53 protein-coding genes, 2 tRNA genes and 1 pseudogene (2 of these 56 cut by a window edge) are annotated in these 56,566 nt (G+C 65.3%); 32 read left to right on the forward strand and 24 right to left on the reverse strand.

Features of this window, described 5'->3' with window-relative positions:
- Together LV28_RS30770 and LV28_RS30775 are read left to right on the forward strand one after the other, a co-directional pair.
- Window positions 1–912, forward strand: partial view of a DUF2827 domain-containing protein gene (locus LV28_RS30770; protein ID WP_023594905.1) — the 3' portion only. It extends 246 nt beyond the left edge of the window; 912 of the gene's 1,158 nt are visible here — the last part of the coding sequence; the start codon falls outside the window, past its left edge; its stop codon occupies window positions 910–912.
- Window positions 913–999: 87 nt separating this feature from the next.
- Window positions 1,000–2,163: a DUF2827 domain-containing protein gene (locus tag LV28_RS30775; RefSeq protein ID WP_255315174.1), complete on the forward strand. Its 1,164-nt coding sequence runs from the start codon at window positions 1,000–1,002 to the stop codon at window positions 2,161–2,163.
- A 30-nt stretch (window positions 2,164–2,193) separates the two neighbouring features.
- Here LV28_RS30775 and LV28_RS30780 read toward each other — a convergent pair whose 3' ends face one another.
- Entirely contained in the window at window positions 2,194–3,219 is a 1,026-nt protein-coding gene (locus tag LV28_RS30780; RefSeq protein WP_023594907.1) for an XdhC family protein, read from the reverse strand.
- 287 nt (window positions 3,220–3,506) lie between these two features.
- On the opposite strand from LV28_RS30780, the gene LV28_RS30785 reads away from it, so the two are divergent.
- From LV28_RS30785 to LV28_RS30805, 5 genes are all read left to right on the forward strand, one after another.
- Window positions 3,507–4,124, forward strand: coding sequence for an SRPBCC family protein (locus LV28_RS30785; protein ID WP_023594908.1), 618 nt, complete (start codon window positions 3,507–3,509; stop codon window positions 4,122–4,124).
- Window positions 4,114–4,644, forward strand: a complete 531-nt coding sequence (locus tag LV28_RS49475) for a winged helix-turn-helix domain-containing protein (RefSeq protein WP_080685149.1) — start codon at window positions 4,114–4,116, stop codon at window positions 4,642–4,644. Before LV28_RS30785 ends, LV28_RS49475 begins: the two co-directional genes overlap by 11 nt.
- A gap of 109 nt (window positions 4,645–4,753) precedes the next feature.
- Complete coding sequence (locus tag LV28_RS30795) at window positions 4,754–5,401, forward strand: cytochrome b/b6 domain-containing protein (protein WP_369798659.1); 648 nt, start codon at window positions 4,754–4,756, stop codon at window positions 5,399–5,401.
- Window positions 5,402–5,407: 6 nt separating this feature from the next.
- Window positions 5,408–6,226, forward strand: coding sequence for a molybdopterin-dependent oxidoreductase (locus LV28_RS30800; RefSeq protein ID WP_023871951.1), 819 nt, complete (start codon window positions 5,408–5,410; stop codon window positions 6,224–6,226).
- A 59-nt stretch (window positions 6,227–6,285) separates the two neighbouring features.
- Complete coding sequence (locus tag LV28_RS30805; protein ID WP_038618335.1) at window positions 6,286–6,576, forward strand: hypothetical protein; 291 nt, start codon at window positions 6,286–6,288, stop codon at window positions 6,574–6,576.
- Between the two features lie 159 nt (window positions 6,577–6,735).
- On the opposite strand, the gene modC is transcribed toward LV28_RS30805, so the two are convergent.
- From modC to LV28_RS30825, 4 genes are all read right to left on the reverse strand, one after another.
- Window positions 6,736–7,887, reverse strand: a complete 1,152-nt coding sequence (gene modC, locus LV28_RS30810) for a molybdenum ABC transporter ATP-binding protein (RefSeq protein ID WP_023594913.1) — start codon at window positions 7,885–7,887, stop codon at window positions 6,736–6,738.
- Window positions 7,877–8,575, reverse strand: coding sequence for a molybdate ABC transporter permease subunit (gene modB / locus LV28_RS30815; protein ID WP_023594914.1), 699 nt, complete (start codon window positions 8,573–8,575; stop codon window positions 7,877–7,879). The genes modC and modB overlap by 11 nt, the downstream gene beginning before the upstream one ends.
- 66 nt (window positions 8,576–8,641) lie before the next feature.
- Entirely contained in the window at window positions 8,642–9,445 is an 804-nt protein-coding gene (gene modA, locus LV28_RS30820) for a molybdate ABC transporter substrate-binding protein (protein ID WP_023594915.1), read from the reverse strand.
- A 332-nt stretch (window positions 9,446–9,777) separates the two neighbouring features.
- Window positions 9,778–10,443, reverse strand: a complete 666-nt coding sequence (locus tag LV28_RS30825) for a TetR family transcriptional regulator (RefSeq protein WP_023594916.1) — start codon at window positions 10,441–10,443, stop codon at window positions 9,778–9,780.
- Window positions 10,444–10,921: 478 nt separating this feature from the next.
- On the opposite strand from LV28_RS30825, the gene LV28_RS30830 reads away from it, so the two are divergent.
- The 8 genes from LV28_RS30830 (at window position 10,922) to LV28_RS30865 (ending at window position 20,185) form a co-directional block, all read left to right on the forward strand.
- Window positions 10,922–12,157 (forward strand): efflux RND transporter periplasmic adaptor subunit, encoded by a 1,236-nt coding sequence (locus LV28_RS30830; protein ID WP_023871946.1) that lies wholly within the window; start codon window positions 10,922–10,924, stop codon window positions 12,155–12,157.
- A 15-nt stretch (window positions 12,158–12,172) separates the two neighbouring features.
- Window positions 12,173–15,352 carry an efflux RND transporter permease subunit gene (locus LV28_RS30835; protein ID WP_023594918.1) on the forward strand — a complete coding sequence of 1,060 codons (3,180 nt, stop codon included), beginning with the start codon at window positions 12,173–12,175 and terminating at the stop codon, window positions 15,350–15,352.
- A gap of 3 nt (window positions 15,353–15,355) precedes the next feature.
- Entirely contained in the window at window positions 15,356–16,852 is a 1,497-nt protein-coding gene (gene adeC / locus LV28_RS30840) for an AdeC/AdeK/OprM family multidrug efflux complex outer membrane factor (protein ID WP_038618332.1), read from the forward strand.
- Window positions 16,853–17,137: 285 nt separating this feature from the next.
- The gene (locus tag LV28_RS30845) at window positions 17,138–17,395 is read left to right on the forward strand and encodes an acyl-CoA-binding protein (RefSeq protein WP_023594920.1); all 258 of its coding nucleotides are present in this window, start codon (window positions 17,138–17,140) and stop codon (window positions 17,393–17,395) included.
- A 364-nt stretch (window positions 17,396–17,759) separates the two neighbouring features.
- A complete protein-coding gene (locus LV28_RS48665; RefSeq protein ID WP_147291578.1) occupies window positions 17,760–18,149 on the forward strand; it encodes a hypothetical protein in 390 nt (129 codons plus the stop codon).
- Window positions 18,150–18,187: 38 nt separating this feature from the next.
- On the forward strand, window positions 18,188–19,093 hold the full coding sequence (locus LV28_RS30855; RefSeq protein WP_023594922.1) for a PilW family protein: 906 nt from the start codon (window positions 18,188–18,190) through the stop codon (window positions 19,091–19,093).
- The gene (locus LV28_RS30860) at window positions 19,072–19,692 is read left to right on the forward strand and encodes a pilus assembly PilX family protein (protein ID WP_058371630.1); all 621 of its coding nucleotides are present in this window, start codon (window positions 19,072–19,074) and stop codon (window positions 19,690–19,692) included. The genes LV28_RS30855 and LV28_RS30860 overlap by 22 nt, the downstream gene beginning before the upstream one ends.
- Window positions 19,682–20,185, forward strand: a complete 504-nt coding sequence (locus LV28_RS30865; RefSeq protein WP_023594924.1) for a GspH/FimT family pseudopilin — start codon at window positions 19,682–19,684, stop codon at window positions 20,183–20,185. Before LV28_RS30860 ends, LV28_RS30865 begins: the two co-directional genes overlap by 11 nt.
- A gap of 25 nt (window positions 20,186–20,210) precedes the next feature.
- On the opposite strand, the gene LV28_RS30870 is transcribed toward LV28_RS30865, so the two are convergent.
- From LV28_RS30870 to LV28_RS30880, 3 genes are all read right to left on the reverse strand, one after another.
- Complete coding sequence (locus LV28_RS30870; RefSeq protein ID WP_023594925.1) at window positions 20,211–20,756, reverse strand: DUF3318 domain-containing protein; 546 nt, start codon at window positions 20,754–20,756, stop codon at window positions 20,211–20,213.
- A 13-nt stretch (window positions 20,757–20,769) separates the two neighbouring features.
- A complete protein-coding gene (locus LV28_RS30875; protein WP_023594926.1) occupies window positions 20,770–21,153 on the reverse strand; it encodes a phage holin family protein in 384 nt (127 codons plus the stop codon).
- Between the two features lie 96 nt (window positions 21,154–21,249).
- Complete coding sequence (locus LV28_RS30880) at window positions 21,250–21,558, reverse strand: ElaB/YgaM/YqjD family protein (protein ID WP_023594927.1); 309 nt, start codon at window positions 21,556–21,558, stop codon at window positions 21,250–21,252.
- A 205-nt stretch (window positions 21,559–21,763) separates the two neighbouring features.
- Between LV28_RS30880 and LV28_RS30885 the strand changes: the two genes are divergently transcribed.
- Entirely contained in the window at window positions 21,764–22,402 is a 639-nt protein-coding gene (locus tag LV28_RS30885) for a peroxiredoxin (RefSeq protein ID WP_023594928.1), read from the forward strand.
- A 208-nt stretch (window positions 22,403–22,610) separates the two neighbouring features.
- Here LV28_RS30885 and LV28_RS30890 read toward each other — a convergent pair whose 3' ends face one another.
- Entirely contained in the window at window positions 22,611–23,804 is a 1,194-nt protein-coding gene (locus LV28_RS30890; RefSeq protein ID WP_023871941.1) for an acyl-CoA dehydrogenase, read from the reverse strand.
- Window positions 23,805–24,037: 233 nt separating this feature from the next.
- Here LV28_RS30890 and LV28_RS30895 point away from each other — a divergent pair, with 233 nt between their 5' ends.
- A complete protein-coding gene (locus LV28_RS30895; RefSeq protein ID WP_023594930.1) occupies window positions 24,038–24,886 on the forward strand; it encodes an IclR family transcriptional regulator in 849 nt (282 codons plus the stop codon).
- A 94-nt stretch (window positions 24,887–24,980) separates the two neighbouring features.
- Here the strand turns inward: LV28_RS30895 and kynA are convergent, their stop codons facing one another.
- The 5 genes and pseudogenes from kynA to LV28_RS30920 form a co-directional block, all read right to left on the reverse strand.
- Complete coding sequence (gene kynA / locus LV28_RS30900; RefSeq protein WP_038618323.1) at window positions 24,981–25,937, reverse strand: tryptophan 2,3-dioxygenase; 957 nt, start codon at window positions 25,935–25,937, stop codon at window positions 24,981–24,983.
- 17 nt (window positions 25,938–25,954) lie between these two features.
- Window positions 25,955–27,207, reverse strand: a pseudogene (gene kynU / locus LV28_RS30905) (kynureninase).
- Window positions 27,208–27,289: 82 nt separating this feature from the next.
- Window positions 27,290–27,964, reverse strand: a complete 675-nt coding sequence (kynB, locus tag LV28_RS30910; RefSeq protein WP_023594933.1) for an arylformamidase — start codon at window positions 27,962–27,964, stop codon at window positions 27,290–27,292.
- Window positions 27,965–28,208: 244 nt separating this feature from the next.
- Window positions 28,209–28,655 (reverse strand): MarR family winged helix-turn-helix transcriptional regulator, encoded by a 447-nt coding sequence (locus LV28_RS30915; RefSeq protein WP_023594934.1) that lies wholly within the window; start codon window positions 28,653–28,655, stop codon window positions 28,209–28,211.
- Between the two features lie 8 nt (window positions 28,656–28,663).
- Window positions 28,664–29,182: a flavin reductase family protein gene (locus tag LV28_RS30920; protein WP_023594935.1), complete on the reverse strand. Its 519-nt coding sequence runs from the start codon at window positions 29,180–29,182 to the stop codon at window positions 28,664–28,666.
- A 160-nt stretch (window positions 29,183–29,342) separates the two neighbouring features.
- On the opposite strand from LV28_RS30920, the gene LV28_RS30925 reads away from it, so the two are divergent.
- From LV28_RS30925 to msrA, 10 genes are all read left to right on the forward strand, one after another.
- Entirely contained in the window at window positions 29,343–30,392 is a 1,050-nt protein-coding gene (locus LV28_RS30925) for a 2,5-dihydroxypyridine 5,6-dioxygenase NicX family protein (RefSeq protein ID WP_023594936.1), read from the forward strand.
- Complete coding sequence (locus LV28_RS30930) at window positions 30,389–31,198, forward strand: alpha/beta fold hydrolase (RefSeq protein WP_038618319.1); 810 nt, start codon at window positions 30,389–30,391, stop codon at window positions 31,196–31,198. The genes LV28_RS30925 and LV28_RS30930 overlap by 4 nt, the downstream gene beginning before the upstream one ends.
- Before the next feature lie 19 nt (window positions 31,199–31,217).
- Complete coding sequence (locus tag LV28_RS30935; protein ID WP_048806418.1) at window positions 31,218–32,462, forward strand: acyl-CoA dehydrogenase family protein; 1,245 nt, start codon at window positions 31,218–31,220, stop codon at window positions 32,460–32,462.
- Window positions 32,463–32,634: 172 nt separating this feature from the next.
- Window positions 32,635–34,218, forward strand: coding sequence for a class I adenylate-forming enzyme family protein (locus tag LV28_RS30940; RefSeq protein WP_024788547.1), 1,584 nt, complete (start codon window positions 32,635–32,637; stop codon window positions 34,216–34,218).
- Between the two features lie 244 nt (window positions 34,219–34,462).
- Window positions 34,463–35,209: an IclR family transcriptional regulator gene (locus LV28_RS30945; RefSeq protein WP_023594940.1), complete on the forward strand. Its 747-nt coding sequence runs from the start codon at window positions 34,463–34,465 to the stop codon at window positions 35,207–35,209.
- A 37-nt stretch (window positions 35,210–35,246) separates the two neighbouring features.
- Window positions 35,247–35,984: a transporter substrate-binding domain-containing protein gene (locus tag LV28_RS30950; RefSeq protein ID WP_023594941.1), complete on the forward strand. Its 738-nt coding sequence runs from the start codon at window positions 35,247–35,249 to the stop codon at window positions 35,982–35,984.
- Window positions 35,985–36,093: 109 nt separating this feature from the next.
- Window positions 36,094–36,762, forward strand: coding sequence for an amino acid ABC transporter permease (locus LV28_RS30955; protein WP_023594942.1), 669 nt, complete (start codon window positions 36,094–36,096; stop codon window positions 36,760–36,762).
- Window positions 36,759–37,535: an amino acid ABC transporter ATP-binding protein gene (locus LV28_RS30960; protein WP_023594943.1), complete on the forward strand. Its 777-nt coding sequence runs from the start codon at window positions 36,759–36,761 to the stop codon at window positions 37,533–37,535. The genes LV28_RS30955 and LV28_RS30960 overlap by 4 nt, the downstream gene beginning before the upstream one ends.
- A gap of 13 nt (window positions 37,536–37,548) precedes the next feature.
- Window positions 37,549–38,496, forward strand: coding sequence for a formimidoylglutamase (gene hutG / locus LV28_RS30965; RefSeq protein ID WP_023594944.1), 948 nt, complete (start codon window positions 37,549–37,551; stop codon window positions 38,494–38,496).
- Window positions 38,497–38,656: 160 nt separating this feature from the next.
- On the forward strand, window positions 38,657–39,229 hold the full coding sequence (msrA, locus tag LV28_RS30970; RefSeq protein WP_023594945.1) for a peptide-methionine (S)-S-oxide reductase MsrA: 573 nt from the start codon (window positions 38,657–38,659) through the stop codon (window positions 39,227–39,229).
- Between the two features lie 36 nt (window positions 39,230–39,265).
- Here msrA and LV28_RS48670 read toward each other — a convergent pair whose 3' ends face one another.
- Window positions 39,266–39,883 (reverse strand): hypothetical protein, encoded by a 618-nt coding sequence (locus tag LV28_RS48670; protein WP_144347257.1) that lies wholly within the window; start codon window positions 39,881–39,883, stop codon window positions 39,266–39,268.
- Between the two features lie 642 nt (window positions 39,884–40,525).
- Entirely contained in the window at window positions 40,526–40,852 is a 327-nt protein-coding gene (locus tag LV28_RS30980; protein WP_023594947.1) for a hypothetical protein, read from the reverse strand.
- Between the two features lie 508 nt (window positions 40,853–41,360).
- Here LV28_RS30980 and LV28_RS30985 point away from each other — a divergent pair.
- The gene (locus LV28_RS30985) at window positions 41,361–42,899 is read left to right on the forward strand and encodes an MFS transporter (protein ID WP_038621396.1); all 1,539 of its coding nucleotides are present in this window, start codon (window positions 41,361–41,363) and stop codon (window positions 42,897–42,899) included.
- A 93-nt stretch (window positions 42,900–42,992) separates the two neighbouring features.
- Complete coding sequence (fabV, locus tag LV28_RS30990; RefSeq protein ID WP_023594949.1) at window positions 42,993–44,186, forward strand: enoyl-ACP reductase FabV; 1,194 nt, start codon at window positions 42,993–42,995, stop codon at window positions 44,184–44,186.
- A gap of 193 nt (window positions 44,187–44,379) precedes the next feature.
- Here the strand turns inward: fabV and LV28_RS30995 are convergent, their stop codons facing one another.
- The 4 genes from LV28_RS30995 to LV28_RS31010 all read right to left on the reverse strand — a co-directional run bounded on the left by LV28_RS30995 (window position 44,380) and on the right by LV28_RS31010 (window position 49,949).
- Window positions 44,380–45,528 (reverse strand): DUF72 domain-containing protein, encoded by a 1,149-nt coding sequence (locus LV28_RS30995; RefSeq protein WP_038618316.1) that lies wholly within the window; start codon window positions 45,526–45,528, stop codon window positions 44,380–44,382.
- Entirely contained in the window at window positions 45,525–46,736 is a 1,212-nt protein-coding gene (locus LV28_RS31000; protein ID WP_038618313.1) for a class I SAM-dependent methyltransferase, read from the reverse strand. The genes LV28_RS30995 and LV28_RS31000 overlap by 4 nt, the downstream gene beginning before the upstream one ends.
- 113 nt (window positions 46,737–46,849) lie before the next feature.
- On the reverse strand, window positions 46,850–47,497 hold the full coding sequence (gene pdxH, locus LV28_RS31005; protein WP_023594952.1) for a pyridoxamine 5'-phosphate oxidase: 648 nt from the start codon (window positions 47,495–47,497) through the stop codon (window positions 46,850–46,852).
- Between the two features lie 370 nt (window positions 47,498–47,867).
- The gene (locus LV28_RS31010; protein ID WP_038618311.1) at window positions 47,868–49,949 is read right to left on the reverse strand and encodes an AsmA family protein; all 2,082 of its coding nucleotides are present in this window, start codon (window positions 49,947–49,949) and stop codon (window positions 47,868–47,870) included.
- On the opposite strand from LV28_RS31010, the gene tcdA reads away from it, so the two are divergent.
- Entirely contained in the window at window positions 49,948–50,784 is an 837-nt protein-coding gene (gene tcdA / locus LV28_RS31015; protein ID WP_038618309.1) for a tRNA cyclic N6-threonylcarbamoyladenosine(37) synthase TcdA, read from the forward strand. The two genes, LV28_RS31010 and tcdA, sit on opposite strands and share 2 nt — an antisense overlap.
- 244 nt (window positions 50,785–51,028) lie before the next feature.
- On the opposite strand, the gene LV28_RS31020 is transcribed toward tcdA, so the two are convergent.
- Complete coding sequence (locus tag LV28_RS31020) at window positions 51,029–52,681, reverse strand: AMP-binding protein (protein ID WP_038618305.1); 1,653 nt, start codon at window positions 52,679–52,681, stop codon at window positions 51,029–51,031.
- A gap of 412 nt (window positions 52,682–53,093) precedes the next feature.
- Between LV28_RS31020 and LV28_RS31025 the strand changes: the two genes are divergently transcribed.
- Both LV28_RS31025 and LV28_RS31030 read left to right on the forward strand, forming a co-directional pair.
- Window positions 53,094–53,170, forward strand: a tRNA-Arg gene (locus LV28_RS31025).
- Between the two features lie 95 nt (window positions 53,171–53,265).
- Window positions 53,266–53,342, forward strand: a tRNA-Arg gene (locus LV28_RS31030).
- A 74-nt stretch (window positions 53,343–53,416) separates the two neighbouring features.
- On the opposite strand, the gene LV28_RS31035 is transcribed toward LV28_RS31030, so the two are convergent.
- The 3 genes in view from LV28_RS31035 to LV28_RS31045 are tightly spaced (at most 5 nt apart) and all read right to left on the reverse strand, a layout consistent with a single transcriptional unit that may run on beyond the window.
- Complete coding sequence (locus tag LV28_RS31035; RefSeq protein WP_081326830.1) at window positions 53,417–54,973, reverse strand: efflux transporter outer membrane subunit; 1,557 nt, start codon at window positions 54,971–54,973, stop codon at window positions 53,417–53,419.
- A 5-nt stretch (window positions 54,974–54,978) separates the two neighbouring features.
- On the reverse strand, window positions 54,979–56,565 hold the full coding sequence (locus tag LV28_RS31040) for an MDR family MFS transporter (RefSeq protein ID WP_048806700.1): 1,587 nt from the start codon (window positions 56,563–56,565) through the stop codon (window positions 54,979–54,981).
- Window positions 56,558–56,566, reverse strand: the 3' end of a protein-coding gene (locus LV28_RS31045; protein ID WP_048806417.1) for an HlyD family secretion protein. The gene runs 1,320 nt beyond the window's last position; only the last 9 of its 1,329 coding nucleotides appear in the window; its start codon lies off the right edge, out of view; the stop codon is at window positions 56,558–56,560. Before LV28_RS31045 ends, LV28_RS31040 begins: the two co-directional genes overlap by 8 nt.

The following is a 56,566-nucleotide window of genomic DNA, read 5'->3' on the forward strand; positions in this document are numbered from 1 at the left end:
GCGGCGATGGCGCGCTGCGACGTGATGATCGAAATGAGCGCGCAACTCGACGTGGCGTGGATTGCCGCATTCCGCGAACGGGGCGGCAAGGTCGTGACGATGCGCGTGGGCAACGATTACGTGATCGACATCGAGCGCGCGATGTTCGGCAAGCCCCCGGGGTTTCTCTTCTCCGGGGCGACCTACGACGGTGTCTGGACGATTCCGGAGTTTGGCGTCACCTGCCGGAGCTACTTCGAATGCGCGTTGCGCACACCGGTGACGATCGTGCCCCACATCTGGCATCCGATGCTCTTCGACCGCGCACGGGCCGCGTTGGGCGAACAGGAGGCGTTCGGCTACCGACCCGGACGCTCGCGCTGGCGCGTGGCGATCTTCGAGCCGAACATCTGCATGGTCAAAACCTGCGTGATACCCATGCTCGCGACCGAACTGGCCTATCGCGCCGAACCGTCGTTTGCCGAGAGCGTGCTGGTGTGCAACACGCTGCATCTCAAGGAGCACGCCACATTCGTGCATTTCGCGCGCAGCCTCGACATCGTGGATCACGGCGTGGCGTCGTTTCAGGGGCGCTTCGCGCTCTTCGAGTTCATGTCGCGCCATGGCGACGCCGTGGTGTCGCACACGTGGGAGAACGCACAGAACTACCTCTATTACGAGTTGCTGTACGGCGGCTATCCACTGGTTCACAACTCGCCCTTCCTGGGCAAGTGCGGCTATTTCTATCCGGGGTTCGATTGCGAGGAAGGGGCACGCCGGTTGCTCGAGGCGTTTCGCACGCATGACGACAATCTCGAGCAGTACCGCCGGGACGCCCGCCAGTTGCTCGACGACGTCAGCATCGAGAACGCCGCGAACGTGAGCGCGTACAGCGAAGCCATTGCAGCGCTGTACCGGCCCGCCGGGGCCTGAGAAGCGCAGCGCGCGGCGTGCGATCGACGACGTATCGCAACTTCACGACGGCATCGACCGCCCGCACGGCGGCAGGGAGTGACAAACGTGACAAACGTGGCAAATCTGGCAAACCTGGAAAACGCGTCCAGGCTTCGCATCGGAATCACCATCGGCCTGCATCGTGCCGACGAGACGATCTGGAACAACGGCATCAAGCAGAACGCGATTTTTCTGGCCGACGCGCTCGCGCGCTGTGCGTCGGTGTACAGCGTGGCGCTGCTCAACACGACACCGGTGCCGCTCGGCGACACGCTGCCATGGTCGTTGACACGCTTCCCGACGCTGCCGTTCGAGGCGGCCAAGGACGACATCGATCTGCTGATCGAGCTCGGCGGCCAGATCGACGCCGATCAGACCGGCTACCTGAAGGCGCGCGGCGTGCGTCTGGTGTCGTATTGCTGTGGATCGGAGTATCTGCTCGCGGCGCAGGCGATGCTCTTCGATCGGCCTGCGTGGGGCGCCGGGTTGTTCGTCAATCAGCGTTATGACGCGATCTGGATGGTGCCGCAGGTCGCCGATGCGAACCGGCCGTTCTTCGAGGTGCTGCGACGCCAACGCGCGCATGCCGTGCCGTTCGTGTGGAGTCCGGTCTTCCTCGAGGCGTGCGCGAGCGCACAGCCTTGCGGGGGCGCCTACGCGCCGCACACCGAGCCCCGTCGCCTGAGCGTCATGGAGCCCAACGTCGACATCGTCAAGTTCTGTCTCTATCCGATCCTGATCGCCGAGCTGGCGTATCGCGAGCGGCCAGGCGTCATCGCACTGTTGCAGGTCACCAATGCACAGCGACTGGCCGAGCACAGCCCGGACTTCGTGGCACTCATGCATCAGCTGGATATCGTGCGCGAGCGCAAGGCGACTTTCCTCCCGCGCTACGACACACCGACGTTTCTGGCCGAATACACCGACGTGGTGATCTCGCACCAGATGGCCAATCCGCTCAACTACTTCTATCTGGAAGTGTGCTGGCAAGGCTACGCGCTGATTCATAACGCGGGCCTGTGCAGCGACCTCGGCTACTACTACCAGGGGAACGATCTCGGCGCGGGCGCCCGCCGGCTGGTCGAGGCGCTCGACCGGCACGACGCGGGTCTTGCCGCCTATCGCTTCGCGCAGCGGCAACAGATTCGGCGATACCTTCCCGAGAACACGGAGGTCGTGCGGACCTACGAAGCCTTGCTCGGCGAAGTCATGGCCGGACCGATCCGCTGAGCGGCCGCGGCGGCCGGCGAGATCGGGAGGCTATGCGATCGAGCGGCAACCGTCCTCGGCGGCGGCCTCGCGCGGCGGGGCGTCGGCGGTTCGCCGCGCGAATGTCTGCGTGACGGCGATCCCGTTCTTGATGGCCGTCATCTCGGCCAGGATGGCCACTGCGATTTCGGCGGGCGTGCGCGCGCCGAGGTGCATGCCGACCGGGCCGTGCAGGCGCTCGATTTCCGTGGCGCTCAGATCGAACAGCGACAGGCGCTCGCGGCGGCGCGCATTGTTGATGCGCGAGCCGATGGCGCCGATGTAGAACGCCGGCGACTTGAGCGCCTCGAGCAGCGCCATGTCGTCGAGCTTCGGGTCATGCGTGAGCGTGAGCACGGCACTGTGCGAGTCGAGTTGCAAACGCACGATCAGGTCGTCGGGCATCTCGCGCGAGAGTTCGGTGCCCGCGACCTGCCATTCGTCCGCATATTCGCTGCGCGGATCGCACACGATCACGTGATAGTCGAGCGCGCAGGCCATGCTCGCCACGTATTTCGAGAGTTGCCCGGCGCCGATCACGATCAGCCGATGGCGCGGGCCGTGCGAGGTGATGAGACGCTCGCCGTCGAATTCGACCGACGGCGCATGGTGGCCAGGCGCCATGCGCACAATGCCGGTCTTCATGTCCAGTTCGCGCACCACGAGGCGGAATTTGGCGATGCTGTCGAGCAGATCGGCGATGCGCGACGCTTCGCTCACGGGTTCGAGCACGAGTTGCAACGTGCCGCCGCAAGGCAGGCCGAAGCGGTGCGCCTCCTCGGCCGTCACGCCGTAGCTCGTGATCTGCGGGCGATCGTGCGGCCAGTCGCCGTTGCGGATGCGTTCGATGAGATCGTCCTCGACGCAGCCGCCCGACACCGAACCGACCATGTGGCCGTCTTCGCGAATCGCAAGCATCGAGCCCACCGGGCGCGGGGCCGAGCCCCAGGTGCGCACAACGGTCCCGAGCGTGACGAAAAAGCCCGCGCGGGTCCACTGTACGGCGGACTTCAGCACTTCCAGATCGACACTGTCCATAGCACGGTTCCTTCGCCGGTTCGCGAGCGGGGCGCGCTGCACAAAGGCCGCCGCTCGATGAGTTTCGGCGAGTATAGCGCGCCTTGGCTTGCGCTGTATTCCACGAGATACGGCGCCTGGCCGGTGTCGGCCTGACGCTGGCCGTCGGGCGAACTGCCGCACCCGCCCTCCGAGGCGGGGTAACTCGTGTCACAATAGTTCGCCGGCCGAGACGGTACGCAGACACCGGGTGGGCAGGCAGGGCCGAAGTACCGACGTGCCACCGCATGGCTTTGGGGAGGCAGGCTATGGAGCTGAAGGACAGCCGGCAACTGCCGGCGGCACGGGATGTCGTGTGGATCGCGCTGAACGACCCGGGCGTGCTGCGCGGCTGCATTCCGGGCTGCGAATCGATCGAGCGCATCGACGACACGACCTGGACCGTGGTCGTGGGCGCCACGCTGGGGCCCGTGAGCGGCCGGTGGACCGGGCGTGTCGCCGTGTCCGACGTCATCGCGCCAAGTACGTACACGCTGACTTTCGACGGGCTCGGCTCGTCGGCCGGACACACGCAGGGCAAGGCCGTGGTGACGCTGCAATCGCAAGGACCGATGAACACATTGCTGAAGTATGACCTGAAGGCGCGGATCGGCGGCGAACACACAACGCTCGATGCCCCGCAGATCGAGACGGCGGCCCGCAAGCTGGCCGACGAATTCTTCACCCGCCTGATCGCAGCGATCGCCCCTCACCACGCGCTCAATGACCGGGTGGCCGCCGACAGCGACGTGGCGGCGGCGCTGGCAAACGCCTCGGCGACACGCGATGCGCCGTCGACGCGCGGCAGATTCGCGCGCTGGTGGCCATGGGTCCTGGCGCTGCTGGTGCTGATCTTCATCGTGATGTGGGGCAATCATGCCAGCTGAGCGTCGTCGGCGGAAGGCGGACAAGACAACGCCGGTGTCGCCCGAGGCGCGCTCGCGCGATGCGCGTGCGCGCGAACTGCTCGCGAGCGCCGAAGCCCTCGAAGCGGCCGGCAAGCCGCCCGCGCAGCCGGGTGTGGCGGGCTACGACCTGCGTGTCCGGGTTCGCGACGGCGAAACTCCCGTGTTCGGGCCGGGGCGCCTCACGCTGCTGCGCGCCATCGAGGCCACAGGGTCGATCTCGGCGGCGGCACGTCGCATGGGCATGTCGTACCGGCGTGCATGGCTGCTGGTCGAGGCGATGAATCACGAGTTCCGCGAACCGCTGGTGACGCGCCATATTGGCGGCGTGTCGGGCGGCGGCGCGGCGCTCACGCCGTTCGCACAGAACCTCGCGGCGCACTACGACACCCTCATCAATGAAATCCGCTTGTTGCTCGACGCGCACGTGCCGACCTTCGATGCGTATCTGAAAGGCGACAGGACCGGCATCCCGGACGACGAGCCCCCCCGTGTCCGGTGACCGGGCGGGTGCGGAGTATCACGAAAACGTTATGACTTCGTGAGGACTTCGACACCGGCCCGAAGCGACACTGGCCCCATCGACGCGAAACCCCGCGATGGAGGTCACCATGTCCCAACCGACGAAGTCCGTACCGCCCGGCGGGGTGCCGTCAATGCGCGCCCCCGCACGACCGGGCCCGGTGCAGCCCGGTTGGCTGCGCCTCACCCACTGGCTGAACGTGCTGGCCGTGCTCGTGATGCTCACGAGCGGCTGGCGCATCTACAACGCGTCGCCGATCTTCGGCTTTCGCTTTCCCAATGAGATCACGCTGGGCGGCTGGCTTGGCGGCGCGCTGCGCTGGCACTTCGCCGCGATGTGGCTGCTCGCCGTGAACGGCGTGGTCTATCTGCTGATCAATCTCGCGAGCGCCCGTTTCGCCCGCCGCTTCTTTCCGCTGACCTTGCGCGGCGTTGCGCGCGACGCGCTGGCCGCGTTGCGTGGCCGGCTTTCGCACGACGATCCTCGTCACTACAACCAGGTGCAGCGCGCCGCCTATCTGTTCGCCGTGCTCGATCTGATGCTGCTCGTGGCGTCGGGGCTGGCCGTCTGGAAGCCGGTGCAGCTGGGATGGTTATGCGCCGCGCTTGGCGGCTTCCAGGGGGCGAGGCTGGTGCATTTCGTCGCGATGGCGGGCCTGACGGCCTTCATCGCGGTCCATGTGGCGATGGTGGCCCTCGTGCCTCGTACGCTGCGAACCATGTTGACGGGACGGTGAGCCGCCATGACCTTCAGGAAATCCCTTCAGCGCCTGCCGTCGGACAGCCCGGTCGTACGTGACGGCGAGGCCATCGTGCGGGAAGCGCGGGCGCGGGTGGCGCGTCATGTCGCGGAGCCCTCGCGGCGCGCGTTTCTCACGCGCACGCTCTCGCTGGGCGGCCTGGCGCTGCTCTCGGGGTGCTCGCTCGACGACAACGCCGGCGTGGCGTCCGCGCTCGACGGCATCTCGCGGTGGAACGACCGCGTGCAGGCCGCATTGTTTCGCCAGGACGTGCTGGCGCCGACGTTCTCCGAGTCGCAGATCACCCGCCCGTTCCCGTTCAACGCCTTCTATGGCATGGATGAGGCGCCCGTCATCGACGAGGCGGACTATCGGCTGGAGTTGTCGGGCCTCATTGCCGAGCGCGCGCCATGGCGGCTCGACGCGATACGCGAGTTCGCGCGAGTCCGCACGGCGGAGCAGATCACGCGCCACGTATGCGTGGAAGGATGGAGCGCGATCGGCCGGTGGGGCGGGGTGACGTTCGGCGACTTCCTGCGGCGCATCGGGGCCGACACGACGGCACGCTACGTTGGCTTCAAATGCGCCGACGATTACTACACGAGCATCGACATGCCCACGGCGCTGCATCCGCAGACGTTGCTCGCGCTGACCTACGACGGCCGCACGCTGCCGAGGGAATACGGCTTTCCGATGAAGCTGCGCATTCCCACCAAGCTCGGCTACAAGAATCCCAAGCATATCCGCGCGATCTTCGTGACGAACAGGTATCCGGGCGGATATTGGGAGGACCAGGGCTACAACTGGTTCGGCGGCAGTTGAGGCGCACGCCCGACTGCGCGACTGTGGTTCATACATTCAATCTCTGGAGGAGTACGACGATGAAGATGCCATATCTGGCGGCAGCGACGATGACCCTGGCCATGGCGCTCGGTACGGGCGCGGCGTTTGCTCAGGACGCCATGCAAAAGGGCGATGCCATGGGCAAGGGCGGCGCAATGAGCAAACCCGATGCCATGGGCAAGGGCGGCGCCATGCGTAAGGACATGGACAAGAGCGGGAAGATGTCCAAGGGCGATGCCATGGGCAAGTCGGATGCCATGGGCAAAGGCGGCGCAATGAGCAAACCCGATGCCATGGGCAAGGGCGACGCGATGGGCAAGAGCCAGTAAGGCACGCTTGGCCGGTGTCCCCCGCAAGGCGTCGCAACGGGATTCGTTGCGACGCCTTGCGCATTCCGACGTCGCGAAGCGGGAATTTCGGGGCTGCGGGCGATCGACGCCCCGCCGCCGCGCTTCCGGGATTCGCCCCGCGCCGAAGGCATGCCCTCTTCAGCGTGTGAGCGCGACCGATTTGACGAGCAGGTAGACGTCGCGACCGGTGGTGAGCCGCAGTTGATCGGCCGAGAAGCGCGTGATGCGCGCGCGCAATGTCACGCCCGCATCGTTGTCCGGCATTGCCGCGTCGCCGAGCAGGGTGGCGCTGACTTCCACGGCATCGCCCAGGTCGCGCAAGGCGCAGACGCGCGCGCGCAGCACGTTGAGCACGCTGGTGTCGACCGGTGCGGCCGTCGCAACCGCGACATCGCGTTCCCGCACGAGGATGCGGCAAGTGTCGCCCACGTCGCCGCCCGCCCGCGGCACGCGCAGCCGTATCGCCTCGCGGGGGGGCGCATTGTCCGCGCCGGGTGTCGCGCAGACCGCAAGTTCCGTCAGGCCGTATCGGGCGTCGTGTGCGACGATGCGCGTCTCGAGCACCGTGCCGGGGGCGTCGGCGACGCCGTCGAGTGCGTCGCGGTGCACGTTGAGCACGTCGGCCGGGGCCCCCTGGGAGATCGTGCGGCCGTCCTTGAACAACACGACCTGGTCGGCCAGGCGCATGACCTCGTCGAGCGAATGCGTGACGTACAGCACCGGCAGCTTCAGTTCGTGACGGATGCGATTGAGATAGTCGAGGACTTCAAGACGCCGCGCGTGATCGAGCGATGCCAGCGGCTCGTCCATGAGCAGCAGCCGCGGGCAGGAGAGCAGCGCGCGGCCGATGCCCACCCGCTGCTTCTCGCCGCCGGACAGCGCGCCGGGGCGGCGTGAGAGCAAATGTCCAAGGTTCAGTACGTCGACGACATGCGCCAGGGCAATGGCTCCCGTGCCCGCGGCGCTCACGTCGCGGCGTCGCAGCCAGCGGCCGAAGAGCAGGTTCTGCCGCACGCTCAGATGCGGGAGCAGGCGTGCATCCTGGAACACATAGCCGATGCGTCGGCGCCACGCGGGCAGCGCAATGCCCGAGGCACTGTCGAAGAGCACGTCGTCGCCCACCACGATCCGGCCACTGTCCGGACGGAGCAGCCCGGACACGGCGTTCACCACGGTGCTCTTGCCGCTGCCGGAGGGACCGAACAGCGCCGTGACCCCCATGCCCGCCGCGAATTCGGCGTCGAGGGCGAAGTCGCCGAACCGATGTCGAACGCGAACGTCAACCGTCATGACCGAGCGCCTTGCGATGACCGAAGCGGATGAGCACCTCGGACAGAATGAGCGTGGCCACGGCCAGCACCACGGAAATCGCGCAGAGACGCCAGACCATGGCGTCGCCGTCGGGCACCTGGGTGGCGGTGTAGATCGCGAGCGGCAGGGTCTGTGTCTGCCCGGGGATGTTCGACACGAACGTGATCGTGGCGCCGAATTCGCCCAGGGCGCGCGCGAAGGCAAGCACGAAGCCGTGCAGCACGCCAGTGGCGGTGAGTGGCAGCGTGACGCACAGGAACGTGAGGCAAGGGCCGGCGCCCAGCGTCTGCGCCGCCTGCTCGAGACGGATGTCGGCGGACTCCAGCGCTTGCCGGATGGCGCGCACGAGCAAGGGAAATCCCATCACGCCGGCGGCCAGCGCGGCGCCCGTCCAGCGAAACGCGAAGGTGAAGTGGAACCATTCGAACAGCACCTTGCCGATGGCGCCTTGCGCACCGAACAGCACGAGCAGTGCGAAGCCGACCACCACGGGCGGCAGCACGAGGGGCAGATGCAGAACGGCATCGAGCAGCGCCTTGCCGGGAAACTGCCGGCGGGCGAGCAGCCAGGCGGCGGCGTAGGCGAAGGGCAGGCTGCAAAGCGTGCCCCACAAACCTACGCGCAGACTGAGCGCCACGATGCCCCATTCTTCCGGGGTCAGACTCATGTCGGAGGGCGGTCGGGTGTCGGTCGGGGTGGGACCAGGGTAAGTTGGCGGATCTTATCAGGGTTGTCAGGGCCGGCTGAAGCCGTAGCGCTGGAATGTGGCCAGCGCGGCGGGCGATTGCAGGAACTTGAAGAACGGGTCGGCTTCGGCGCGATTGGCCTGCTTCGTCACGGCGACGGGATAGATGATCGGCGCGTGGCTGTCGGCCGGGAACGTGCCCGCGATGCGCACGCGCTTTTCGGCGTTGGCGTCCGTCTTGTACACGATGCCGTAGGGCGCTTCGCCGCGCGCGACCAGCAACAGGGCGTTGCGCACGTTGTCCGCGGCGGCAACCCTGCCCTGTACCTTCGACCAGACGCCGAGCTTCTCGAGTGCCGCCTTGCCGTAGAGGCCGGCCGGCACGTGGGCGGGGTCGCCCATGGCGAGCCTGCCGCCGCCGAGCTTCGCGTCGAGCTCGGCGCCGGTCTTCAGATCGACGTCGCCCGTGGTCGTGGCCGGGGCGATGAGCACCAGTTCGTTGCCGAGCAGGTTGCGACGCGTGCCCGTGTCGATCAGATCGTGTTTCTGCGCGTAGTCCATCCAGTCCTGGTCGGCCGAGATGAAGACGTCGGCCGGTGCACCTTTCTCGATCTGGCGTGCGAGCGTCGAACTCGCGCCGTACACGAGCACCGGCTTCTTGCCGGTTTCCCTGGTGTAGGCGGCGGACAAATCGTCGAGGGCGTTTTTCATGCTGGCGGCGGCGAACACCTGCTGCGCGGCGGCGTGGCCGGCAAACAACAGGCCCGCGCCGACGGTGGCCACGGTGAGCGCGCGACGCAGCATGGCGGCCGGCGCGTGGAACTTGAGGCTTGCGATAACGACAGCTTTCACGAAAGAGGTCTCCGACGTGGGATGGCTCAGCCGGCTACGCGAGGACGATGTCGCCCGATGCCGGCGCCTGGATGTGTCCGGCGGCAGGGCCGGAGCGCCGGTCCCATCTGAGCGGACGAGGCGTTGTGTAGTATTATATATAACGCTATCGCGCTGTACAGCGATATGCCATATCACGGCGCCCGAATGTCGTCCGACGCGGCAATACCGCGTCTCGATTCGAGAATTTCGGGACGTCGCGCACGTTCACGCACTTGTCGATTCGGCAACAAAAAGGCGCCCCGGAGCGGGGCGCCTGCTAATTAATATATGTACTGAATTCGGCGGCCGGTTCAGACCGTTGCGTTCTGCACGGCGGGGGTGCCGGGCCGCCGCATGGCGGGACTGGTTCGCAGCATGTCGAAAAAGCCGTCGACCACTGCATCGCATTCCACGCCGAGATCGTAGTCCGGCAGGAACAGCCAGTCCGACATCATGCCGACGACCAGCGCATGCAGCATGATGGCAGCGCGCCGGGTATCGAGCTGCGCGGGCAACTGGCCGCGCGCAATGGCGCGTTCCATGTCGCGCATGATGCGTTGCTTGCCGTCGGCGCAGGCCTCGCGCTGGCGCTCGAGCACGGAAAGCATCTCGTTCGTGTACTCGCACTTGTGGAACAGAATGTCCAGCACCCGGCGGCGGCGCTCGTTGCGAGCCGTTTCCTTGAGCACCAGTTTGCAGATTTCGTGCATGCGCACCATGGGGTCGCCGTCTTCCGGCTCGGCGCATTCCTCGTCGATCATGCGCTCCATCGGCAGACGGATGCGGTCCGTCATGGCATTGAACAGGTCGATCTTGTTCTTGAAGTGCCAGTAAATGGCGCCACGGGTCAGGCCGGCGGCTTCGGCGATATCGGCCAGCGACGTGCGCGACACACCCTTCTGTGCGAACACCGTCTCCGCGGTGTCGAGCAACAGATTGCGCGTCTCGATCGCTTCCTCTTTGGTTCTGCGGGCCATCGTCGTGTCACCGGAGCAGCGGAAAATTGCAGGATGTCTTGCGAAATGCGATGTAAACAGCGCCGCACTTTGGTGCGACGCAATGTGATTTACATACATTCATGAATGTATCTATAATAGCAGCCGCTTGCTCTATTGCACAGGGTACATTTAAGCTCCTTCCTCTAAGGGAAACACCTCACTGATCCGAGGGAGCGAATTGGCCGGTGGAGCGCCACCGGGCGCGACATTCGGATCACCTGTTATCCCGGAGCCTGTTCGACGATCTCACATGAGTGCCAGCGCGCGCGGTCACCGCCGCGCCGGGGACGTCCTTGCGGCCCGACTGCGGGCCAGTCTCCCAGGGCCCGCTTGCGCGGCCTTCCGGCACTCACCGACCCGCCTTCGTGCGACGGGATTGCGGACCGGCCTTCGCCGTCGCAATCGTCGCAACGTTCTGTCATTTTGTTTGACCGCATTCCATTTATCGGGGGCGTATATGCACGTCAAGAGAAGTTCACTGGGGATGGTCACTGCCGTAGCAATCGCGGTCATGACCCTGGCCGCATGCGGCAAGAAGCCGCAGCAGCCGCAGGCCATGGTGCCGGAAGTCGGCGTCGTGACGCTGCAACCCCAGAACGTAACACTGACGACCGATCTGCCCGGACGTACCTCGCCCTATCGCGTCGCGGACGTTCGCGCGCGCGTCGACGGCATCGTGCTCAAGCGCGATTTCACCGAAGGCGGTGACGTCAAGGCGGGGCAGCGTCTGTACAAGATCGATCCGGCCACTTACCAGGCCGCCTATGAGAACGCCAAGGCCACGCTCGCGAAGGCGGTCGCGAATCAGGCGTCGACGAAGCTGCTGGCCGATCGCTACAAGCAACTGGTGGCCGCCGAGGCCGTGTCGAAGCAGGATTACGACAACGCCGTGGCGGCAGCCCTTCAGGCCGACGCCGACGTGCAGGCCGGCAAGGCCGCCGTGGACACCGCCAGGATCAACCTGGGCTACACCGATGTGCCCGCCCCGATCTCGGGCCGTACCGGCCTGTCGCAGGTGACCGAGGGTGCCTACGTGCAGGCCGGCGCCGCCACGCTCATGACGACCGTTCAGCAGATCGATCCGATGTACGTCGACGTGACGCAATCGGCGGCCGACGGGCTGCGTCTGCGCCGCGCGCTGGCCGACGGCAAGCTGCAGAGCGCCGGCAAGAATGCGGCTGCCGTGTCGCTCACGCTGGAAGACGGCACGAAGTACCCGCTCGAGGGCAAGCTGCAGTTCTCGGACATCACCGTCGACCAGACGACCGGCTCGGTGACCGTGCGCGCCATTTTCCCGAACCCGAACCGCGAGTTGCTGCCCGGCATGTTCGTGCACGCCACGCTCAGGGAAGGGGTCAAGGAAGGCGGTCTGCTGGTGCCGCAGCAAGGTGTCACGCGTGACCAGAAGGGCCAGCCGACGGCGCTCATCGTGAACAAGGAAGGCAAGGTCGAGTTGCGCCAGCTGGTGACCGATCGGGCCATCGGCGATAAATGGCTCGTGAGCTCGGGTCTGGCGGCCGGCGATCAGGTGATCGTGGCTGGCCTGCAGAAGGTTCGTCCGGGCGCCCCCGCGAAGGCCGTTCCGGCACAGTTGCCGGGTGCACAAGCCCCTGCGGGCGCCAGCGCGCCGGCCGCGGCCGCCGCTGCCCCCGCATCGCAGGCCGACGCCGCCTCGAGCGCCAAAGCCCAATAACGCGGAGCCTCATTCATGGCAAAGTTTTTTATCGATCGCCCGATCTTTGCTTGGGTGATCGCCATTGTGATCATGCTGGCCGGCGCGCTTTCGATCCTGAAGCTGCCGGTCTCGCAATACCCGCCGATCGCACCGCCGTCCGTGCAGATCACCGCGACCTATCCGGGCGCCTCCGCGCAGACCGTGCAGGATACGGTCACGCAGGTGATCGAGCAGCAGATGAACGGTATCGATCACCTCGAATACATGTCGTCGACGTCCGACGGCTCGGGGACCGCCCAGATCACGCTGACGTTCGCCCAGGGCACGAACCCCGACATCGCGCAGGTGCAGGTGCAGAACAAGCTGCAACTCGCCACGCCGCTGCTGCCGCAGCAGGTGCAGCAGCAGGGGATCCGGGTGGCCAAGGCGACCAAGAACTTCCTGCTGGTGATCGGTGCTTACTCCGATGACGGCAAGATGTCCGACATCGACCTCGCGAACTACATTGCCGCGAACGTGCAGGATCCGATCAGCCGTGTGAACGGCGTGGGTCAGGTTCAGCTCTTCGGCTCGCAGTATGCGATGCGCGTGTGGGTCGATCCGCAGAAGCTCAACGGGTACAACCTCACCGTCATCGACGTCTCGAACGCCATTCAGTCGCAGAACGTGCAGGTCTCGGCGGGCGAGCTCGGTGGCGCGCCGGCGGTGAAGGGCCAGCAGCTCAACGCCACCGTGATGGCGCAGAGCCGTCTGCAGACGCCCGAGCAGTTCCGCAAGATTCTGCTCAAGGTCAACAAGGACGGCTCGCAGGTGCGTCTGGGCGACGTTGCGCGCGTGGAACTCGGCGGCGAGTCGTATCAGGTCGTCGCACGTTACAACGGCAAACCCGCGGCCGGTCTGGCCATCACGCTGGCCACCGGTGCGAACGCGCTGCAGACGGCCACCGCCGTCAAGCAGGCCGTGACGGAGCTCGAACCGTACTTCCCGGCCGGCATGAAGGTCGACTACCCGTACGACACCACGCCGTTCGTGAAGATCTCGATCGAGGAAGTGATCAAGACCCTCATCGAAGGTATCGTGCTGGTGTTCCTGGTGATGTATCTGTTCCTGCAGAACCTGCGGGCGACGATCATTCCGACGATTGCGGTGCCGGTGGTGCTGCTCGGCACGTTCGGCATCATGGGCGCCGCGGGCTTCTCCATCAATACGCTGTCGATGTTCGGTCTCGTGCTGGCCATCGGTTTGCTGGTGGACGATGCGATCGTGGTGGTGGAGAACGTGGAGCGGGTGATGGCCGAGGAGGGCCTCAGTCCGAAGGAAGCGACGAAGAAGGCCATGGGCCAGATCGTCGGCGCGCTGGTGGGCGTGGCGCTCGTGCTCTCGGCGGTGTTCGTGCCGATGGCATTCTTCGGTGGCTCGACCGGCGCCATCTATCGTCAGTTCTCGCTGACCATCGTGGCGGCCATGGCGCTGTCGGTGCTCGTGGCCATCGTGCTCACGCCGGCCATGTGCGCGACGATCCTCAAGCCGATCAAGAAGGGCGAGGTGCACGAGAAGCGTGGCTTCTTCGGCTGGTTCAACCGCAAGTTCGACAGCAGCTCGAAGGCGTATCAGGGACAGGTGGAGCGCATCCTGAAGCGCTCCACGCCGTTCGTGATCGTCTACGTGGTGATCGTCGCCGTGGTGGGCTTCCTGTTCGTGCGCATGCCGACGGCGTTCCTGCCCGACGAGGACCAGGGTTACTTCTTCAACCTCGTGCAATTGCCGCCGGGTGCGACGCAGGAGCGTACGCTCGACGTGATGAAGCAGGTCGAGAAGCACTACCTCGAGAAGGAAAAGGACGCCGTGCGTTCGATCTTCACGGTCACCGGCTTTGGCTTCAATGGCCGTGGTCAGAACGTGGGTATCGCCTTCACGATGATGCGCCCGTGGGATGAGCGTCAGTCGTCGAACCTGAAGGTGCAGGCCGTGATCGCACGTTCGTACCAGGCATTCGCCAGCGTGAAGGACGCCATGATCTTCGCGATCAACCCGCCGTCGGTGCCCGAACTGGGTAACGCGGGCGGTATCGACTTCGAGTTGCAGGATCGCGCGGGCCTCGGTCACGACGCGCTCATGGCCGCCCGCAACCAGTTCCTGGGCATGGCGGCGAAGAACCCGAACCTCGCGAACATGCGTCCGAACGGTCTGGACGACACGCCGCAGTACAAGGTCGACGTCGACGAGGAGAAAGCCTCGGCACTGGGGCTGTCGATCGCCGACGTGTACACCACGCTCTCGGCGTCGTGGGGCTCCTCGTACGTGAACGACTTCATCGACCACGGTCGTGTGAAGAAGGTGTACGTCATGGCCGAACCGAAGGACCGCATGTTGCCGCAGGACATCAACAAGCTGTACGTGCGCAACGCCAGCGGGACAATGGTGCCGTTCTCGGCCTTCGCGACCGGCAAGTGGATCTACGGCTCGCCTCGACTGGAGCGCTACAACGGTGTGCCGGCCGTGGAAATCCAGGGCATGCCGGCGCCGGGCAAGTCGTCGGGCGACGCCATGAAGGCGGTCGAGGAAATTGCCAAGCAGCTCCCGGCGGGTATCGGTCTGGAGTGGACGGGGCTGTCGTTCGAAGAGCGCATTTCGGGCTCGCAGGCGCCGGCGCTGTATGCGATTTCGATTCTGATCGTGTTCCTGTGCCTGGCTGCGCTGTACGAAAGCTGGTCGATTCCGTTCTCGGTGATTCTGGTGGTGCCGCTTGGAGTGTTGGGGGCGCTGCTTGCCGCCACGCTGCGCGGGCTGTCGAACGACGTGTACTTCCAGGTGGGTCTGCTCACGACCGTGGGTCTGTCGGCGAAGAACGCGATTCTGATCGTGGAATTCGCCAAGGATCTGCAGGAGCAGGGCCGCACGCTCATGGAAGCGACGATGGAGGCGGTGCGACTGCGTCTGCGCCCGATTCTGATGACGTCGATGGCGTTCATCCTGGGGGTGCTGCCGCTGGCGATCTCCAACGGTGCGGGCTCGGCGTCGCAGCATGCGATCGGTACCGGCGTGATCGGCGGTATGCTGGCCGCGACGTTCCTCGCGATCTACTACGTGCCGATCTTCTTCGTGCTGGTGCGCAAACGCTTCGCGCATGAGGATCTGGATACGGTGGAGCATCCGGAAGCGCGTCATGAAAACCCGGACGCAACCGACGGTCCCGCCAAGGAAGGAAACTGACCTATGAAGCACAAAGCATTGCCGATGGCCTTGGCGGCAGCGTTCCTGGCAGGCTGTACCCTCGCGCCGCACTATGAGCGGCCCGAGGCGCCAGTTGCCACGGCGTTCCCCACGGGCCCGGCCTACAAGACACCGGGAGCGGCGAATCAGAACGGCACCGCCGGCAGCAATGCCGTGGCGGCCGCCGATCTGGGCTGGCGCGATTTCTTCACCGACCCGCGCCTGCAGAAGCTGATCGAGATCGCGTTGCAAAACAATCGCGACCTGCGTGTGTCGATGCTCAACATCGAGGCCGCGCGTGCGCAATACCAGATTCAGCGCTCCGCGCTGTTGCCCTCGGTGGGGGCGGCAGGGCAGGCGTCGGTACAGCGGTCGCCGGCTGATCTGACGTCGTCCGGACGCGCGGGCATCAGCCGCAGCTATCAGGTCGGCGTGGGCTTCACGTCCTACGAACTCGATTTGTTCGGTCGGATTCAGAGTCTGAAGGATCAGGCGCTGGAGACGTACCTGGCGAGCGAGGATACGGCGCGGGCCGCGCACATCACGCTGGTCTCCGAAGTGGCTACGGCGTATCTCACGTGGCTGGCCGATCAGGAACTGCTCAAGCTGACTGAAGACACGCTCAAGAGCCAGCAATCGTCCTATGACCTGACCAAGCGCAGTTTCAACGTGGGTACGGCTTCCGGGCTGGATCTGCGTCAGGCGCAAACGCCGGTGGATACGGCGCGCGCGAATTACGCACAGTACACGCGTCAGGTGGCACAGGACGAGAACGCCCTCGCGCTGCTCATCGGTCAGCCGCTGCCGGCGGATTTGCCACCGGGGCGTCCGCTCGACGGGCAGGGGTTGCTTGCGGATCTGCCGGCCGGCCTGCCGTCGGATCTGCTGCTGCGCCGGCCCGACGTCACCGCCGCCGAGCACACGCTCAAGGGTGCCAACGCCAACATTGGCGCCGCGCGTGCCGCGTTCTTCCCGTCGATCTCGCTTACGGCGAGCGCGGGTACGGCGAGCGCATCGCTGAGCAATCTGTTCAAGGGCGGGCAGGGTGCCTGGTCATTCGCACCGACCATCACGCTGCCGATCTTCGCGGGCGGGCAAAACATCGCCAACCTCGAACTGGCCAAGGTGCAAAAGCGTATCGAGATCGCCAACTACGAGAAGGCGATTCAGACGGCGTTCCGCGAAGTCTCCGACGGGCTGGCCGCACGTGGCACGCTCGACGACCAGATCGCGGCGCAGGAGTCGCTCGTGAGGGCCAGCGACGAGAGCTACAAGCTCTCGGATCTGCGCTATCGCAACGGCGTCGACAGCTATCTGAACGCGCTGGTCTCGCAACGCTCGCTGTACTCGGCGCAGCAGACACTGATCGCCACGCGACTGGCACGCTGGACCAATCTCGTCACGCTGTACAAGGCGCTCGGCGGCGGATGGGAAGAGCGCACCGTTCCGGCGAATGCGGACGCGGCGTCGGCCCCGGCGGCCCCGGCGGCCTCATCGTGAGCGGTGACTGATCGCTTGTCATCTCGCATTATCTGAAGATCGAAACGCCCGGCAATCGCCGGGCGTTTTGCATTCGGGTGTCGCGCGAGGCGAGAAATCGACTCAGTTCCCGAGAGGTTTAGACGCGGCCTTCTACGCTCGCCCCTACCTTGGCTGCGGCTTCGTCGCTATCCTTATTTGCGTTGTATTCGCAACACCCCGAGCGTCGACGCCCGCGTATGACCCCGCGATCGCCGGGCCGCATGGGGCAAAAATAAGCTGACCGCATTTCCAGGGAGAGACACCATGAGCGATCTTCAAGCACGATTCGAAGCGGCGGTGGCCGAATCGAAGCAACTGCCTGAGCGCCCCGACAATCTGACGCTGCTGCGCATCTACGCCCTCTACAAGCAAGGCACCGAAGGGGATGTGACGGGCGCACGTCCCGGCATGACCGATTTCGTCGGCCGCGCCAAGTACGACGCCTGGGAAATGCTCAAGGGCAAGTCGAAAGAGGAGGTCCAGCAAGCGTATGTCGAGCTCATCGAAGGGTTGAAGGGATGAGTTCCCGCGTGTCGCGCCGGCCCGATTCGGCAATGACGCGATGCGCAGGCCCCCCTCGGCACGACAAATGGAAAGACGGCGACTTCGGTCGCCGTCTTTTTTTGGGAGTCCGTCCGCGAAGCGATATGGCGTACCGGGAAGGCGGTGATCCAAAGCGGTGGAGGTTTTGCGGTGCTGTCCGATTGGCGTGTTGTGCGCGGTGCGCGACGATGAGCCCGTCATCAACGAGACGAGGTACCGAACCATGCACCGCGATCGACTTCACGCCATACGCCGCGCCGCGCGCGGCAGGGATTGCACGCAAACGCGGCATGCGCTGCCGGGCCGCAGACTGCCTGTCGATCGACAGACCGGACCTGTGACGATGCGCGCAGACGCGCCGGGAGAGCGGGCACGGCATGGCCCGCATGACAGCCATGACAGCCATGACAGTCGTGACGGGCGCTGGCAGCGAGACACGCGACGCCTGTGGAGCGTACGCGTGCAGCGGCGCGGCATGATGCCGAATACGCGCGAGGGCGCCGTCGGGCCTGTCCGGCGTGGCAGACGTTGTCGGGGCTCGATGCGCGGCGCGGCGATGCTCGACGCCGTGTTCACGCTGGCGGCCCTGATGGCGGGGGCGCAAGGTCTTGCGCAATGGCAGGCCGCGAGCGGTGCGACGCCTGCGGCGGTGGCCGCGTCTTCCGGCATGGTGGCAATGGCATTTCCCTCGCATGAGGCGGGCGAAACCTCGCGCGAGGGTCGTGCGCGATGACGAGATACCGTGTCCATGCGCGAACGCGAGCGCATCGCATGATGGGATTCACCCTGCTGGAGTGGGTGCTGGCCATGCCGCTCGGGTTGCTGATCGTGATGGCCGCGATCGCAATCTATCTGGCCGGGCTGCGCCTGTGGCGGGCGCAGGCCGAGCGGTACGACGTCAACGAACGCGCCATGTTCGCGCTGACGCAACTCTCGCGTGCGGTCGCCATGGCGGGTTATCGCAATTGGGACCCGATGGAGGGGCGCATTACCGCACCCGACAAAGCGGTGCGCAGGTGGCCGCCATTACGCGCGAGCGCGGAATGTGCGGCGTCGGTCGAGACGTGTGCGCGGCGCGGTTGGCAAGGCAGCGACCTGATGGAGGTCCAGTTTCATGGGGCGGGGTACCCGATCGGTGGCAACGGCGCCGTGCAAAACTGCTCCGGACTGAGCGTCAAGGCACTGGGCTCCCCCGATGATCGTCACCTGAGCATCTTCTACGTGGCGAAAGGCGAGGACGGCGTCCCGTCGCTCTTCTGCCGCTATGGGGATTACGTCGGTCCGAGTTACCTGCGCCAGGCCCAGGTGCTGGTCACCGGCGTGGAGGCCATGTACCTCAGGCTCGGATTTCGCGTCGGAGGGAACGGGCCCTTGCGATGGTCGGCGCCGCTCAAGCGCCTGAGGGGCACACCCCCGAGGCCGCCGGCGGGCGAAGGGGGCTGGGACAACGTGGCTGCGGTGGCGATCTCGCTGGTCATGCGCGGCGCGCCGCGGCGCGGCGCCAAACCGACGACATCTCGCGTGGTGGAGGTGTTCGACAAGGCAACCGGAGGGCGCGAATACAAGCGGCTGATGAATGCGGGCGACGTTCATCTCCACGTATTCACGCTCCTGGCATATCGCCGCAACGATGGTGGCATTGGCGAGGAGGCAAAATGGTTGGCGTCTTCATGGTGATGTGGCTCGCCGCGTTGACGACGCTGGCGGCGTCGGGCATGCAGCACCGCCAGCTTGCCGATCGTTTCGTCGCCTACATGTACGACCGTGCCCACGCATTCACCGCGGCAAACAACGCGCTCGTGCTCGCACGTCATCGACTCACGCTCGGCCCGGAGGCGGCAGATATCGCCGCGGTGTCCGCATTCGACGGCGGTCCTCACGGTGTGATCGAAGCGAATCACCGGGGTGACATCTGGTTTCGCAACGACACGCCGAGATGGCGAACGGTCGACTGGACCCGCGGCGACACGGTCGTCGCGGTCAAGGATGCGCGCTACTTCATCGAACGCATTGCGTTCTCGGACTATCCTGCGCTCGACCCGACATCGCGTGTTGCCGCGATTCGACGATATCGCGTGAGCGCCATGGGCTGCGGGAAGCTCCCGGGCACCCGGGTCTATCTGCAGGCCATCTACGAGATTCGGCAACGGGACGAGGCGCGCCGATCCGGCATTGCCGAGTCCCGCTTCATCCCGAGGCGGCTGAGCTGGCGGGAGGTGACGGCGTGGCACGACCGGGAGACTCGCGCGGCACGCGAGCGTTGCGATGCGTCGTGACGGATTCACCTTGCTCGAATGCCTGGTGGCCATGGCGGTGCTGGCGATCGCGCTGTGCGCGGCGGCACCCTCGATCGAGGCCGTCCGCCGCCGGGTCTCGGTGGACATCACCGCGCGCGCCCTGCTGGCCGCCATGCAATCGGCCCGGGCAGAGGCATTGGCGCGGCATCGACGCGTCACGCTGGCGCCGGTCGACGGGAGCCGTCTGAGCAGTGGCTGGCTGACGTTCGTCGACGAGAATCTCAACGATCGATTCGATGCCGGGGAGCTATTGCTGGCGCGCTATGCACCGCTGCCCGATGGTGTGAGTGTCGAGGCCGATTGGGCGCTGAGTTTCACACCAGGCGTCGCCTTTGCGGAGAACGGGTTCATGCGAAAGCAAAAACGCGCCTGGATCCTGGGCACCGCGCGGGTAACGGGACATGGGCGGCGCATCTGCATTGTGATCAATGCCTACGGCCGCGCCCGGGTTCCCCGGCGCTGCGACGCTTGACGCGATCACCGGGGCCGCGAAACGGTCACATCAGCGGGGGAGTCCCCGTATCTTCGGCCTTGGTGTCGGCCTTGGCCTTGGCGCTTTCGGTGTGAGAGGCGCGAGTGCTCGTCGTGGTCGATGCGGTCCCCGACGTGCCTCGTGGCGTAGACGGTTTCGTCGACTCCTGCCACAGCTTGACGCCCTGCCAGGCGAGCACGCCCAGGCTGCCCCACTTGAGGCTGCGGCGAACCACGCGCCCGACGGGAGTGTGCGAGAGGCCGGTGAGGGCCAGCGAAGCCACGGAACTGACGAGCGGATAGCGCTCGAGCAATCCGCCGAGCTTGAGTCCCGACGTGGCGAGTCCACCCAGTCCGGAGAACTTGCCGAAACCGCCAGGCAGCAGGTAACGGACCCATCGGAAATTACGCAGGCGTTCGCGCGTGACGTGCGCGGCCTGTATCAGTTCGGCGCGCTCGACGGCAATGCGCGTGAGCACGAGCTCCTTGCGGATGGCAAGCAATTCATGGCGAGAGCGTCGCGACTGGTGCGGGCGACGCGGACGTTGAGAGCGGTTCGGTTCCAGCGGCACGGGCAGATCTCCTTCAGTCCGGACGCAGCGCGTCGCGGTCCTTTTCGAACTCGGCCAGTGTCGCCTCGAACGGCATCGGGGCATCGCGCAGAATGTTGCGCGCGCGCGCGGCGCACCACGCGGCAAGCAGCAGGTACACGATGAAGATGCCGGTCATGGCCTGAAGACGGTAGGTGTCCCAGAAAATGACGATCACGAGCGCGGTCAGCGAGACGAGAGCGAGAACACCGAACAGCATCGCGGCCAGACCCAGGAAGGCCACGCCCATCAGGCGTTCTTTCTCTTCGGTCAGTTCGATGCCGATGAGTTCGATGCGCGACTGTACGATCTCGAGCAACGCACCGGCGAGGCGCCGCAGCGAAGGCCGCGGCGGGGTCGTACGATCATTGTCGGTCATGGAGTGGGCTGGGCGGCCCGCCTGACCCGTCGCACCGGTCAGGGGGGCTCCGCCTTGGGCAAAGTAGGCGAGGAAGGAAACGTGCGTCGGCGTGGCTTACCGGCGGTTGAGCAGCAGACCGATCACCACGCCGATGCCGGCTGCGATGCCCACGGCTTGCCAGGGATGATCGTGCACGTAGTCGTCAGTCGCGCGAGCGGCCTGCTTGCTCTTCTCGACCACGACGACCTGCACGTCGGACGCTTTCTCCTTGGCTTGCTTGAGCAGCGCCAGGGCCTTGTCGCTCAGCTCGGAGGCGCGCTCACCGGTCGTGTTGGCGGCTTGTTTGAGCAGGTCTTCGGCGTCGGCCAATACGGTTTTGATATCGGTCATGAACTTCTCCTTGTTGGTATGTGCTTGCGACATTGTCGTTGCCCGTGGTGGGGAGGAAAATGCGAGGGGGGTATGACTGGTATCGTAACCCTTTCGCCGTGTCGTTGCCAGAAAACAACAGGCACGTTCCCGCTATATTTCGAAAACTTATTTACACCAAATTTTTTATTCGTTCTGGCTAAGCTTAGCATCCTTTAGTCTTTACCCACTGAGTTGAAGGTTCTCAAGGAGAGCGTAAATGACATTGCGTTTGGGCGACATTGCCCCCGATTTCGAGCAGGACTCGTCGGTTGGCAAAATCAAATTCCACGAATATCTCGGCGACAGCTGGGGCGTGCTGTTTTCTCACCCTGCGGACTACACGCCGGTCTGCACGACCGAACTGGGTCTGACCGCCAAACTCAAGGGCGAGTTCGAAAAGCGCAACGTGAAGGCCATCGCGTTGTCGGTCGACGACGCCGAATCGCACAAGGGCTGGATCAAGGATATCAACGAGACGCAGAACACCACGGTCAACTTCCCGATTCTGGCGGACGGCGATCGCAAGGTCTCGCAGCTGTACGACATGATCCATCCGAACGCCAGCGAAACCGTCACGGTGCGCTCGCTGTTCGTGATCGATCCGAAGAAGAAGGTGCGCCTGATCATTACCTATCCCGCCAGCACGGGCCGCAATTTCGACGAGATCCTGCGCGTGATCGACTCGCTGCAACTGACCGACAATTACTCGGTCGCCACGCCGGGTAACTGGAAGGATGGCGAAGACGTGGTGATCGTGCCCTCGCTCAAGGACGAGGCGGTGCTCAAGGAGAAATTCCCGAAGGGTTACAAGGCGGTGCGCCCGTACCTGCGCCTCACGCCGCAGCCGAACAAGTAATTCGTTCGGCGTTGCCAATGAGAAATGCCAGCTCGTCGTCCGAGCTGGCATTTTTTGTTTGTCGAACACTCCGATTGTCGGGTACGCGCCGTCGCCCGGGGGATTGACGGCCCGCAACGCGCGGCCTGAGAAACGACGCGTACCCGACAAGTCGCAGCGACCGCCCACGGTCGTGGACAGGCCCTGCGACCCCGTTCTTCCGAATCGATCAGAAGAACGCCTGGATGCCCGTCTGGGCGCGCCCCAGAATCAGCGCGTGAATGTCGTGGGTGCCTTCGTAAGTGTTGACCACTTCGAGGTTCACGAGGTGGCGCGCGATACCGAACTCGTCGGAGATGCCGTTGCCGCCCAGCATGTCACGGGCAAGGCGCGCGACGTCGAGCGCCTTGCCGCAGGAATTGCGCTTCATGATCGAGGTGATCTCGACCGCGGCGGTACCTTCGTCCTTCATGCGGCCCAGGCGCAGGCAGCCTTGCAGGCCCAGCGTGATTTCGGTCTGCATGTCGGCCAGCTTCTTCTGAATCAATTGGTTCGCCGCGAGCGGGCGGCCGAATTGCTGGCGATCGAGCACGTACTGACGCGCCGTGTGCCAGCAGAATTCGGCGGCGCCGAGCGCGCCCCAGGCAATCCCGTAGCGTGCCGAGTTCAGGCACGTGAACGGGCCCTTCAGGCCAGAGACGCCCGGCATGAGGTTCTCTTCCGGCACGAATACCTGATCCATCACGATCTCGCCGGTGATCGACGCGCGCAGGCCGACCTTGCCGTGGATCGCCGGCGCCGAAAGCCCCTTCCAGCCCTTCTCGAGAATGAAGCCGCGAATCTTCTCTTCGCCGTTCTCGTCGGCGAGCTTGCCCCAGACGACGAAGACGTCGGCGATCGGCGAATTCGTGATCCACATCTTGCTGCCGCTGAGCTCATACCCGCCCGCGACCTTCCTGGCCCGCGTGGTCATGCCGGCCGGGTCCGAACCGTGGTTCGGCTCCGTGAGGCCGAAGCAGCCGATCCACTCGCCGCTGGCGAGCTTCGGCAGGTACTTCTGCTTCTGCGCTTCGCTGCCGAATTCGTAAATGGGCACCATGACGAGCGACGACTGGACCGACATCATCGAGCGATAGCCCGAATCGACGCGCTCGACCTCGCGCGCGATCAGCCCGTAGGCGACATAGTTCAGACCGGGGCCGCCGTACTGTTCGGGAATCGTCGGGCCGAGCAGGCCGATCTCGCCCATCTCGCGGAAAATCGACGCATCCGTTTGTTCGTGACGAAACGCCTCGAGCACGCGCGTCGCGAGCTTGTCGTTCGCGTAGGCGGCTGCGGCGTCGCGAATCATGCGCTCGTCGCTGGTGAGCTGCGCGTCGAGCAACAGCGGATCTTCCCAATGAAACTGTGCGTTGCCTGCCATGACCTTTCTCCTCCGATGTTCTCGAAAAAATACGCGAATCCAATCGTCGTCGCCCGCCGGGGACCCCGGCCGTCACTGCCGCGCCCTGATCTGCCGGAACGGCTCGACGACTTGACTAAAGTTCCGCAATGCGGAACAATGTTCTGAAATCGAAGTTAGTTTAGCACTAAACTTTTTTGCCGGGCAACGGCCAGTGCGTGCACTGGCGCAAACCTTCTCGATTGGAGCGCGCGATGGTTGTGGTCAAAACATCCCTGTCAGCCTTCTCCGGTGCGCCGGCGCATGGCGTGCCGCCTTCGCATGACGAGCGCAAGTTCGTCACGGCGCTGGCCCGAGGTCTCGAGTTGTTGCGGGCGTTTGGCCCCGACGACGCCTTGCTGGGCAATCGCGACTTTGCCGCGCGCACGGGATTGCCGAAGGCCACCGTCAGTCGCCTTGCCTACACGCTGACCGAACTCGGGTATCTGCGCTACGACGCCGACCTGGGCAAATATGCGCTCGACGCCGGCGTCCTGGCGCTGGGGTATGCCTTCCTGAGCGGTACCGACATGCTCACGTTGGCGCGTCCGCACATGCGGGCGTTGGCCCGCGAGATGGGGTGCTCGATTTCGCTGGGCTGCCGCGAGGGCATCGACATGATGTATCTCGAGACGATTCGAAGCGATTCGGCGCATCTCACGCTGGGCCTTACGGCGGGTTCGCGTCTGTCGATGCTGACGAGTTCGATGGGGCGCGTCTATCTGGCGGCGATGACGCCGACCGAGCGCGAGACCATGCTCTCGGACCTGCACGATGCGTACGACGCCAATCCGGCGGCGCTGCGCAACGTCGGTTGGGACGCCCTGAAGGCGGGCGTCGACAAGGGGATCGAGTCGTACCGGCGGGAGGGGTGCTGCTACTCGTTTCGCGAGTGGCACGAGGGTGTGAACGCGGTGGCGGTACCGCTAAGAGACGTGAGGCAGAATCGATGGCTCGCGATCAGTTGCAGCGGGCCGTCGTCGTCGATTCCCGATGCCGTGTTCCGGGAGGAGATCGGGCCGCGGCTCAAGCAACTCGCAGCGCGTCTGAGCGGGCAGGCCTGACGGCGCAGGCGGACCAGCGCCGCTGCCTTTCGTGCGAGGCAACGGCGCCCACCCCGATCCAGGCGAATCAACGCCCGCGTGGATCAGGGCAGCATCACAACAGCGTGCGCACGTGCCACAGTTCGGGGAAAAGCACCACGTCGAGCATCTTGCGCAGATACGGGGCGCCGTTCGTGCCGCCGGTGCCCTGTTTGAAACCGATGATGCGCTCGACGGTCGTCACGTGACGGAATCGCCACTGACGGAAAGCGTCCTCGAGATCGACCAGTTCCTCGGCCATCTCGTACAGCTCCCAGTGCTGCGACGGGTTGCGATACACCTCCAGCCACGCGGCCTCGACCGACTTGTCGTGAGGCGTGGGCTTCGTCCAGTCGCGCTCCAGGCGCTCCGGCGCAATCGCGAAACCGCGCCGCGCGAGCAGGCGCACTACCTCGTCATAGAACGAGGGCGCGTTGAGCGCGGCTTCGACCTGCTTGAAGAGGTCCGGGCGATGCGCATGCGGCTGTAGCATCGCCGCATTCTTGTTGCCCAGCATGAACTCCAGAATCCGGTACTGGTACGACTGGAAGCCCGACGAGCTGCCGAGCGACGGGCGCATCGACGAATACTCCGACGGTGTCATCGTCGCCAGCACGCTCCAGGCCTGCACCAGTTGTTCCAGAATGCGCGACACGCGCGCGAGCATCTTGAATGCCGGCGGCAGTTCGTCCTGATGCACGGCCGTGCGCGCGGCCTGCAGTTCGTACAGCGCCAGCTTCATCCACAACTCGCTGGTCTGATGCTGGATGATGAACAGCATCTCATTGTGATCCGTCGAACGAGGATGCTGGGCGTTCAGGATCGGATCGAGCGACAGATAATCGCCGTAGCTCATGCGCTTCGAGAAGTCGAGCGTGGCGTCGTGCCATTGCGTGGCGTTGGCGGACGTGGCCTGCGCGGCCGGGGCGTCCGCGCCCGAGTGCCCGAACGGACACCCGCCCTGAGCGGGCGAGGCTTCCGTGGTCTTCGAGGGCGTTTGCGGCGCGTCGTGCGGGGCGGTGGTCTTGCTCATGCTGCCTGACTCCTCTCTCAAGTCACCGCGCCGCGGCGATGAAACTCGGGCTTGTCCCACGATCCCGTGCTCAGCACGTCACGCAGAATCTCGACCGAGTCCCACACGTCGGCGAAACTCGTGTAAAGCGGCGTCATGCCGAAGCGCATGATGCGCGGCTCCCGATAGTCGCCGATCACGCCGCGCGCAATCAGCGCCTGAATCACGGCAAACCCTTCGGGATGTTCGAAGCTCACTTGCGACCCCCGCGACGCGTGATCGCGCGGCGTCACGAGCGTGAGCGGGAATTCGGCGCAACGCGATTCCACGAGCTGGATGAACAGGTCGGTGAGCGCGAGCGACTTGCGGCGCAGCGCGTCCATCGACGTCTGCGCGAAGATGTCCAGCCCGCACTGCACCAGCGAGAGCGAGACGATCGGTTGCGTGCCACACAGATAACGGCCGATGCCGTTGTCCGGCGTGTATTCCGGTGTCATGGCGAACGGCGTGCGATGCCCCCACCAGCCTGACAGCGGTTGCCAGAACGTGTCCTGATGCTTCTTGTTGACCCACACGAACGCCGGCGCGCCAGGGCCCCCGTTCAGGTACTTGTACGTGCAGCCCACGGCGTAGTCCGCATTGGCGCCGTTCAGATCGACGGGCACCGCACCGGCGGAATGGCACAGGTCCCACACGGCCAGCGCGCCGGCCGCGTGAATCTCGGCCGTGCGTGCGGCCATGTCGTACATGGCGCCCGTGCGGTAGTTCACATGCGTGAGCAGCACCACGGCGACGTCGTCACCCAGGGCGCCCTGCAGGTCGTTGGGGGTGTCGACCAGGCGCAGCGAGTAGCCGTCGTCGAGCAAACGCGTGAGGCCCTGCACGATGTACAGGTCGGTCGGGAAGTTGCTGCGCTCCGAGATGATCACCTTGCGCTGCGGTGCGCGACTGCGCTGCGCATCGAGCGCGGCAGCCATCACCTTGAACAGGTTGCTCGACGTGGTGTCTGTCACCACGATTTCGCCTTTACCCGCACCGACGATCGGTGCAAGGGCGTCGCCCAGCGTGCGCGGCAGCGCGAACCAGTCGGCCTCGTTCCAGCTGCGGATCAGCCCGACGCCCCATTCGGCCGCGATCACCTCCTGCGCACGCTTGAGCGAGGCGATCGGGCGAGCGCCCAGCGAGTTGCCGTCGAGGTAGATCACCCCGGGGGCAGGTCGAATTGTGCACGCAGCGGGGCGAGCGGATCGGCCGCGTCGAGGGCCAGACAATCGTTGCGAGAAGATGCCATGGTTAGCGTTCAGTGATTCAGTGATTCAGTTGGTAAAGGCAAAAGAAATCGGGCGGAAGTCCGGCGAGCGGAACGTCGCGCGTTACAGCGTGCGCAGTACGGCACGCACCGGGCTTGCGTCGAGTCGCATGAACTTGAGCGGCAGTGCGATGAGTTCGTAGTCGTCGGCCTCGACGGCATCGAGCACGAGGCCCTCGAGAATCGCCATGCGGTGCGCGCGAATGCGATGATGGGCATCCATCGTCTTGCTCTGCTGCGGATCGAGCGACGGCGTGTCGATGCCGACCAGCTTCACGCCATGGGCGGCGAGCAGGTCGATGGTCTCGGGCGCCACGGCACAAAATTCGCTGTCCCAGTGCGCGAGCGGCGCCTGGGCGTAGGTGCGCAGCAGCACGCGCGGCGGCACGTCCCTCAGGTGCGGCGCCACCATCTCCGGCGTGACCAGGGGCGAGGCGCCCACACAGTGCACCACACGGCACGCTCCGAGGTAAGTCTCGAGGTCGACTTCGCCGATGCAGGCGCCGTCATCGTCGTAATGGCGTGGCGCGTCGGCGTGAGCGCCGGTGTGCGGCGAGAGCGTGATACGTCCCACATTGACCGGGCAACCCGGCCCGATCTGCCAGACCGGGGTCTCGGTGAGCGGCGTGTCGCCGGGCCATACGGGGGTTTGCGCCGATAAAGGTGCGCTGATGTCCCATACGCGGCGCTCACGCGCGCCGATCGTGCGGGGTGTTGCCGAAGCGGTGAAATCTGTCATACGCGAGCGCTTTATCGAGGCGATCCGGGGGAAGAAGAGTCCCAGATAGTGTAGGAAATTCCGCGCCGCAGGTGCTTGCGTATTCGACGAGTGTGTGCCGATGAATTGAAATTAAACCGACAATTTCAATGATTTTTTGGTCAATTCTTCGAGTGATTTTGAAATTGGTCGAATTCAATGCGACTTCGCGACTTCATGACTTCGCGCGGTCGCGGATTCGGTGCGCGACGGCCGCCAGCCGCGCTTACGGGCGGTGGGTCATCTGCTCGATGAGTTCGCGCAGCGCGTCCTTGAGCAGTGCCGACTGGTCTTGTCCGAAGCGGGCCAGCAGGCTGGCTTCGTGGCGGCGGGCGCTGGCCAGCAGCGGCGCCACGTGCGCGACGCCCGCGTCGGTGAGCGAGACGAGCGATTGCCGGCGATCGGTGGCGCTCGCGCCACGCACGACGTCGCCCGCGGCTTCGAGCCGGTCGACGACCTTGGTGAGCGTCGGTTGCTTGGCCAGCACGATATCGGCCAGTTGATTGATGGTGCGCGCGCGTCCGTCGGAGAGCGTGGCGAGCACGCGCCACTCGAGCACGCCGAAGCCGGCGGCTGCCACTTCGCGATGGAATTCGTCGGAGACCAGCGTGCTCGCGCGCGCAAGCAGGTACGCCAGATAGTCGTCGACGAACGGCGCGCCGGCGGCGGACATGAGGCGACTCAGCCCAGCGACTGCGGCTTGTGGAAGCCGCCGGCATGGAAGATCAGCGGCATGCGCTCGGCCACCTCGGCATGCACGCCGCATCGCTCGACTTCGCCCACGAAAATGACGTGGTCACCTTCGTCGTAGCGGCTGCGGTTGTGGCATTCGAACCAGGCCAGCGCGCCGTCGAGCACCGGCGTGCCCGAGGCGGACAATGTATACGGCACGCCCGCGAACCGATCGCCCTTCATCGTGGCAAAGCGCTTGCAGATGTCGAGCTGATCAGCCGCCAGCACGTTCACGGCGTAATGCGAATTCTCGCGAAAGACCGGCATGCTGCCTGCTCGCGTGGCCAGACTCCACAAAATGAGGGGCGGCGTGAGCGAGACCGAATTGAACGAACTGGCGGTGATGCCGATGAGCGAGCCGTCGTCGGCGCGCGTGGTGATCACGGTGACCCCGGTGGCAAACTGACCGAGGGCATTGCGAAAGGCTGCGCTGTCGAAATCCGGCGCTGCGGCGCGTTTGGCGTTCACTGTCCCTGCACTCCCGTCCGGCAAATTTGATCGGGTTGATTTGTATGAATATTCATATACTATGGCACGAACAACAGATCGACAAGACGCGTGACGGCCGACAGTGCGCCACGGGGCGCAGCCCCTGGCGGGCGGGAGGGTCAAACGCTCAGGAGACGATATGCTGATCGAGCGAATCGAGCATAAGTGGATCGACGTATTTGCCGAGACCTTGCGGCGCTGCGACATACGACCCGGCGATGTGGTGGCGATTGTAGCCGAAACGCAATCCCGGCCTGTCAACGTGGAATTGGCGCAGCTTGCCGCCGAATCGCTTGGCGCAAGGCCCTTCCGGCTTGTCGTGCCCAGCCCGCGCGTGAGTGCACCTGTGCCGGTGCGCTCCACGGGCGCGAGCGACGCGCTCGGTCGGTTGGCACCGGTCGTCGCCGCGCTCAAGGCTGCGACGCTCGTCGTCGACTGCACGGTCGAAGGCCTGCTTCACGCTCCCGAATTGCCGGAGATTCTCGGCGGCGGCGCGCGCGTGCTGATGGTCTCCAACGAACATCCCGAAATCCTGGAGCGCTGCGCGACCGATCCGGCGCTCGAGCCGAAGGTGCGCGCGGCGATCAAGCGCTTGCGCGGCGCCGAGCAAATGCATGTGAGTTCCGGCGCGGGCACGGACCTTCGTATCGGCCTGCGCGACGCGCGTGTCGGCGGGGTGTGGGGCTGGTGCGCCAAGCCGGGACAGGTCGCGCACTGGCCCGGCGGCCTGGCCCTGGCGTTCCCCGCCGCGCACAGCGTAAACGGACAGCTCGTGCTGGCGCCCGGCGACATCAACCTCACGTTCAAGCAATATCTGCGCGACCGGATCGTCCTGAACATCGAGGACGACTACGTCGTGGCGATCGACGGCGAAGGCGTCGACGTCGACTTGATGCGCGATTACTTTGCCGCATGGGGCGATCGCGAAGCGTATGCGGTCTCGCACGTCGGTTTCGGCCTGAATCCGCGCGCGCGCTGGGACGCGCTCGCATGCTACGACAAACGCGATTGCAACGGCACCGAGCAGCGCGCGTTCGCCGGCAACTTCCTGTATTCCACCGGTGCCAACGAGGTAGCGGGCCGTCACACGCTGGGCCACTTCGACTTGCCACTGCGGCACTGCACGATTGCGCTCGACGGCGACGTCGTGGTGCGCGACGGGCGTTTGCAGGGCGAGTTCGCATCATGAGCCCGCACGTGCCTGCCTGCCGCGTGTCGGGTGCTGGTGCGCTGACGCTCGTGCTGCTGCACGGCATTGGCGGCAACCGCGATGTCTGGCCCGCGCAATTCGAGACCTTCGTCAACGCGGGATACCGTGTCGTGGCATGGGATATGCCGGGCTACGGCGAGAGCGCGATGCCCGCCGCGCCGACGATGGCGTCGCTGGCGGACAGCCTTCGCGCGCTGCTCGACACGCTGGGGCCGTCGAGATTCGTGCTCGTGGGGCACAGCATGGGCGGGATGGTCGCACAGGAATTGATGGCGCGCGGCGAGCCCTTCACGCGAGACATTGCCGGGCTGGTGCTGTGCGGCACCTCGCCGGCGTTCGGCAAGCCGGACGGCGACTTCCAGCGTGAGTTCGTGCGCCAGCGCACGGCGCCGCTCGATGCCGGCAAGACCTTGCGCGAGATGGCGCAGTCGATCGTGCCCGGCATGCTTGGCGAGCCGGACGATGTCACGCGCGACGCTGCCTGCGCGCTCGCCGTCGACGCCATGGGCGCGCTCAACCCCGAGGCGTATCGCGCCGCGCTGCAGGCGCTGGTCGGCTTCGAGCAGCGCGCGGCGCTCGCGCGGCTCGCCGTGCCGGTGCTCCTCGTCGCGGGCGAACACGACACCAACGCGCCGCCAAAGGTCATGGCACGCATGGCCGAGGCCATCACCGACGACCGGGCGCGTGTGCGCTACGTCTGTCTCGATGGCGCCGGGCATCTGATGAATCTGACGCATGCGGCGGCATTCGACGCCGAAGTGCGCGCTTTCCTCGCAACACTCTAGAACCCTCCAGGAGACTACCGTGGCCTATCAGCCCCCTTCGATCGTCGGCGAGCATTACCCGCTCACGGACAAGCAGCGGCGCTTGCTGGCGCTGGCCGAGCAGGTGGGGCGCGAGTCGCTCGCGCCACGCGCCGCGCGCTGGGACCGCGAAGCGTCGTTCCCGTTCGAGAACTACGACGACATGCGCGCCGCCGGCTTGCTCAAGCTGTGCATTCCCGAAGCGGACGGCGGTCTGGGCGCCGACTTCGCCACGTACATGATGGTTTCCGCCGAGTTGGGCCGCCACTGCGGTGCGACGGCGCTCACCTTCAACATGCACACGTGCTCGATGATGTGGACGGGGATTCTCGCCGACGATCTCGACATGACGCCCGAGCAACGCGCCGAGCATGCGCGTTATCGCGAGCACCACTTCGCCCGGGTGATCCAGGACGGTGCGATTTACGCACAGCCGTTCTCCGAGGGCAGCGCCGCGGCGGCGGGCAAGGCACCGTTCGGCACCACGGCCACCAAGGTCGAGGGCGGCTGGAAGATCAATGGCCGCAAGATTTTCGCGTCGCTCTCGGGGGCCGCCAACTACTACGGCGTGCTGTGTACCGAAGACAAGCCCGAGCTGTCGATGAAGGACACGTTCTACATCGCGGTGCCGGGCGACGCGCCGGGCGTGACCGTCACAGGTGACTGGGATCCGCTGGGCATGCGCGGTACGGTCTCGCGCACGTTGCTTTTCAAGGACGTGTTCGTGCCCGACGAGCTGCAATTGATGCCGCGCGGCATCTACCATCAGGCCGCGAGCCGCTGGCCGCACATGTTCATGACGCTCTCGCCGACATACATGGGTATCGCCCAGGCGGCCTATGATTTCACCATCCAGTACCTGCGGGGCGAAGCGCCCGGCATGGGCGCGCCGGTCAAGCGCCGCATGTATCCGACCAAGCAGATCGCCGTCGCGCAAATGCACATCCTGCTCGAGCAAACGCGCGCGCTGTTCCTGCGTGCATTGCAGGACGGCCGCGCCGATCCGGGCAAGGAAGCGCGCCTGCGTGCCTATGCGGCGCAGTACACGATCATGGAGAATGCCAACGAGCTGTGCCGGCTGGCCATTCGCACCTGCGGCGGACAGTCGATGCTCAAGACGCTGCCGCTCGAGCGCATGTACCGCGATTCGCGCTGCGGCGCCCTGATGCTGCCCTGGACGGCCGAGCTGTGTCTCGATCGCATCGGCCGCGAAGCGCTCTACGAACCGGGCGAGCGCGACGAGTAAGTCTTGCGGGCGCGGCGGTGCCTACGCTTCCTTGCGCATCCCTGGGCATCCCTGGGCATCCCCGCGCATCCCGACAGGCACCGAAATCGCCGAAGATATGTCGTCGCCGTGACGATCTGCCGCGAGGGATCGTCGCGGGCGCTGCATCGTTTTCCTTGTTACGGAGCACAAGTTGACGCCTTTCGTAGAAGCGCTCGTCCGTCACGCCCGCGCCACGCCTGAACGGCTGGCGTTGCGCTGCGGCGTTGGCGAGGAAGCCTTGACCACCGATTACGCGGCGCTGTGGCGACGCATCGAGCGCGTCGGCGGCCATTTGCGCGAGACCTGGCGCATCGCGCCGGGCGACCGGGTCGCGTGTCTGGGGCTGAACGACGAGCTGCAACTGGCGCTGCTGTTCGCCTGCGCACGCGCCGGCGCGATCTTCCTGCCGCTGAACTTCCGTCTGGCGGTGCCCGAGCTGGCCGCCATCGCGCGCCATGCGGGCATACGCGTGTTGTGGTTCGACGCCATGCATCGCGAAGCGGCCCGCCAGATTCGCGATCGGCTGGAACAGGACGCCGTCATCGAACTTCCGCCCCCGGCGATCGCGCCGCTCGAAGGGCTCATTGCGGTGCCGTCGGCCAAGCCGGTCGACTACCCCGACGTTGCCCCCGACGCCCCCGTGTTGCTTGCCTACACGTCGGGGACGACTGGCGAGCCGAAGGGGGCGCTGCACACCCAGGCCGGTCTGCTGGCCAACGCGCGGGCGAGTTGGTGGGCGCACGAAATGACCCCTGGCGATCACGTGCTGTCCACGCTGCCGATGTTCCACGTGGGCGGACTGTGCATTCAGACGTTGCCCGCGCTGCTGTGCGGCGCGAGCGTAACGCTGCATCCTCGCTTCGATCCGGCGGCCTGGCTCGCGGACGTTCAGCGGTACCGTCCGACGCTTTCGTTGATGGTGCCGGCCACCATGCGCGCCGTGCAGTTGCATCCGGCGTGGGCGTCGACCGATCTGTCTTCGCTGCGCGGCGTGATGGCCGGCTCGAGTGTGATCCCGCTCTCGGCCATCGACGCCTTTCATGCACGCGGCATCCCGCTGGGCCAGGTGTATGGCGCCACGGAGACCGGCCCGGTGTCGATCGCGCTGCGCTTTGGCGAGGCGAAGGCGCACTCCGGCGCCGTGGGTCGCGCATGCCCGGGTGTGGACGTACGCCTGGCCGACGCCGCCGGGCACGATGTCGCGCCGGGCGAGGTGGGGGAGATCCTCGTGCGAGCGCCCAACGTGATGCGCGAATACTGGCGCGCGCCGAACCACCCGTCGTTCGGCGACGGATGGTTTCATTCGGGCGATCTGGCGCGTTTGCGCGACGACGGCTGCTTCGAGGTCGTGGGCCGCAGCAAGGACATGATCATCTCCGGCGGCGAGAACATCTATCCGGCGGAAATCGAGAATGCGCTCGTCGACTGCCCGGGCGTGCTCGAGGCGGCAGTCGTCGGCGTGCCGGACGAGCAGTGGGGGGAAGTGCCTGTGGCCGTGATCGTGCCCGCGGCAACCGGTGTCGCGCAGGACGGCCCCGAATCGCCCGGCGTCGTGGCCACGCCGCAGAGCGTGCTGGCGTTTCTCGGCACGCGCATCGCGCGCTTCAAGTTGCCGCGACGCGTGGTCATGATCGATACGCTGCCCAAGAGTGCCCTTGGGAAAGTGCAGAAACCGATTCTCATCGGGTGGCTATCCGACACCCCCGATTCGCAAAACACAACCCACGGTCGCTAATCAGAAGTTTTATTCAGTTTTCGCTTAAAAGCGCCGAACACCTTGTCGCGACAAGGGTTCGGCGCTTTTTGCTGGATAGCTTCCGCGATGCATAAGGGAAAATCCCTATGCGTAATCTCCCAATTTGTTACCATCCCATGAGAATCGTATTTTTGAGTTTGGGAATTGCATCGCAAGATAGCGCCCATGTCGTCATCGGCGGTCTAGTCCGCTGATTTTTTTGCTTTCTTCTGTTTTCAAGACGATGGACACCACCGAAGCGCATTCGGTCTCCGAACGCGTGCTGCAGGTCCTTGTGACCGTGGCGCGTCATGGACGACCGATCGCGGCACGCGAGATCGCCGCGCAAACGGGTTTGCCGCTCTCCACGGTTTACCGCCACCTCGTCCCGCTCAAGAAGTGGGGCCTGGTGCAGGAGCATGCCCACGAGGCGCTCTACGAACCGGGACCGGTCGGCGTGCAACTGGCATGGGGATTCGATCACAACTCGCATCTCGTCACGCAGGCACGCGAGGAGATCGAAGCCCTCGTGCAGCGCACCGGCGAGACCGTCGGTTTGCTCGTGGCGGCCAACGGGCAGGTCGTCTGCCTCGACATGCACGAGAGCGAGCAATCGCTGCGCTGTTCGTTCGCCAAGGGGCGTGCGCATCCGCTGGTGCATGGCGCATCGGCCAAGGCGCTGCTCTCGTTCCTCCCGCCGGCCACGCGCGACACCCTGATCGGTCGCCAGCTCGCGGGCCAGCCGGTGGCTCAGGAGCGTCTGGCGGCGCAGATCGAGGAGATCCGCAAGCAGCGCTATGCGGTGTCCGAGAGCGAAGTCGACTTCGGCGTCTGGGGCGTGTCGGCCCCGGTGTTCGCCGCCAAGGAACGTCTGGAAGGCACCATCACCCTGATGGCGCCCGCCGTGCGTGTGGCCCAGCGCCACGAAGAGCTGATCCGCCTCACGGTGGCCGCAGCCGAGCGTATTTCAAATCGATTGCAGTACTTTTAACCGGTTATCCGACCGAGACTACACGAAGGAGTACCAGATGAAATTGCGTCACATCCTCTTTACGATGGCGCTGGCCGTCACCTGCTCGAGCAAAGTTTTCGCCGCCGACGACGTGTTGCGCGTTGCCACCGACGCGACGTTCCCGCCGTTCGAATATGTGGAAAACGGCAAGCGCACCGGTTTCGACGTGGAAATGATCGAAGCGCTGGGCAAGGCCATGGGCAAGAAGGTCGAATGGACGGATATCGACTTCAAGGGCCTGATTCCGGCGGTGCTGTCCAAGCGCGTGGATGTGGCCGCTTCGGCGATCTACATCACGGATGAGCGTCTGAAGGTCGTGAACTTCACGCACCCGTACTACACCGGCGGCCTGGCCATCATGGTCAAGGCGGACAACAACACCATCAAGGAACCGGCCGATCTCGCCGGCAAGAAGGTGTCGGTGCAGGTGGGTACGAAGTCGGTGCAGTTCCTGAAGGAAAACTTCCCGAAGGTCGAGCGCGTGGAAGTCGAGAAGAACGACCAGATGTTCGAACTCGTGAAGATCGGCCGCGCCGACGCCGCCGTGACCGGCAAGCCGGCAGCGCTGCTTTACGCGAAGGCCAACCCGAGCGTCAAGGTGCTCGACAAGACGCTGACCGTGGAGCGTTATGGCTTTGCCGTGCGCAAGGGCGACACCGAACTGACCAACGACATGAACAAGGCGCTCGAGAAGGTTCGTGCCGACGGCACCTATGCCGAGCTGGTCAAGAAGTATTTCGGCGCCGCGAAGTAAGCGCGCCGCGTACGTAACATCTGGCGGGCGGGCCGCGACCTCCGACGTGAGGGCGGCGCCCGCCGAAGCAATATCGCAATAAGGCAGTAGAGCAACTGACGGAGTACGCATGGAACTCGATTTTTCGCCGGTGTGGGCCAACTGGCAGGACCTCGCGCGAGGTGCGCTCGTTACCGTCGAGGTAACGGCCTGCGCCCTCGCGCTGGGCTGCGTGTTGGGTTTGCTGGTCGGCATGGGCCGCCTGAACCCGGCGCATCGCATTCGCTACGGCATTTGTACCGCCTACGTCACGTTCATTCGTGGCACGCCGCTGCTGGTGCAGCTCTTCATCCTGTTCTTCGGTCTGCCTCAGTTCAACATTCTGCTGCCGGCGTTCATGTGCGGTGTATTGGGTCTGGGCATCTACAGCGGCGCCTATGTCTCGGAAATCGTGCGTGGCGCCATCCAGTCGATCGAGCGCGGCCAGATGGAAGCCGCCCGCTCGCTCGGCATGCCCTATGGCCTGGCCATGCGCTCGGTGATCCTGCCGCAGGCGATCGTGCGCATGATCCCGCCGCTGGGTAACGAATTCATTGCGCTGATCAAGAACTCCGCGCTCGTGTCGCTGCTCACGATTCACGACGTGATGCACGAAGGCCAGAAGATCATCAGCGTGTCGTACCGTTCGCTGGAAGTGTATCTGGCGATCGCCTTTGTTTATCTGATTCTGACCGGCACCACCACGCTGCTGCTGCAGCGCGCCGAGAAGTCCCTGCGTGCCGGAGGTGCCGTGCAATGAGCGATGTGAAGAAAGAATACGGCGGCCCGATCCTCAAGATCGAGGGTCTGGGCAAGGCCTACGGCAGCCATCAGGTGCTCAAGGGCATCGACTTCGAAGTCGACGCGCGTCAGGTGGTGGTTGTCATCGGCCCCAGCGGCTCGGGCAAAAGCACGTTCCTGCGCTGCTGCAACGGGCTGGAGACCGCCGAGGAGGGCACCATCGAGATCGTCGGTCAGAAGCTCGTCGACCACGGCAAAATGATGGGCGAGAACGCGCTCAACAAGCTGCGCACCGACGTCGGCATGGTGTTCCAGTCGTTCAACCTGTTCCCGCACCTGACGGTGCTCGACAACGTCACGCTCGCCCCGAAGAAGCTGCGCGGCATGAAGAGCGCGGATGCCGAGAAGCTTGCCCGCGAACTGCTCGCCAAGGTCGGGCTGGCCGCCAAGGCCGACGTGTTCCCGGGCACGCTCTCGGGCGGGCAGAAGCAGCGCGTGGCGATCGCCCGTGCGCTCGCGATGCAACCGCAGGTCATGCTGTTCGACGAGCCGACCTCGGCACTCGACCCGGAGCTCGTGGGCGAGGTGCTGCAGGTAATGAAGGCGCTCGCGAACGACGGCATGACGATGCTCGTCGTGACGCACGAAATGGGCTTCGCCCGCGAAGTGGCCGACGTGGTTGTCGTCATGGATCAGGGCCGCATCATCGAAGCCGGTGCCCCCGACCAGATCTTCACCGCGCCGCGCGAGGCGCGTACGCGGGAATTCCTGCAGGCAGTCATCGCACGGTAAGGCAGGCAAACGTATGACAATCGATCGAGCGGTCTGGCAAGGCCGCGTGGATACCGGCGAGACCGGCCACACTCTCCGTCTGCACCAGGTGCTGCGCGACTACGACGCGGCGCAGGTGGCCGGCGGTGCCGTCGTGCTGGGCTTTTGCAGTGATGAGGGTGTGCGCCGCAATCATGGACGTCAGGGCGCCGTGGCCGGCCCCGACATGTTGCGTCGCGCGCTCGCGAGCCTGCCCGTGCAGGGCACGCCCGCCGTGTTCGAAGGTGGCAACATCGTCTGTGCGGACGATCGGCTCGAAGCGGCGCAAGCCGCGCTCGGCCATCGGGTGGCCGAAGTGCTCGCCGCAGGCGCGCGCCCGGTGGTGCTGGGCGGTGGGCATGAGATCGCCTACGGTACGTTCCTCGGGGTGGCCGAGCATTATGGCGATCGCCTGCGCGACGAACCCATCCTGATCCTCAACTTCGATGCGCACTTCGATCTGCGTGCACAGCCGACGGCGAGTTCCGGCACGCCGTTCTGGCAGATCTCGCAGTTGCTCGCGGGGCGTCAGGCGCCGTTCCACTACGCGTGCCTCGGCGTGAGCCGCTACAGCAACACCGACGCGCTGTTCGAGCGGGCGAACGCATTGAATGTCGATTACTGGCTCGACGAGACGATGCTTGCGCATCGGCTGCCGCAGATGTGCGAAGCGCTCGAGAAGAAGCTCGCGCAGGTCCGGCACGTGTACCTGACCATCGACATGGACGTGCTGCCGGGCGAAAAGGCGCCGGGCGTGTCGGCACCCGCGGCCCACGGCGTTGCGCTGGAGGTCGTGGAGGCGCTCATCGGCGTGGTGCGCCGCTCGGGCAAGCTGCGCGTGGCGGACATTGCCGAGTACAACCCGACGTACGATCGGGACGGCCTGACCGCGCGCGTCGGCGCGCGCCTGTTGCATCCGCTGATTACGCAGGCAGTCGCCTGAGCCGCATGAACGGTATGAATGGCATGAATGGCATATAGCGTTATTTGCGCCGTTCGCCGGCGTTCTGCGCGACAATAAGGCGGGCCGATCGAACCTTCGATCGCCCGCCTTATTCGTTTGGTGCGCCGCCGCACGAACGCAGTCGACAAGCGAGGTCAAGATGACAGTGCAGACGAACTCCCCGCGTGATACCCGTACCGAAGTCGCCACGCTCGCCGGTGGCTGTTTCTGGTGCCTCGAGGCCTGCTACCAGCAGCTCGACGGCGTGACGTCCGTGGTTTCGGGCTACGAGGGCGGCAAGGTCGACAATCCGACCTACGAGCAGGTTTGCGAAGGCGAAACCGGCCATGCCGAAGTGGTGCAGCTCACCTACGATCCCGACGTCGTCAGCTTCGAGGAACTGCTCGTCGTGTTCTTCCAGATTCACGATCCGACGACCCTCAATCGCCAGGGCAACGACATCGGCACGCAGTATCGGTCCGCCATCTTCTATCACGACGAGGCCCAGAAAACGGCAGCCGAACACCTCATCGCCGAGCTGATGGCGGAAATGACGTATCCGCACCCCATCGTCACGCAGGTCGTGCCGGCGCAGACGTTCTGGCCTGCGGAGGCCTACCACCAGAACTACTTCCGCCAGCATCCCGACCAGGGCTACTGCGCCTATGTGGTCGCGCCGAAGCTCAAGAAATTCCGCGAGAAATTCGCTCGCCGTCTCAAGCCGGCGGCCTGAGGCCACGCCACGGTGGCCGGCGCGGCGCGCGCCGGCTCACAGGAGCGTGCAGGGGCCCGTCTGCATGGGGTCGATGGCCGCATCGAGCCTGCCCGGTCGAACCGCACGCCTCGCGCGTTGCGGTTCGCCACGCGCACCGCAGCGCACCAACTGCGCGGTGAAGTCGGACAGCGTGGTGTCGTCCACGTCCGTCAGCGAGAGTCCGATCGGCGGCAGAGCGGTGTGTCCTTCCATCCCGGCGGCACGGTAGTGGAAGGCGAGCACGGGGGCGTGGTCGCGTCGAATGCGCGCCGCGCAGGGGGTGCCCTCGTGCAGGAAGGCCAGTTCACTCTGCCCGGCGAACAGAAGCTCGGCGTCGCCCGGTGCATCGAGGTCGGGGAACGCGAAGCGGCCAATGGCCACGCTGCGTAAGCCCATGTCGTGACAAAGCGCCCTGAAACCGCCTGGCCGGAATTCGGGTTCGTCGCGCAGCAACGATGCCAGTCCGAGCGTCCTGAGATACCCATCCACATCGAGTTCCGCCGCGTTCGGGTGGAGCGCAAGAATGTCGCGCAGCATGGCGCGCAGTTCGGCGTTGCTCGCCCGATCCTCGGCGGCACATGCGCCAACAGGGGTGACGAGCGTAGCGAGCGCGCGCTCGAAATAGTCGCTCACCGGCACCGCCTGACATCGATAAACCGTCTTCCGGAATCGATCGAGCGGCGTCGGTGCGGTGCTGGGAGCGGTGGTTGCCGCGGTCGTCGATGGGGGCGTCGGCGCGAAGGTTGCTTCCGGCGTCAATGACGGCGCCGACGCGAGTATCGGTATCGATGTCGCCATGGGTATCGTTGGCGTTGGGGACGTGCCCGGCGACGTGGATGTCGTTCGCCTCGGTGAGATGGTGGTTGGCACGCGCGATGGCGATGGCATTGCGTGGACTCGATTTTCGATGCGCCGCAGGTCGACGAGGACTTCGGGGGTGGCAGTGCCGGCATCGGCGTCGTACGCCATCGCGCCGGCGCGCGACATGGGAATGGCCAAAGCGAGAAACGGCATGTTGCATACCTCGCGGGAGTCATGGGTGGATCGGAAGCCAGTGACGAACCCCTTCGGCGCGGACGGAAAGTGCCCCGACCTGAAGGTGTCCCGTGAGTCAGGGCGGGACAATACGGCATCGGACGACACGCGACGGGGGCACTACAGGGCACGGCAAGGCACGACGGGACACGACAGGACACGACAGGACACGACAGGACCAGGACACGACGGATGGCTACGGAGCCACCGTCGATCATCGCGAACTGGGCTGCGCCGTGGTCAGTCGATGACGCGAACAGGAGATCCTGCCGTCGCGGCAAATAGCACCAGACAAGGTTGATCCGCGTCCTGGGCATGGCCGCGCGCCGCGCCGGGACTGTCGAAGTAGAACGCATCGTCGGCGTTCGGCACGCGCGTCGTGACGATCTCGAAGCGGTGAGGGTCGAAGCGGATATCGAGGAATGTCCGGCTCTCGTGGAACCAGACCACGTAGCCCGAATAAGGCAACGCTTGGGGTAGGTCGGGTCGTGGGGTCGCGGCGGCGTGCAGCGGTGCGCAGGCCGGCGCGGGATTGCGATGGCCCTCGCGCTCCTGGCGATGTTTCATGGGTGGATCTCCTGAGAAGTGACGGCGACGCTTTCCGGAGCGTCGAGCGATGGTGAGGCCGTTGCTGGCGCACGGTTTTCGGGAATGGGCCCCCGCCTGCCGATTCCCGGGACGCACTTCGATGATGCCCGGCCCATGCGGCGGCGGGCGCGAGCCGTATCCGAAAACGGTATCGGACGATGCCTCGTTGCAGCGACGACGAGCGCAGCGGCACCCGCCTGAATCTGCCTTGGCGTGGCGTTGAATTTTCGTCATGCCGGTCCGTGTTTCATCCTGCCGGGCGGAAGACGTCGCCCGCGCACCCGGCCAGGTGCGCCTTCCGACGTGCTTGCGGGAACGGGGGAGGGAGATGGAGAGGGACCGGCGGAGGGCGGCGTCCCGTGTCAGCCGATGCCCCCGGGACCATTCATATGTTCATTATTTTTCGCATAGAATGACGGCTTACCTCCATGAAGTCTTCAGGTAGTTCCCCGTGCGCCCCCTGCCTTTTCGCGACGCGCTGATGGCCATGATCGGCATCGCGCTCGTCAACATGCTCGTCGCTCTCGACCAGACCGTCGTCAGCACCGCGCTGCCGTCCATCGTCGCCGAGCTCAAGGGGTTCGAGTACTACGCCTGGATCGCGAGCATCTATCTGCTCGCTTCCGTGGTCACGGTGCCCGTGTTCGGCCGCCTCGGCGACTATTTCGGCCGGCGCCGCTTCGTGATCGCGTCCGTGCTCACGTTCACCTTCGCTTCGCTGCTGTGCGGACTGGCACCGAACATGCCGTTCCTCGTTTTCGCGCGGGGCCTGCAAGGCGTGGGCGGCGGCATGATGGTGGGGACCGCCTTCGCGTCGGTGCCCGACCTCTTTCCCGACGCCCGCTCCCGCGTGCGATGGCAGGTCGTGATCACCACCGCCTACGGTATCGGCACGGCGGCGGGACCGTCATTGGGCGGCCTGCTCTCGGAGCATTTCGGCTGGCGCTCGACGTTTTTCGTGAACCTCCCGGTCGGTCTGGCGGCGCTCTACTTCGTGTGGCGCTACCTGCCGAAATTCCCGCCGGCACATCAGGGGGACGTGCGCGTCGACTGGCGTGGCGCCCTGTGGATCGGCGTCGTGCTGGGCGGCTTCCAGGTGTTCATCGAAAACGTGCCCGCGCATGGGGCGTCGCTCGGCAACGGGTTGCTGATCGCGGCGGTCGTGGCTGGCTTCTGGATGCTGCTGCGTACCGAGCGTCGCGCCACGCACCCGATCGTTCCGCTGGACATGTTCCGGCATCCGCAGCTCGTGGTGCTCTTCACGCTCTCTGTGCTGATTGGCTTCGTCATGTACTCGCTGATCTTCTTCGCGCCGTTGCTGTTGCAGGGGGGCTTCGGCCTGAGCCCGCAGGCGGCCGGGCTGATCGCCACGCCGATCGCCGCCTGCATCGCACTGGGCAGCTTCATCAATACGCCGATCGTGGTGCGTCTGTCGCGGCCCACGAACATGCTGATTCTCGGTTTTTGCCTGCTGGCGGTGGCCTCGGCGGGCGTGGGGCTGGCACACCGGGATACGTCGCACGGCCTGCTGGCGCTGGCCATGGCGTGCGCGGGCATCGGCATTGGCTTCATTCTCAACAACATGAACGTGTTCGGTCAGGAGATTGCCGGGCGCGAGCGCTTCGGCATTACCACCGCGCTGTTGCAGTCGACCCGCATGGTGGGCGGCATGCTCGGCACAACGATCGTCGGCACGCTGGTCAATCACTGGTATGCCAATGGCGTTGCGGGCGCCGTCTCTGCCTACGACGGCACGCCTGCCGCGCACGCCGTCGCGCGGGCGCTGGACCCGCGCATCCTGATCGATCCCGCGCTGCGCGGGGATTTGCTGATGGATCTGCGGGCCATGGGCATCGACGGTCTGCCGCTGGTCGAAACCGCCCGGCAAACGCTCGTGAACGCCGTTCACGCCGGCGTGCTGCTCACCGGCATTGCCGCCGTCGTGGCGGCGCTGCTCGTGCGCCGGATCCGGCAGATCCAGTTCCCGAAGCGGCGCGAGCGCCCGGCCATGGCGTCGCCGGAATAGGCGGGAATCCGGCAGTCCGGTCCCGACCTCGTTTACAATGCGCGGTGTTTGCCGGGTGAGCCGGCATCACCGAATTTTGTGAATGAGGTTTCCATGATCATCAAGCCACGCGTGCGCGGCTTCATCTGCGTCACCACCCATCCCGTCGGCTGCGAGGCCAACGTCAAGCAACAGATCGAGTACGTGAAGGCCCAGGGCCCGATCGCCGGTGGCCCGAAGAAGGTGCTCGTGATCGGCGCATCGACCGGTTACGGCCTCGCCGCGCGCATTACAGCCGCCTTCGGTAGCGATGCCGCCACCCTCGGCGTGTTCTTCGAGCGCGCGGGCAGCGAAACGAAGCCGGGCACGCCGGGCTGGTACAACACCGCCGCCTTCGACAAGTTCGCCACCGAGAAGGGCCTGTACGCCAAGAGCATCAACGGCGATGCGTTCTCCAGGGAAATCAAGGCCAAGACCATCGAGACCATCAAGCAGGACCTCGGTCAGGTCGATCTCGTCGTCTACAGCCTGGCCGCACCGCGCCGGACCCACCCGGAAACCGGACAGGTGTTCAACTCGGTGCTCAAGCCGGTGGGCCAGTCGGTCACGCTGCGCGGCATCGACACTGACAAGGAAGTCGTGAAGGAGTCGGTGTTCGAGCCTGCCACGCAGGAGGAAATCGAGAACACGGTGGCCGTGATGGGGGGCGAAGACTGGCAAATGTGGATCGACGCGCTCTCCGAAGCGGGCGTGCTCGCCCCTGGCGCCAAGACCACGGCCTTCACGTATCTCGGCGAGAAGATCACGCACGACATCTACTGGAACGGCTCGATCGGTGCCGCCAAGAAGGACCTGGACGAAAAGGTGCTGAACATTCGCGCCAAGCTTGCCGCGAATGGCGGCGATGCCCGCGTGGCCGTACTCAAGGCGCTCGTGACGCAAGCCAGCTCGGCGATCCCGATGATGCCGCTGTACCTCTCGCTGCTGTTCAAGGTGATGAAGGCCAACGGCACGCACGAAGGTTGCATCGAGCAGATCTACGGTCTGTACAAGGACAGCCTGTACGGCGCCACGCCGCATCTCGATGAAGAGGGGCGCGTGCGTACCGACCAGAAGGAATTGTCGCCGCAGGTGCAGGGCGAAGTCTCGGCGCTTTGGGGCAAGGTCACGGACGAGAACCTGTACGAACTGACCGATTTCGCCGGCTATAAGCACGAGTTCCTGCGCCTGTTCGGCTTCGAGGTCGATGGCGTGGACTACGATGCCGACGTGAACCCCGACGTGCCGATCCCGCATCTCGTGGCGTAACGCCTAGCGCCGTAACGCGCGTACCGCCGTAAAGGCGCAACGAACGCGGCAGTGCGGCGGTACCGCGCGATTCGCGGTTCGGTTTGCGCCGCATCGTGACAATGGCCCGGGTCCGGCGATTCGCCGGCTCGGGCCATTGCCGTTTGGGTCGCAGGGCCCGGCGTTATGTCCGCCGATGCACTTGTGTCGGGCGTCAGCCGCCGCGGGTCAACTCGACGATGCGCTCGGCCAGCGCGCCGCACGACAGCGGCGACGACCCCTCGGCCTTGTTGTTGACGATCACATAGACGGGATGCCCGGCGAGCGCGTAATGCGTGGCCAGCGAGGCGAGCACGTCGCGCGTGAGTGGGTCGGGATCGACGATCCTGTCGAACGGGGCGTACTTGGCCTTGGCCTGCTCGTAGCGGTGTGCGCTGTTCAGATTCCATCGCACGACCAGCGGTCCGGCGCCGGCTTCGTCGAGCATCGCCAACGCCGCGGCCTGCCGCTCGACATGCGGCATGCGCGCGTGCAGTCCGATGCAATAGCGCACGCCCATCTGCCCGAGCGCCCGCATGAGACGTGGAGTGAGCAATGCGCCGTCGCGAATCTCCAGCGCGTAGCACGGCCCCGGGAGCGGATTGCCGTGCGCCGCCGCGATCGGCCCGGACGGCAGCGGCGGCAACGCGGCGAAAAACGCCTCGATGCGCTGGATCAGACCCGGCACGTCGCGCAGCAGCTCGTTCGGAAGCGGCGACACTTGAAAGACCAGCACGCCGGCTTTGGGTCCCAGGCCGGCCAGACACGGCGCCACGAACTGCTCGGTCGCGATGCGCGCGTCGAGAAAGCAGGGGTTGGCGCGCAGCCCTTCGCCCTTCTCGCCGCGCACGAGTGCGTCGGTGACCACGCTCGGCGCCTTGACGAGAAAGCGGAAGTCGTCCGGCACCTGCTGCGCATACTTCTGGTATTCGACGATCGACATCGGCTTATAGAACGACCGGTCGATTCCCACGCAACGCAGCACGGGATGACGCGCATAGGCGCTCAACCCCTGCCGGGAGAGCTTGGTGTCACTGTAATCGTCGTCCCACACGATGCCCCGCCACCCGGGAAACGACCATGACGAAGTGCCCAGGCGGATATTGGCGGGCAACTGCGCGCCCAGCGAGCGCATGGCGGACGTGACCTCGGCCGCGCCGACGTCGCCGCGGCGCGCAGCGGGCGTGCGTCGCGCGGTGCCGTCGGCGGCCTGCGTCGGGGAGGTGGAGCAAGTGGCGGAAGGGGCGGAGCCATCGATCTGCCCGGCACGCCTGTCTGGCGCGGGATCGTCAGGCGGGGCGCCAAACAGATCGAACTGGCTCATCGATTCTCGTACATGTACCGGCGCGACCAGGGCAGACGCGTGGCCGATTGCCCCGCCTTGCGGCACACGACCTGGTAGATCGACACGTGGTCGTGTTCGAATGCGTACGCGCAACCTGCCAGATAGACGCGCCACACGCGGAAGCGCTCCTCGCCGGCGAGCTCGCGCAGGCGCGGCGCATGGGCCTCGAAGCGCTCGGACCAGCGTGTGAGCGTGCGCGCGTAATGACGACGCAGGCTCTCGACGTCGCTCGCCTCGAGCCCGCCGCGCTGCATCGCTTCGAGCGCAAGGCTGATGTGAGGCAATTCGCCGTTCGGGAAAACGTACTTGTCGATGAATTCGCCGCCGCCCATGGCCGTCTCGCCACTGTCCGGGTCGGTCGAGGTGATGCCGTGGTTCATGGCCACGCCGTCGTCCTTGAGCAGCGATGCCATTTTCCCGAAGTAGTCCTTCAGGTTCTTGCGCCCAACGTGCTCGAACATGCCCACGCTCGTGATGCGGTCGAACTGACCTTCCACGTCGCGATAGTCCTGAATGCGGATCTCGATCTGATTCTCGAGACCGAGCTTCTTCACGCGCTCGGTGGCCAGATCGAACTGATTCTGCGAAAGCGTCACACCTAGGCACTTCGCACCGAACTTCTGCGCCGCGCGAATCACCAGCGCACCCCACCCACAGCCGATGTCGAGCAGTGTCTGCCCCGGCTGCAACTGGATCTTGGTGAGGATGTGATCGATCTTCTTTTCCTGCGCGGTGTCGAGGTCTTCGTCGCCATGCTCGAAGTAGGCACACGAATACACCATGTTCTTGTCCAGCCACAGCTGATAGAACTCGTTCGACACGTCGTAGTGAAACTCGATCGAGCGTTTGTCGGACTTCTTGCTGTGATTGAAATGACGAACGGCGCGCTCGAGCGGACCGATCGCCGTGAGGCTGCTGCCGGCCAGGGCGTAACTCATGTCGATGACGTCGGCCAGCTTGCCCTCCACGTCGATCTCGCCCTTCACATACGCTTCTCCGAGATTGTCGAGGCTGGGGCTCAGCAAACGCGTCATGGCTGCCGGGCCGTTGATGCGCAGCGTGACGCTCGGGTTGTCGAAGGCGCCGAAATCATAATGCTGGCCATTCCAGAGCGCGAGGCGGATCGGCAGATTCGAGGATGTCTTGACGCCGCTGACCCAGTTTTCGAGTTTTTTCTCCCACAACATGGATGTGCTCCAAGTGTCACCAAAAAAACCTTCATCCGTACCGCACGGCACGGTGACGTCTCCTCGTCAAACGGGCGGGCAGGCGTACCGCGTCGGCGTCGCCGACACAACGATTACGGGGACAGGCGCGCTACGCGCCACGTTCCATCGGCAAGCCGGAAATACTTGATTCGATCGTGCAGGCGCGATTCGCGGCCTTGCCAGAATTCGATGCTCTCCGGCACGAGCCGGTAGCCGCCCCAGTGCGGCGGGCGCGGCGGGGCGTCGCCGAACTGGCGCCGGAAATCCGCTTCGCGCTGCTCGATGATGCTGCGATCGGCCACTTCGGCGCTCTGCACCGAGGCCCAGGCGCCCAACCGCGAGCCCACGGGGCGCGAGTGGTAATAGGCGTCGCTTTCCGCTTCGCTCACCTTGTCGACGCGGCCCTCGATGCGCACCTGGCGCTCGAGTTCGATCCAGTGAAACAGCAGACAACCGTATGGCGTGGCCGCCAGTTCCTGACCCTTACGCGACTCGTAATTGGTGAAGAAGGTGAAACCTTGCTCATCGGCACCCTTGATGAGCACGATGCGGGCGTCGGGCTTGCCGTCGGGCGTCACGGTGGCGAGTGTCATGGCGTTCGGTTCGGCCAGCTGGGCCGCGAGCGCCTGCTCGAACCAGCGTCGAAACTGATCGAACGGGCTGGGCGCCACGTCGGTCTCCGAAAGGGAGCCGAGGGCATAGTTTTTGCGCAGGTCCGCGAGAGAAAGCGTCTGGGTCACGACGATCGTTGTCGGTCTGTAGCGGTTGGGGGTTGCGAGACAGTATAGCGAAGAGTCAGCCAATGTGCGCACGTGGTGATTTGCCGCATCGCGCCGCGGACGGTTCCCCGAAAGCCAGACAGGGCGGGGATCTCACGCCATGTGCTTGATATTTAAGGAATGAAATATTTTTTGCCGCGTTGCCGTCGGGGTATTCGTCGGCGGGCGGCGCGGCGTCGCCAAATCCCTCAGGCCGACAGGGGCATTGCCATCGATTCGCCGCCGCTGCAACGGGCGGCGGCCGGGGCGCGGGAAATGCCCGGGTTGCCCGCCGACCCGCCTGACCGGAGCGGCCACGGCGGTCACCGCGAAACCGAGGGCCGCGTGGGCATCATGGAGCCTCTCGATTCGCGCCGAAGGCGGGGGCGGACGGCGCGGGCTTGCCGGACGTCCTGCCCGGCGCCCGGGCGGTGCCGTTGGCGTCGGGCACCGGCTTGACCCTGGCCGGATTGCGGCTCGGCGGGCGCTGCAGGTGCGCGAGCAGTTCGCCGCAAGGACTGTCCTTGCCGGGGCCGAGCTCGAGCAGCGGGATGAGCGCGGTGTACGGGGCGATCACTCCCAGGGCGATGGCGCCGCCGGCGCGTGCCACCAGCGTTGGCACGTTCACGCCCACGTCGGGGTGCTTGAAGGTACCGCGCACGTAGAGGGGTGAGCGCAAGGTCAGCAAGCCGAAGTGTTTGGGTTCCGGACGGATCGTCAGATTGAAGTGCTCGCGCTTGAGATCGACCTGGCCCGTCACGCCGATGCTCGTGTCGTCGGTGTCGATCACGAACGTTCGCGCGTCCATCACACCGTCCTTCACGGCGAAGTCGGCCGCGGCGCAACGCATCTCGATCTGCTTGTCGCCGAAGAGCTTGGTGAGCACGATGTTGCCGACGTTCAGTCCCAGGTATTCGAGCATCAGCTTGCTGACCGAGCCGCGGTCGATCAGCGTCTTGATCTCGCCGTCCGACGACCCGGCCAGCGCCGCGATCGAGTTGCCCGTCGCGGTGAGCGCCGCGTCGCCGTTGACTTCCCCGACGCTCGTTTTCATCAGGTCGACGTCGGGAAGCAACTGCTTCATCTTCAGATGGCGTAGCGACACCTGCGAATCGACCTTCATCGGTTCGGTCTGGCCATCGAGCACGAGGTTGGACGTGATGCGCCCGCCCGCGACACCGAACTCCAGCGGCTTGAGCGAGAGCACGCCGTCGTCGAGCACCAGGTGGGTGACGAGGTTGTCGATCGGCAGGCTCTTGTCCTTGATGATCTTGCGGCCGGTGAACTGTACGTCGGCGTCGATGGTGCGCCAGCGATCGGTCTTGAACGGGTCGACCGGCAGCACCTTGTCGGACGGCGGCGCTTTCGTCTTTGCGCTCAGGTCGCTGCCGCCCGACGGGTTCTTGCCGCCCACGACCGGGCCGAGGTCGACCAGTCGCAATTGATTCGACACCACTGCGCCCTGCAGCAGGTTGCGCGGCTGACGCTGACGGAAGACCAGCGTGCCCGACAGGTCGCTCTGGCCGACCTTGCCCTGGAAGCGCTCGTAGCGCCATACACCCGCCGTGTGCAACAGATGGCCGTTCGTCTCGTAGGCCGGGGTCTCCGGCAGCAGCACTCCGGTAATCGGATACAGGTCGGCCATGGTCGGGCCGGCAAGGCGCAGATGCATGTCCAGGGCGGAGAGGGTAGCCGGGTTGGTAAACGTGCCCTTTGCCGCGATTTGCGTGCGGCCGATGCGCACGCTCGCGTCGAGCGGATAGGGTTCGCCGGTGTCTTCGAGCGAGAGCACGTCGCCGCCACGCGCCTTGCCCGTCACGGCGACCTTGCGGAACGTGCCCTTGAGCGTGACGCCGATGCCGTAAGGTGCCTGGCCGTCGATGGTGGCGATGTTGGCGCTCACGTCCAGTTGTTGCGGCACGATGTTGGCGCGCACCACACCGTCTTCCAGAATCAGCCGGCCAATGCGCAGCTTCCATGGCGAAGGCTCGCCGTTGCCCTTGGCGAATGTCCAGTTGTTGCGCCCGTCGGCCTGCTCCTCGATGAGTACTTTCGGCGCGGAGAGCGCGACTTCCGGCAGCACCACGTGCTTGTCGAGCAGTGGCAGCCATTCGAGCGAGAAAGTGAGCCGGCCGAGCGTGATCATGTACGGCGCCTGGCTCCACGCAACATTGCCTAACACGATATCATTCGCGATCAGGCGAGGCCGCGGCAGCCAGCGCCCCAGTCCCGGGGCCTGCGCGTTCGGCGCCAGCCAGTGCAGCGAGAGGTCGCCCCGGATTTCAAACGGGCGTCCGGTCGCGGTGCTCACTTCCCGGTTGATGAAGGGCCGGGCGTAGTTCCAGTCAAACCACGTGATGAACGCCGCGAATGCCAGCACGGTGGCGACTATCGTGATCGCCAGCCATTTCAAGGACGTTACCCATCGCATCATGAACAGTACCCCGTCGATCGTTGTTGCTCCGGTGCCCGCCACGCCATCGGAGGTGGATTTTGACGCGAATCGCCGCTTCGGCGGGATTGCGCGCTTGTACGGTGACGACGGTCTCGAGCGTTTGCGCGAAGCGCACGTGGCCGTCATCGGCATCGGCGGCGTCGGCTCGTGGGTGGCGGAGGCGTTGGCGCGAAGCGCCGTGGGCCGGCTCACCCTCATCGATCTCGACAACGTCGCCGAAAGCAATACCAATCGTCAGGTGCACGCACTCGATGGCAACTTCGGCAAACCGAAAGTCGCCGCGATGGCCGAGCGGGTCATGGCCATCAATCCTGCCTGCCAGCTTACGCTTGTCGAAGACTTCGTGGAGCTCGAGAATCTCGACGCCATGTTGGGCGTTGGATTCGACTGGGTGGTCGATGCCATTGACAGCGTTCGCGTGAAGACTGCGCTGATCGCATGGTGCGTGGCGCATGCGCAGCGCCTGATCACCATCGGCGGGGCTGGCGGTCAGATAGATCCGACACGCATCCGCATCGACGATCTCACTCGCACGATCCAGGATCCATTGCTGGCAAAAGTGCGTGCGCAATTGCGCAAGCAACATGGGTTTGTCCGTGGCCCGAAAGCCAAGTTCAATGTGCCCGCCGTGTACTCCGATGAACCGCTTCGCTATCCCGAGGCCGTGTGCACGCCGGGCGAAACGCCCGACGACGCCGCGGGTCCGCAGGGACTGAATTGCGCGGGTTTCGGCTCGAGCATGTGTGTGACAGCGACATTCGGCATGGCCGCCGCCGCGCACGTTCTCAAGGGCGTTACCCGGGTGCGCGCCTGACGGCAAAATTTTCCCAAGCCGTGTGCGTCGTGTCTGTAACTAAAGGTTACGGATGAAGGGGTGATGAGCAGGGGCATCGCGACCGACGTTGTCGCGGCTGTCGCAAGAGACAAAAGAAAAACGGCCGGATCGGTCCATCGACGTCCGGCCGTGGTTCATGAGGTGCGATGTCCGGTGACGTGCCGCTCGCGCCGCTTTCACCGTTTCGTTATGCATGACGAAGCCATCGGACCTCGCACGATGATCAGCGAAGTTCGCGGCGCAGGACCTTGCCCACCGGTGTCTTCGGCAGTTCGGTGCGGAATTCGATCACGTGCGGCACCTTGTAGTTCGTCAGGTGCTGCCGGCAAAAGTCGATCACGATCTTCTCGCTCAGGTCCTGCGACTTCTTGACGATCACCGCCTTGACGGCTTCGCCCGTGCGCTCGCTCGGCACGCCCACGACCGCCGACTCCAGCACGCCCGGACACATCGCGAGCACGGCTTCCACTTCGTTGGGATACACGTTGAAGCCCGACACGATGATCATGTCCTTCTTCCGGTCGGTGATGCGCACATAGCCCAGCTCGTCCATCGTACCGATGTCGCCGGTGCGCAGCCAGCCGTCGGGCGTGATCGTTTTCGCTGTCTCGTCGGGGCGGTGCCAATAGCCTTTCATCACCTGCGGCCCACGCACGCAGATTTCACCTTCCTGGCCGTAGCCGAGCGCTTCGTTGGCATCATTGCGGATGCTCACTTCAGTCGACGAGATCGGCAGGCCGATCGAGCCGTTGAACTCGCTGCCCATCGGATTGATACAGACGGCGGGCGACGTCTCGGTGAGGCCGTACGCCTCGATCAGCGGATGCCCGGTGGTCTTTTGCCAGCGTTCGGCGACCGCGCGTTGTACGGCGGCGCCGCCGCCCAGCGCGCACTTGAGCGAGCTGAAGTCGAGCTGATCGAAGCCGGGGGTGTTGAGCAGGCCGTTGAAGAGCGTGTTCACGCCGGTCACGAACGTGAACTTCCACTTGCCGAGCTCCTTGACGAAGCCGGGCATGTCGCGCGGGTTGGTGATCAGCAGGTTGAGCGCGCCCAGTTGCAGAAACACCAGGCAGTTCGCTGTGAGGCAGAAGATGTGATACAGGGGCAGGGCGGTGACGATGATCTCCTCGCCTTCCTCCAGACCGGAGCCGATCCAGGCGCGCGCCTGCAGCATGTTGGCGATCATGTTGCGGTGCGTGAGCATGGCGCCCTTGGCCACGCCGGTCGTGCCGCCGGTGTATTGCAGGAAGGCGATGTCGTCGTGACCCAGTTGGGCCTCGTCGTGCTTCGCACGAGCGCCTCGCGCCAGGGCGGTGCGGAACGGCACCGCGTGCGCGATGTTCCACTCCGGCACCATCTTCTTCACGTGGCGCACGACGTAGTTCACGATCCAGCGTTTCGGGGCGGGCACCAGGTCGCCGATGGCGGTGGTGATCACATGCTTGACCGGCGTATTCGGGAGCGCTTTTTGCAGCGTGGCGGCGAAGTTTTCGATGACGACGATGGCGCCGCAGCCCGCGTCCTTGAGTTGGTGCTCGAGCTCGCCCGCCGTGTATAGCGGGTTCACGTTCACCACGACCATGCCGGCACGGAGAATGCCGAAGACCGCCACCGGGTACTGGAGCAGGTTAGGCGACATGATGGCCACGCGCGAGCCGCGTTCGAGCCCGGGCAGGCTTTGCATGTAGGCGGCAAAGTCACGCGACTTGCGCTCGAGTTCGGCAAACGTCATCGTCACCCCAAGGTTGGTGAACGACGGACGATCCGCAAACTTGCGGCAGCTTTGCAGGAACAGATCGTTCAGCGAACGGTACTGGTTGACGTCGATCTCGGCCGGCACGCCGGGCGGGTAGCTCTTGAGCCAGACTTTTTCCATGAGCGCCTCCTTGAATTTGGTTTTTATCGCATCGTCGTCGCCGGGGGAAGAGCCTGGGCGCGCGGTGCGTCATTTGATCGCATTGCTTGCGGCGAAGCGAGAGCGGGGGCCGCGCCCGGGCGTCTCGTTCCCGTTGCGGTCTCGCGTGCGCGGTGGACGCACTCGTCGTTGCGTTGCAAAAAGCCGTAGCATACCGTGCCGTCTCCGGTGCGAGCACATGGAAAGCCCTGATTTGATGCGGGTTTGCGTGGAGTGTTTGCTCTAGCGGCAAAGTCTTGCCAGTGGAGGGGATTCCGCGCTAATCCCGCATGGAATGACCGAAGCGACGGTCAAATCGGGGGTGCGCGGCAAAAGAGTTGCAAAAAACACTTGCGTGACGGGGCGGTTTCTTACATAATTCTGTTCTCACAGCGCGGCTGTAGCTCAGTTGGATAGAGTACTTGGCTACGAACCAAGGGGTCGTGGGTTCGAATCCTGCCAGCCGCGCCATCTTATTTCGAGGGTCTCCTCACGGGGAGGCCCTTAGTTTTTCGGGAATGCCGATCAGCAGCAGGATCGTCTGACAGGTGTCTCGCGCAGTACGTGCGGCTGTAGCTCAGTTGGATAGAGTACTTGGCTACGAACCAAGGGGTCGTGGGTTCGAATCCTGCCAGCCGCGCCAACTCAGTTGGCAGAAACGCTCCAGAGGCGAAAGCTTCTGGAGCGTTTTTCGTTTGGGTGGACGAAAGCTGTCGCCTAGACGCCCGCAGGCCCCTGACTCGGCACGGGAGAAGGCGCCGCCGAAGCCGGCACTTGCGAAGTGTCCGACGTGTCCGACATGTGTGTCGTTTCCGGCCCGACCTGCCACCCCAGTCCCAGCGCCTTTTGCAGCGTGACGAACGACTTCAGCAACTGCGCGTCGCCCGCGACACGATCCTGTTCGGCCGAGAAGCGCGTGCGCTCGGCGTCGAGCCAGTCGAGCGTGCTGGCGGTGCCGGCGCGATAGCGCTGCCGGGTCAGCGTGGCCGCGCGCGTCGCCGAGGCTTCCACGCTGCGCAGGCGGTAGACGTTTTCCCGCTGATGCCCGTATCGCGCGAGCGCCACGTCGGCATCGCGCAGCGCGCCCAAAACCGTGCTTTCGTACTTCGCCTGCGCCTGATCGCGACCGGCTTTCGCGCCGTCCACGCCGGCTTGCGTGCGGCCGAAGTCGAGCACGTTCCATTGCAGACGCGGCATCGCCATCCAACTGAAGTTTTCCTTGCGCACCAAATGACCCGGATCCAGCGCCGAGTATCCGAGTTCACCCATGAGAGAGAGCTTCGGGAACCAGTTCGCGGTCTGCACGCCGATCTGGGCGTTCTGCGACGCGAGGCGTCGCTCGGCGGCGCGAATATCCGGGCGGGCCTGCAATAGCGCGGACGGATCACCGATCGCGACCTTGGCTGGCACGCTGGGCAAGGTCTTGGGCGCTTTGAGTGCCGCGTCGAGTGCGCCGGGCGCGCGGCCCGTGAGCAGTGCCAACTGATCGAGCGATTCGATGACATCGGCCTCGAGCGGGAGCACGCGCGACTGCGTTTGTTCCACTTGCGTGACGAGCCGTTCGACGTCGAGCTCCGACGCTACCCCACCCGCGCGACGCTGGCGCGTGAGATCGAGCATTTCCCCTTCGAGCTGCGCCGAATCGCGCACGAGTGCCAGGCGAGCCTGCTGATCGCGCAGTGCAACGTATGTCTGCGCCACTTCGGCGGCGAGCTGCACGTGTGCGTCGGCAAGGTCTTCCGAGGCGGCATCGGCGTCGGCGCTGGCCGCTTCCACGGCGCGGCGCGTTCCGCCGAAGAGATCGATTTCCCAACTGGCGTCGAACCCGGCGAGATACAGATCGAGCGGACCGCGCCCGCCGCCCCCTCCACGGTTTCCACCGTCTTCGCCAGTTTGTCCGCCGAGCAGGCTCAGATCGGGCGAACGCGTGCGCACCATGGTGAGGTCGACGCCGGCCTTCGGCAGCAGATCGGCCTGATGGCTGCGCAAGCTCGCGCGCGATTGACGCACCTTTGCCTGCGCCGCGCGAATGTCGGGACTGCGCGCGATGGCATCGTCGATGAGTGCCGTGAGCTGGGCGTCGCCAAGCGCCGTCCACCAACGTGCGACGCCGGGCGCATGCGCCTCGACGCCTTCGCCGGCGTGTGCGAAGGTGCCGCCTGCACGCAGCGCCTCGCCCGCGACCTCGGGTGCGCCGTGGTAGTCGGGGCCGACGGTACAACCGGTGACGAGCAGGGCCGCCGCGATGGCCAGCGTTCTGATGGGAAGGGTCATGTCGTTCAATGCCCGCCGGCACTGAAGCCGGTCGGTTGCTTGAGCATCAGGGCAAGCGGCACGCAAAGCAGCAGTGCAATACCCAGTGCGTAGAAAGTTTCGGAAAATGTGATCACGCTGGCCTGCCGTGCGATCTCGGCGGCAAGCTGCGCAGTCGCCTGAAGTTGCGCGTGCACCATGTCCCCCGATTGTGCGAAGAAGCCCGCCGCGTTGGCCGCGAGGTGCTCCTGGCCCAAGGGGCTGTTGGCGGTGATGGTCTCGCGCAGCATGGCGTCGTGATAATCGGTGCGGCGGTCGATCAGCGTGCCGAGCAGGGCCAGCCCGACCGAGCCGCCGAGGTTGCGGGCCATGTTGTACAACCCGGCGGCGTCGCCCGCATCCTGAGCGTCGACCGCCGCCATCGAGGCCTGGTTGAGCGGCATCATCGCGAGCATCTGTCCCACGCCGCGCAGCAGTTGCGACACGGTGAAGTCGTGACCCACGCTCTGGGCGGTGAGGTCGATGTCGAGCATGCAACTGCCGAAGAAGCAGAGCAGCCCGAGAATCACGAGCAGGCGAATGTCGACACGGCTGATGAGCCGCGGCAGGAACGGCATCATCAGAAAGGCGGGCAAACCCGAGAGCAGCATGATGTTGCCCGATTGCTGTGCGTTGTAGCCCGCGATCGTCGCGAGAAACTGCGGCAGCAGATACGACACGCCGTACAGGCCCGCCCCTACCGTGAAGACGATGTAGATGACGCTGGCGTAATTGCGGTTGCCGAGCAGCGAGAGCTTGACGATCGGCTTCTCGGCCGTGAACTGCGCCACCAGCATCATGCCGATGCCGAGCACCGAGAGCGCCGTGAGCCAGATGATCATGTGCGAGTCGAACCAGCGCTCGCGCTGACCTTCCTCGAGCACCACGGTAAGCGAGCTCAGGCCGATGGTCAGTCCCACGATCCCCAGCCAGTCCGCCTTGAAGAACGCCTGAAGGTCGGTCGGCTCGCGCTCGAGGCCCAGCATGAGCAGCGCGACGATCGCCGCGGAAATCGGCAGGTTCAGGAAGAAGCACCAGCGCCAGTTGGCGTTCTCCGTCAACCAGCCACCGACCACCGGCCCGAGTAGTGGGCCGAGCAGCACGATCAGGCCGAACATCGCCATGCCCACGGGCATCTGATGACGCGGCAGGCGCGTACGGATGATCATCTGGGCGGTCGGAATCATCGCGCCGCCGGCAAACCCTTGCCCGACGCGTCCGACGATCATCTCCGCCAGGCTGCCCGATGCGCCGCACATCATCGAGAAGAGCGTGAAGAACACGGCGTTGAGCATCAGGAAACGTCGCAGTCCGAGCACGCGCGTGAGCCACGCGGCGAGCGGAATCATCACGATCTCCGACATCAGGTAGCCCGTCGAGATCCAGGTGCCCTCGGTGCCTGACGCCCCGATCTGCCCCTGAATCTGTGGCAGCGCCGAGTTCGTGATGGAGATGTCGAGCGTGGCGAGCAGGGCACCGAGCGCCCCGGCGGCCACCGCCACCCAGTCCGCTGCCGACGCATTGCGCGGCAGGGCGCCGGGCGTCGCGGCACCTGGCAGGCTGACGTCAGCCATG

It is taken from the genome of Pandoraea pnomenusa, assembly GCF_000767615.3.
Classification (GTDB): Bacteria; Pseudomonadota; Gammaproteobacteria; order Burkholderiales; family Burkholderiaceae; genus Pandoraea; species Pandoraea pnomenusa.

Excerpts from the sequence above, each read along its gene's own strand:
- LV28_RS31010 (WP_038618311.1), bottom strand. The coding sequence starts at position 49,949 with ATGATGCGATGGGTAACGTCCTTGAAATGGCTGGCGATCACGATAGTC.
- LV28_RS31000 (WP_038618313.1), bottom strand. The coding sequence starts at position 46,736 with ATGTTGTGGGAGAAAAAACTCGAAAACTGGGTCAGCGGCGTCAAGACA.
- adeC (WP_038618332.1), top strand. The coding sequence starts at position 15,356 with ATGAAGCACAAAGCATTGCCGATGGCCTTGGCGGCAGCGTTCCTGGCA.
- hutG (WP_023594944.1), top strand. The coding sequence starts at position 37,549 with ATGACAATCGATCGAGCGGTCTGGCAAGGCCGCGTGGATACCGGCGAG.
- kynA (WP_038618323.1), bottom strand. The coding sequence starts at position 25,937 with ATGAGCAAGACCACCGCCCCGCACGACGCGCCGCAAACGCCCTCGAAG.
- modB (WP_023594914.1), bottom strand. The coding sequence starts at position 8,575 with ATGAGTCTGACCCCGGAAGAATGGGGCATCGTGGCGCTCAGTCTGCGC.
- LV28_RS30830 (WP_023871946.1), top strand. The coding sequence starts at position 10,922 with ATGCACGTCAAGAGAAGTTCACTGGGGATGGTCACTGCCGTAGCAATC.
- LV28_RS30805 (WP_038618335.1), top strand. The coding sequence starts at position 6,286 with ATGAAGATGCCATATCTGGCGGCAGCGACGATGACCCTGGCCATGGCG.
- LV28_RS30795 (WP_369798659.1), top strand. The coding sequence starts at position 4,754 with ATGTCCCAACCGACGAAGTCCGTACCGCCCGGCGGGGTGCCGTCAATG.
- LV28_RS31020 (WP_038618305.1), bottom strand. The coding sequence starts at position 52,681 with ATGGAAAAAGTCTGGCTCAAGAGCTACCCGCCCGGCGTGCCGGCCGAG.
- LV28_RS30835 (WP_023594918.1), top strand. The coding sequence starts at position 12,173 with ATGGCAAAGTTTTTTATCGATCGCCCGATCTTTGCTTGGGTGATCGCC.
- LV28_RS31040 (WP_048806700.1), bottom strand. The coding sequence starts at position 56,565 with ATGGCTGACGTCAGCCTGCCAGGTGCCGCGACGCCCGGCGCCCTGCCG.
- fabV (WP_023594949.1), top strand. The coding sequence starts at position 42,993 with ATGATCATCAAGCCACGCGTGCGCGGCTTCATCTGCGTCACCACCCAT.
- kynB (WP_023594933.1), bottom strand. The coding sequence starts at position 27,964 with ATGACAGATTTCACCGCTTCGGCAACACCCCGCACGATCGGCGCGCGT.
- LV28_RS30915 (WP_023594934.1), bottom strand. The coding sequence starts at position 28,655 with ATGTCCGCCGCCGGCGCGCCGTTCGTCGACGACTATCTGGCGTACCTG.
- LV28_RS30780 (WP_023594907.1), bottom strand. The coding sequence starts at position 3,219 with ATGGACAGTGTCGATCTGGAAGTGCTGAAGTCCGCCGTACAGTGGACC.
- LV28_RS48665 (WP_147291578.1), top strand. The coding sequence starts at position 17,760 with ATGCGCGCAGACGCGCCGGGAGAGCGGGCACGGCATGGCCCGCATGAC.
- LV28_RS30825 (WP_023594916.1), bottom strand. The coding sequence starts at position 10,443 with ATGGCCCGCAGAACCAAAGAGGAAGCGATCGAGACGCGCAATCTGTTG.
- LV28_RS30930 (WP_038618319.1), top strand. The coding sequence starts at position 30,389 with ATGAGCCCGCACGTGCCTGCCTGCCGCGTGTCGGGTGCTGGTGCGCTG.
- LV28_RS30875 (WP_023594926.1), bottom strand. The coding sequence starts at position 21,153 with ATGACCGACAATGATCGTACGACCCCGCCGCGGCCTTCGCTGCGGCGC.
- LV28_RS30950 (WP_023594941.1), top strand. The coding sequence starts at position 35,247 with ATGAAATTGCGTCACATCCTCTTTACGATGGCGCTGGCCGTCACCTGC.
- msrA (WP_023594945.1), top strand. The coding sequence starts at position 38,657 with ATGACAGTGCAGACGAACTCCCCGCGTGATACCCGTACCGAAGTCGCC.
- LV28_RS30865 (WP_023594924.1), top strand. The coding sequence starts at position 19,682 with ATGCGTCGTGACGGATTCACCTTGCTCGAATGCCTGGTGGCCATGGCG.
- LV28_RS30880 (WP_023594927.1), bottom strand. The coding sequence starts at position 21,558 with ATGTCGCAAGCACATACCAACAAGGAGAAGTTCATGACCGATATCAAA.
- LV28_RS30860 (WP_058371630.1), top strand. The coding sequence starts at position 19,072 with ATGGTTGGCGTCTTCATGGTGATGTGGCTCGCCGCGTTGACGACGCTG.
- LV28_RS30895 (WP_023594930.1), top strand. The coding sequence starts at position 24,038 with ATGGTTGTGGTCAAAACATCCCTGTCAGCCTTCTCCGGTGCGCCGGCG.
- LV28_RS30960 (WP_023594943.1), top strand. The coding sequence starts at position 36,759 with ATGAGCGATGTGAAGAAAGAATACGGCGGCCCGATCCTCAAGATCGAG.
- LV28_RS30925 (WP_023594936.1), top strand. The coding sequence starts at position 29,343 with ATGCTGATCGAGCGAATCGAGCATAAGTGGATCGACGTATTTGCCGAG.
- LV28_RS31035 (WP_081326830.1), bottom strand. The coding sequence starts at position 54,973 with ATGACCCTTCCCATCAGAACGCTGGCCATCGCGGCGGCCCTGCTCGTC.
- LV28_RS30845 (WP_023594920.1), top strand. The coding sequence starts at position 17,138 with ATGAGCGATCTTCAAGCACGATTCGAAGCGGCGGTGGCCGAATCGAAG.
- modC (WP_023594913.1), bottom strand. The coding sequence starts at position 7,887 with ATGACGGTTGACGTTCGCGTTCGACATCGGTTCGGCGACTTCGCCCTC.
- LV28_RS30800 (WP_023871951.1), top strand. The coding sequence starts at position 5,408 with ATGACCTTCAGGAAATCCCTTCAGCGCCTGCCGTCGGACAGCCCGGTC.
- tcdA (WP_038618309.1), top strand. The coding sequence starts at position 49,948 with ATGAACAGTACCCCGTCGATCGTTGTTGCTCCGGTGCCCGCCACGCCA.
- LV28_RS30945 (WP_023594940.1), top strand. The coding sequence starts at position 34,463 with ATGGACACCACCGAAGCGCATTCGGTCTCCGAACGCGTGCTGCAGGTC.
- LV28_RS30955 (WP_023594942.1), top strand. The coding sequence starts at position 36,094 with ATGGAACTCGATTTTTCGCCGGTGTGGGCCAACTGGCAGGACCTCGCG.
- LV28_RS30980 (WP_023594947.1), bottom strand. The coding sequence starts at position 40,852 with ATGAAACATCGCCAGGAGCGCGAGGGCCATCGCAATCCCGCGCCGGCC.
- LV28_RS49475 (WP_080685149.1), top strand. The coding sequence starts at position 4,114 with ATGCCAGCTGAGCGTCGTCGGCGGAAGGCGGACAAGACAACGCCGGTG.
- LV28_RS30985 (WP_038621396.1), top strand. The coding sequence starts at position 41,361 with ATGATCGGCATCGCGCTCGTCAACATGCTCGTCGCTCTCGACCAGACC.
- LV28_RS30785 (WP_023594908.1), top strand. The coding sequence starts at position 3,507 with ATGGAGCTGAAGGACAGCCGGCAACTGCCGGCGGCACGGGATGTCGTG.
- LV28_RS30890 (WP_023871941.1), bottom strand. The coding sequence starts at position 23,804 with ATGGCAGGCAACGCACAGTTTCATTGGGAAGATCCGCTGTTGCTCGAC.
- LV28_RS30995 (WP_038618316.1), bottom strand. The coding sequence starts at position 45,528 with ATGAGCCAGTTCGATCTGTTTGGCGCCCCGCCTGACGATCCCGCGCCA.
- LV28_RS30885 (WP_023594928.1), top strand. The coding sequence starts at position 21,764 with ATGACATTGCGTTTGGGCGACATTGCCCCCGATTTCGAGCAGGACTCG.
- LV28_RS30855 (WP_023594922.1), top strand. The coding sequence starts at position 18,188 with ATGATGGGATTCACCCTGCTGGAGTGGGTGCTGGCCATGCCGCTCGGG.